Source organism: Demequina capsici (genome assembly GCF_032102965.1).
Lineage (GTDB): Bacteria > Actinomycetota > Actinomycetes > Actinomycetales > Demequinaceae > Demequina > Demequina capsici.
This window is the reverse complement of sequence record NZ_CP134880.1, coordinates 1314275-1371945: the sequence shown is the minus strand read 5'-3', so window position 1 is coordinate 1371945 and position 57671 is coordinate 1314275. Positions and strand designations below refer to the sequence as shown.

The following is a 57671-nucleotide window of genomic DNA, read 5'->3' as shown; positions in this document are numbered from 1 at the left end:
GCGCTTACGGTGTAGATGCCGCTCGTCCACATCACGGGCTCGATGCTCTGCGTGGCGAGGTCACTCAAGTCCGTGTTCTCGTCGAAGCTCACGCTCGAATAGCCGCTGTTCGGACCGTCACCTGTCCACCAACTCAGCGTGCCGCAGCGGGACGCCTGCGGGGTGGCATTGGGCTGGCTGACTCCGCGCTCGGCGAGCACGCTCTCCGTGTAGTCGCTGCACTGCCCCGGCGTGCCGGTGACCTCGAACAGACCGTCGTGCGCTGCGGAGGACGCGGGATCGGGCACACCGCCGACTATCCGTGTCCAGTTGCCGCTAAGCACCTTCCCGACCGAGATGTCCGCCGACGTGCGCGACGCGCCCGCAGACACGCACCCCGAGTCAGTGGTGGCGGCGCATCCCAGACCGCCAGTGCTCGCTGGCGCGGTCGGGAAGCGCGCCGTCCATGCCTGATCAACGTTCGGGGACGACTCCGAGAGCCTGCGCGACAGCCGGAAGTCGGTGCCGTTGACGGTCATCATCAGGTACGTCGAGCCGTTCTGAATGGTGCTGTTGTTGGTGAGCTTGGCGACGCTGCAGCCCGAGTCGGCTGGTATGCCCGCCAGGCAGCCTGTGGTCATGGCAGCGTCCAGCGAACCCGACCGCCCCTTGTCCGACATTGCGCGGAACGACACGAGGGCACCCGACGCCGTCAACGAACGCTCGGACTCCAAGACGTCCGTGGACGAGACGGTGACCGCCGACGGATCAGCCGGCGTTGGCGATACCACGTCGTTTGACGCAGACAGCTGATAGGCGGTGCCGCCGTTGAGCCAACCCATGTCTCCAACCTGAGTCGAGTCCACGTTGTCGTCGACGCTTGATGAACCGTATTGAAGGTACGCGGTGGTGTTCGTCACCTGTTGGCTCTCGAGGATCGATGAGGTGGAGGCGCTCTTCACGAAGAGTGAATAGAAGATGTTGGACGTCGGGTAGAGCAGGTTGGTGCGTGAGTGCGTCGTGGTGAGGGGGTCGACGACCTCAGCGTCGACGGAGCTGGAGTAGGTGCCCGACGACGACTCGGACGAGTAGTAGGCCTCGCACCCTGTCAGGTACGGCTGCACTGACTCTTGCGCGCTGTTGCACGCATCGCCGCGGAAAGCCTCCGACCACATCACGGTCTGCTGCCAGTGACCCCTGGTGTCCAACCACTCCACCACAGCCGCAAGCGACACGATCGAGCTGTCGAGGACGGTCGGCTCAAGCACGTAGGCCTTGACAGTGAAGACCGTGCCGGCAACGGAAGGATCGGTGCGCGTTTGGACGTTCGAACCGTCCGTGGTGACGAAGATTGGAGTCCACAGCGGGTCCAGCGTGACGGTCGGGTCTGTACTTGCGAACACATGCGTCGAAGTGCGGATCTGCCGGGACTGGCCGTCGACCTGGAGCGTGGTGCCAGAGACATCCGGGGTGTCGCTCGAGGTATTGTTCGAGCCGCCCGAGTTGAAGTTCGTGTCCAGGCCGCCTGCGAGCACCGCCCAGGGGATGGCACGCATCTGCTCCATGGCCTCGTTCGCGAATGCCGTGGCCTGCTCGCGCTTGCGCGCATCCGAGACGGTGCGCATCGCTGACAACTGAGCGCCGATCAGGAACACCAGGATGATGGCGATGATCACCATCGCGACGATGAGCTCAATGAGCGAGAAGCCATCGTCTCGCTCACTCAGCTCGCGCCGTCGCGCAGTCAACGCCTGCAACACGGTCTCTCCCCTCAGTCTGGTGATCCATCTTCGGCCGATTCACGGCCCGGATCCGTGGGGCGACATCGAGTATGCCGCCCCACGGATCACTTCAGTCTTGCCAGATGCGAACCTGCTTAGCAGGCTGCGTCGGCGCCGATCTGGAGGCCACCGGCGGCCGAGTACGAGGCGCCGCCAGAGGCAGCGGTCGTCTTGTCTCCCGAGTCGTTGTGGACTGCGACGCACCAGTTGGTGCCGGTCATGGTCCCGCCGGCGGGAAGCGTCGAGATGCCATCGAAGACGACGTTGTTCGATGCCTGGCCGACCGTTGTCATGTCGCCAGCGGTGCCGATCATGTACGAACCATTGGCGTTCACCGCGATGGTCGGGGCGACGGTACCGTCAACCCACCACGTTGCGACCTCCTTGCCGAGGGTCGACACGTCAGCCTTGGCTGCCGAGTCCTCGGCCTTCTTGCGCTGGTTCAGGAAGATCGGGATGGCGATGGCCGCCAGGATGCCGATGATGATCATGACGACGAGGAGCTCGATCAGGGTGAAGCCCTGGTCCTTGTTCTCGATGGACTTGCGGATGCGCGCGATCATGCGTGCTCCCCCATTTCTATGTGCATTGTTTTCAATATGAACCCCGCGGCGGACCGCGGATTTAACGTCCCGGAAGAGCGATCAGAATGCAATCCCTCAACCGCGGACGAGCCTATTCTCTTGAACTAGCTGATCAGGTCGAACACACCGAAGATCGGCAGGTAGAGCGCGATCACCATGAATCCGACAATTCCGCCCAGCACCGCAATCATGAGCGGTTCGATAAGCGACGTCAATGCCTCTGTGGTGGATTCCACCTCTTGATCGTAGAAATCCGCCACCTTTGCCAGCATCTCGTCCAGGGCACCCGTGTCCTCACCCACTGCGATCATCTGCACGACCATCGGCGGGAACACCGGGTGCTGCGTCAAGGGCGCTGCCAGCGAGTTGCCTGTGCGCACCGATTCCTTGACCGCCTTGGAGGCATCCTCGATCACCACGTTGCCCGAGGCCTCACCCACGATGTCGAGGGCTTGGAGGATGGGCACGCCGGCCTTGATCATCGCGCCGAAGTTGCGGGTGAAGCGCGCGATGGCGATCTTCTGCACCAGGCTGCCGAACACGGGGGCCTTCAGGTACAGCGGCTCCACCACCTCGCGGAACTTCCGGTTGTTCTTGTTCCGGTTCCACCACACGACCAGCACGACGATGCCGATCACCAGGGGCACGAACCCGTACTTCAACGCCGTGGACATGTTCACCAGGAACTGCGTCAGCGCGGGAAGCGTGCCGCCCAGGTCGGTGTACATCTTCGCGAACACCGGCACGATGAAGAGCAGCATGCCGATCACCGCGAGCACCGCGATGGCGAACACGACGATCGGGTACGTCATGGCCGACTTGATCTTGCCGCGCAGCTTCACCGAGGACTCGAAGTTCTCCGCGATGGACACCAGGACGTCGTCCAGGAAGCCTCCGACCTCACCGGCGCGCACCATGTTGATCATCAGCGGCGGGAAGACCTCGGGGTGCTTGCCCAGAGATGCGGAGAGCGAGTTGCCTGTCTCGATGTCCGTGCGGACCTCGCGGATCACCTTCACGAGCGCCTGGTTCTCGGTCTGCTCGGACAGGATGGTCATGGCGCGCAGCAGCGACAGACCGGCCTGGATCATGGTCGCGAGCTGGCGCGCCATCACCGCGATGTCCTTCAGGCTGATCCGATCGGAGAGCCCCGGGATCTTGAGCTCGGTGTTGAGCCCGCCCGTCTTCTCGGCCTTGATCGAGATGGGCGCCATGCCCATCGACTTGAGGCGTGCGGACACCGCCGCCTCGCTCACCGCCTCGATCTTGCCCGTCTGCACCTTCCCCGCCGCGTCACGGATCTGGTACTCGTACGTCTGCGTCTGCGTTGCCATCGGTCAGCGCTCCCCCGTCACATCGATCCGCCGGCGAGCGTGGCGCCCTGGGTCGTGCCGCCGGCACGACCGCTCAGGCGGTTGAACTCCTCGGTGTGGTGGCACTTCTCCAGGCCGGTCTCGTAGGAGATCTTGCCCGCCTTCACGAGGTTCGCCAGATGCTGGTCCATGGTGTGCATGCCCTGCTTCTGGCCCGCCTGCATGGACGAGTAGATCTGGTGCGTCTTGCCCTCACGGATCAGGTTGCGGATAGCCGACGTCGCGACCATCACCTCGGTGGCCACGGCACGGCCGGGGCCGTCGGCCCGCTTGCACAGCGTCTGGCAGACCACGCCCTGAAGCGCGGTCGCGAGCTGCACCCTGATCTGGTCCTGCTGGTGCGCGGGGAAGACGTCGATCACTCGGTCGATGGTCTGCGCCGCATCCTGCGTGTGCAGGGTGCCGAACACCAGGTGGCCCGTCTCCGCAGCCGTCAGGGCCACAGAGATGGTCTCGAGGTCGCGCATCTCGCCGACCAGGATGATGTCCGGGTCCTGGCGCAGCACGTGCTTGAGCGCATTCGCGAACGACCACGTGTCCGTACCCACCTCGCGCTGGTTCACCAGCGACTTCTTGTGCTTGTGGAGGAACTCGATCGGGTCCTCGACCGTCATGATGTGGTCCGCGCGCGACCGGTTCGCCATGTCGATCACCGACGCGAGCGTCGTCGACTTGCCCGATCCCGTGGGTCCCGTGACGAGCACAAGCCCGCGAGGCAGACCCGCGAAGGTGCCCACCACCTGCGGGATGCCGAGCGTCTCCAGCGGTAGAATCTCGTACGGGATCACGCGGAAGGCCGCGCCGATCGACTCGCGCTGCATGTACACGTTGACGCGGAAGCGAGACTCCCCCACCAGCGAGTAAGCCAGGTCGAGCTCCAGCTCCGTCTCGAAGTCCTCACGCTGCTTCTGGGTGAGGATCGCATAGATGACGCGCTGCAGCTCGTCTCCGCCGAGCTTGCCGTAGCCCTCGAGCGGGGTAAGCCCCCCGTCGACGCGGATGGTCGGAGGCGCTCCCACTGTCAGGTGCAGGTCGGAACCGCCCGCCTTGAGGAGCGCACGCAGGGCGGTGCCCAGGTCCAGGTCATCGCCGCGCACCTCATTGCTCATGCCGACGCGCGCGGGGCCGGGCTGAGCCGAGTGCTTCACCATCGAGGGCTTCGCGAGTCCCGCCTGCGGCGCCGATCCGGCCTGGGGCGCCTGAGGCGCCTGCGGCGGCAACGCCGGCTGCTGCGGCTGCGCCACGGGCTGTCCCGCGGGGACGTAGCCGCCGGGCACCTGACCGGGCACCGGCGGCATGGATGCAGAAGGCTGGCTCTGCGGCATGAGCGGCTGACGCTGCACCACGGGCTGCGCGACGGGCACCGCGGGCGCGGCGGGCGTCGGCGCGAACACGGGCTGGCCCGTCGGCGCGCTCGGCGCCTGGTACGCGGCCTGGGGCTGCGGCTGCCCCGGCACCACCGGGTCGAAGTGACCCTGCGGGACCGCGCCTGGCTGGGGCGCGTACGCGGGAGCCCCAGGCACGGACTGACCCTGGCCCGGGACATTCTCAGGCATGAACGACGTCATCGGCACTTCCCCTCAGCACGACCTTGAACGTCCTGCAACGAAACTCCGTGGTGGATATCGGCACCATTGCCCATCTTCACAAGGAATGGCGCCGTGAACGCGGAGCACGCACCGTCATAGTAGGCGTCCGGCCCATCACTTGACCACACGCAGCAGCTCCTCGACAGTCGTCAGGCCGTCCTGGGCCTTGGCCCAGCCGTCCTGGATCAAGGTCTGCATCCCTGCGGCCTCAGCCGCCCGCTGGATCGATGCCGACGATGCACGTTCCACCGCAAGGCGCTCGATCTCCTCGTTCACGGGCATGATCTCGTGAAGCGCCACACGACCGCGGTAGCCCGTGTTCGAGCACGAGTTGCAGCCCACGGCCTTGACGAGCGACGGCGGCTGCGGGCCTTCCCACCCGAACCGCGCGATCTCGGCAGGCAGCGGCGTGTAAGGCTGGCAGCACTTCTGGCAGACGCGGCGTGCGAGTCGCTGGGCGACCACGCAGTCCACTGCGGAACCAACGAGGAAGGGCTCGATGTCCATCTCGATCAAGCGTGTGATCGCCGACGGCGCGTCGTTGGTGTGCAGCGTCGAGAGCACCAGGTGACCGGTGAGGGCGGCCTCGATCGCGATCTGCGCCGTCTCGTGGTCGCGGATCTCACCGAGCAGGACCACGTCCGGGTCGGCTCGCAGGATGGAGCGCAGTGCGCCTGCGAAGGTCAGGCCGGCCTTGACGTTCACCTGCACCTGGTTGATGCCCTCGATGCGGTACTCCACCGGGTCCTCGACCGTGATCACATTGATCTCGGGCCGCGAGATCTGGTTGAGCGTCGCGTACAGGGTGGTCGACTTGCCGGAACCCGTGGGACCGGTGACGAGGATCATGCCGTAGGGCTTGGTGAACGACGCCGCGAAGATCTCATAGTTGTGCTCGCGGATGCCCAGGTCCGCGAGCTCCATGGCCGCGGTCGAGTTGTCGAGCACGCGCATGACGATCTTCTCGCCCCACACCGTGGGCAGCGCGGCGACACGGAGGTCGATCTTCTGCCCCTGGTGAGTCACCGAGAGGCGGCCGTCCTGAGGCTTGCGACGCTCGGCGATGTCCATGTCCGCCATGATCTTCAGACGGGAGATGACGCCGTTCTGGATCGACTTGGCCGCACGCTGCATCTCGTGCAGCACGCCATCGATGCGGTAGCGGACCCTCAGGTCCTTCTCTCCCGGCTCGATGTGGATGTCGGAGGCGCGGTCCTGGATGGCCTGCGTGATCAGGAGGTTCACGAAGCGGACGATCGGAGCGTCGTCCTCGATGACCGCCGACATGTCGGAGAGGTCCTCGACGACCTCCTCCTCCATGGAGCCCTGGAGGTCCTCGAGCTCGTGGTCCGCGCGGCAGTACCTGTCGATCGCCTGCTGCAGGTCGTCGTGCGTGGCGACGACCGGGAGGATCTTCATGTTGGTCAACGTCTGGAAGTCGTCGACGGCCACCACGTTGCCCGGGTTGGACATCGCCAGCTTGAGCTGACCGTCCTCGAATCCGATCGGAAGCGCCACATGTCGTCGGCACACCTGTGCGGACACGAGCGCGACCGCGCTCCGGTCCACCTGGTAGTCCGCGAGCTCGACGAACTGCATGCCGACCTGACTTGCGAGGGCCCGGACCAGCTGGGCCTCCGTGATCATCCCGAGCTCGACCAAGGTGCGTCCCAGGGACTGACCCCGCTGCTGCTGGGCGTCGATCGCGTCCATCAGCTGGTCCTCGGTCAGGATGCCCTCCTCAAGGAGGATCGACCCGAGCTGCTTCACTGTGACTCCCTACTGCCCCTCAGATGCACACGAAGGCGTATCGCCCTGCGAATTTAGCATCGGCACAGAATGCCGGGAACAACAGAGTCGGAATAATCACACTTGGGACAAAGCCGCATCCATTGCGGCAATTGGTCCCTTTTGTCCGGTTATCAACCGAACCTGTTCGGATGCCTGATGAAGAAGCATTCTTTGACCACCGACGAACGTGCCGCCGGCCTTGATCCAGCCAGCGGCGAGAGGGGTCACCGGAGGGTCGTACACCACGTCGAGCAGCACTCCCGACGCGTCGAGCAGCGACGGCGCGAGAGCAGCGCCCGCGGATGCGGGAATGGTGGACACCACCACATCCGCATGCGACAGCCTCTCGCCGAGCGCGGCGTCCGCCTGCGGTTCACCCAAGGGCACCAGGCTCGGCGAGACACCCATGCGGGACGCGGCGCGCACCAGACCGCCCGCCCGCGCACGGCTGCGCGCAGCGACCACAGGCGCCGTGCAGCCGAGCTGCCCCAGAGCCGCCAGCGTGGATGTCGCCGTGGCACCGGCACCGATCACGACCGCGGACTCTGCCCTCTCGATTCCCGCCTCACGCAAGGCTGCGACGATCCCGTGCACATCGGTGTTCGCACCGATCAGGTGTCGGGTGCTCCCGACATGCTGCACCACCACGGTGTTGAGGGCCCCCACCAGCTTGGCCATGGGCTCGATGAAGTCCATGAGGGGCATGGCCGCCACCTTCAGCGGCATCGTCAACGACAGTCCCGCCCACTCAATGCCGAGTCCGCGCACGAAGTCGGGCAGCTGCTCCTCGGTCACGTCATACGCGTCGTACTCCCAGTCGAGCCCGAGCGCACGATAGGCGGCACGATGCAGCACCGGCGACAACGAATGCGAGATCGGATGACCGAGCACGCCGGCGCGGCGCACCTGACCCGTCACGCGACTATCCGCCGTTCGCTGCGTACCAGTCCTGCAGCAGCTGCACGTTCTTCAGGTGATCCGCGTAGGTCACCGCGTAGCGGGTCTCCTTGGTCGTCAGGTTCACCGTCACGAAGTACAGGTAGTCGTGCTGCGTGGGGTTCACGGCCGCCTGGATCGAGGCCTCTCCCGGGGCAGCGATCGGGCCCGGAGGCAGACCCGTGTACAGGTAGGTGTTGTACGGGTTGTCGATCGCACGATCGGCATCCGAGGTGAAGACCGAGTCGGACGGCGCGAAGTAGTGGACGGTCGAGTCGAGCTGGAGCGGCATGTCGATCGCGAGTCGGTTGTAGATGACGCCCGCGATCATGGGGCGGTCCTCGTCCGTGCCGGCCTCGCGCTCCACGAGGGACGCGACCGTCAGGATGCGCTCGTAGTCCTCAGGAGCGACTCCGTTGCGATCGAGCACCTCGACGGTGGTCGACACCATCTTGGACAGCACGTCGGTGGGGGTCACACCCGGGTTGAAGGTGTAGGTCGACGGGAACAGCCAGCCCTCAAGATTGCCGTTCGCCTCGGCCGGAAGTCCGATGGCGGCGGAGTCAGCCGCGGCGGCCTTGACGTCGTCCAGGCTGTACTCCGTCAGATCCGCGATCTTCTGGTAGTAGGTGTCGAGCGTCTTGCCCTCGATGACGGTGAGCGTGCGCACGTCCCGGTAGTCCGGGTTGAGCAGCTGGTCGAGCGCGAGCGACGCCTGCATCTCTCGCTGCATGAAGTAGTAGCCCGCCGAGATGGACGACGAGTCCGGGTTCTGGTTCCACGCGACGATGAACGCCTCGGTGGAGGCGATGACCCCGGCGTCGTACAGGGTCTGAGCGATGTCCGCGCCGGTGTCGCCGGCCTCGACGACCACCTGGATGCTGCCGGATCCTGCTCCCGTGTAGTCCGCGACCGCACTCTCCGAGGGCGACAGCGACTTCACGAAGCTGTAGGCGACCGAGCTGCCGAGCGCGAGAACCACGAGAGCGACCGCGGAGGCGACGAGAGTCCACTTCCGACGCGTCGCGCGGCGCTGGCGGCGCTGCAATCGGCGCATGTCGAGCGAGGTCGTGGACGCCGTCTCGGCTTCAAAAAGGTCAGTCATCGCTCCCCTTGGTGGGTGGAACCTCGTAGGTCACTGTACCGAGGTTGCCTTTCTTCTGTACATCGAGCGCGGTCTCGAGGATCACCACGGCGGCTGCCTGGTCGATCACCTGTCGCTGCGACTTGGCGCTGCGTCCCGCCGCGCTCATCTGCCTGGACGCGGATGCGGTCGAGAACCGCTCGTCGATCAAACGAACCGTCGCGGACGTCAGTTCCGCGAGCTCCTGGGCGAAACCACGGGCGTCAGCAGCGGAGGCGCCCTCGCGTCCAGCAAGGGTGCGAGGGAGGCCGACGAACACCTCGGTAGCCTCCCGCTCCGCGACGATCTGCGCAACCTCGCGCACCGCGTCTGTGGAACGTGTCACCGTGCCCACCGGGAAGGCCATGAGGCCGTCCGGGTCGCTCGCGGCGACGCCGACACGTACGGTGCCGACGTCGACGCCGAGCCTGACATGCCTATCCACGGGCACCGATCGTCGACACGACCGCCTGGAGCGCCTCGCCGATGCGGGCCGCGTCCTGGCCACCGCCCTGCGCAAGGTCCGGCTTGCCACCACCGCCACCGCCGAGCACGCCGGCGGCGACCCTCACCAGGTCGCCCGCCTTGATGCCGAGGTCGCGCGCGGCCGCGTTGGTGCCGATCACGACCTGCGGCTTGCCGTCGACCGCGGCCGCGGCCGCGACGACAGCAGGCGTGGACTCGCCAAGACGGGCGCGAACGTCGGTCACGAGGGTGCGGAGGTCGTCGCCGGAGCCGGCCGCAGCCGACTCATGCGCGACCACGCGCACTCCCCCGACCTTCTGCGCTTGTCCGACCAGCGACGCCGCCGCGGCACGCATCGCGTCCGCGCGGTAGCCTGCGAGCTGCTTCTCCGCGTCGGCCACCCGCTCAAGGAGGCGCTCGACGCGACCCTTGAGCTCACCGGGCTGCACCTTCAGGGTCGAGGTGAGCTCGCTCACCAGCGCACGCTCGGTCGCAAGGTGCTCGAACGCCTCGAATCCGACGAACGCCTCGATGCGACGTGCACCCGATCCGACCGACGACTCGGTGCTCACCGCGACCATGCCGACCTGGCTGGAGTGCTCCACGTGCGTGCCGCCGCACAGCTCTCGCGACCAGGGGCCGCCGATCTGCACCACGCGGACGTTCGAGTCGTCGTACGTCTCACCGAAGAGCGCGACCGCGCCCCAGGTCTTCGCCTCGGACAGGGTCATGTACTGCCAGGATACGGGAAGGTCGTTGCGGATCGCCCTGTTGGTGACCTCCTCGATCTCCGACCGGGTCTCGGTGCTGAGGGCCTGCGACCACGCGAAGTCGAGCCGGAGGTAGCCAGGCTTGTTGTAGGAGCCGGACTGCAGCGCCTCCGGTCCCAGCACCTCGCGCAGCGCGGCGTGGATCAGGTGGGTGCCCGAGTGCGCCTGACGCGCACCGAGGCGCCAGTCGGCGTCGACCTCCGCCGACACCGCGTCTCCGACGGCGACCTCACCCTCGACGACCTTGACCGTGTGGACGACGAGACCCTTGATCGGCTTCTGCACGTCCACGACCTCGAGAGTCGCGTTCGCGGCGCGGATCACGCCCGCGTCAGAGTCCTGTCCGCCGGACTCCGCGTAGAACGGAGTCTGCGGGAGCACCACCTCGAGCGTGTCGCCCTCGACGCCGACGGGCACGGGCACACCGTCCTTGAGGATGCCTTGGACCTCCGTAGCGGTGATCAGCTCGTGGTAGCCCTTGAACTCCGTCGCGCGCTGTTCGAGGAGACCTTGATACACGGCGGTGTCCGCGTGACCGCCCTTCTTCGCCTTCGCGTCGGCTCGGGCACGTTCGCGCTGCTCGTTCATGAGCTCGCGGAACTTCGCCTCGTCCACCTGCAGGCCGGCCTCGGAGGCCATCTCGAGCGTGATGTCGATCGGGAAGCCGTACGTGTCGTGCAGCTGGAACGCGTCGACGCCGGCAAGCGCCGTCGCGCCGGCCCGCTTCGCACGGTCCACCGCGGTGTCGAAGATCGTGGTGCCGGAGGCGAGGGTGCGTCGGAACGCGTCCTCCTCCTTGTACGCCACCTCGGAGATCCTCGCGAAGTCCGCGTCCAGCGTCGGGTACGTCAGCTTCATCGCCTCCTTGGACACGGGAAGCAGCTCGGGCAGCGAGGCGTCGTCGACGCCCAGAAGGCGCATGTTGCGCACCGAGCGACGAAGCAGGCGACGCAGCACGTAGCCACGACCTTCGTTGCCCGGCTTGACGCCGTCGCCGATGAGCATGAGCGACGAGCGGATGTGGTCCGCGATCACGCGGAAGCGAACGTCCGCTTCCTTGTTCTCGCCGTAGGTCAGGCCGGTCAGGCGCTGCACCGCGCCGATCACAGGGAAGACCTCGTCGGTCTCGTAGAAGTTGTCCACGCCCTGCTTGAGGAACGCGATTCGCTCCAGGCCCGCGCCGGTGTCGATCGCCTTCTGGTCGAGCTCTCGGATCAGCTCGTAGTCCTTGCCGTCGCCAGGACCGCGCAGGTACTGATCGAAGACGAGGTTCCAGATCTCCAGGTAGCGGTCGCCACCGGGGTCGACGGTGCCGCCCACCGCATCCGGACCGAAGGCGGGGCCGCGGTCGTAGTGCCACTCGGCACAGGGACCGGCAGGCCCGGGCTGTCCGGTGTCCCAGAAGATCTGCTCGCGCGTGAGCTTCACGATCTGGTCGGGGTTGACTCCCACGTTGATCAGCGAGGAGAGCGCCTCGTCGTCCTCGTTCCAGATGGTGACCCAGAAGCGCTCGGGCTCGAACCCGTAGCCGCCCTCGGACTCCGGCGTGGTGAGCAGCTCCCACGCGAAGTTGATCGCGCCTTCCTTGAAGTAGTCGCCGAAGGAGAAGTTGCCCAGCATCTGGAAGAAGGTGCCGTGACGGGTGGTCTTGCCGACCTCCTCGATGTCCTTGGTGCGGATGCACTTCTGGACGGACGCGATGCGCGGGTGCGGCGACTGCTCGGTCCCGATGATGTACGGGATGAAGGGCACCATGCCTGCGACTGTGAACAGCAGCGACGGGTCCGGCGACACCAGCGAGGTGCTGGGCGCGATGTGGTGGCCCTGCTTCGCGAAGTAGTCGTTCCATCGCGTGGCGATCTCGGCGGAGCGCATGCAAGTCCTTGTCTCGAGAAGGAGTCGGAGGGTGAGAAGCAGAAAGCCGCGGCGCGCCGTCCCGTGAGGGAGCAGCGCACCGCGGCGTCTGCTTGGTCGGGCTCTGGGTCAGAGCCTACCGTCGGTCAGGCTTAGCGAGCGTAGTACTCGACGACCAGCTGGACCTCGCAGGTCACGGGGACCTCGGCACGCTTGGGGCGACGCACGAGCTGAGCCGTGAGCTTCTCCAGCGTGACGTTGAGGTACTCGGGGACCTGGGGCAGCACGTCGCGGTGAGCACCGGCAGCAGCGGCCATGTAGGGCTCCATGGTGACGGCCTTGGGCTTGACCTGGATGGTCTGGCCGGGCTTCACACGGAACGACGGGCGGTCGACGATCTTGCCGTCCACGAGGATGTGGCGGTGCAGGACCGCCTGGCGGGCCTGCAGGATGGTGCGGGCGAAGCCGGCACGCAGCACGAGCGCGTCGAGACGCATCTCGAGCAGCTCGACGAAGGCCTCACCGGTCAGACCGGCGTCCTTCTTCGCCTCGGCGTAGATCGCGGTCATCTGCTTCTCGCGGAGACCGTACTGCGCGCGAAGACGCTGCTTCTCGCGCAGACGGACGGCGTAGTCGCTCTCCTTGCGGCGAGCGGTACGACCGTGCTCGCCGGGCGGGTAGGGACGCTTCTCGAAGTGCTTGACGGCCTTCGGCGTCAGCGCGAGGCCGAGCGCACGCGACAGCCGCACCTGGCGGCGTGCCTTCTGAACTGAGGTCATGATTTCCTTCACGATGCCCGGGCGCGCGGATGCGCCGGGATCAGACGTATGTATGCGAGTTCGCGGCGACAGCAGCCAACCGTCCGCGAGGGCTGAACGATTGTAGCAGGCACCGACCGCGATGTCAGTCGCGTCCGAGCATCTCCCTGATGGTCGCGAGCCGTTCGCTCAGCGTGCGCTCCACGCCGTGGTCCGTGGGCAGGTAGTACCGGGTGCCCTGGAGGGACTCGGGCAGGTACTCCTGACGGGCCACTCCGCGCGGCGCGTCGTGGCTGTACACGTAGTCCTTGCCGTGTCCGAGCCGTTCTGCACCGCTGTAGTGCGCGTCTCGCAGGTGCGCGGGGACGACGCCCGCGCGCCCGGCCTTCACGTCCGCGATGGCCGCGTTGATCGCGTTGTAGGCACGGTTCGACTTGGGGGCCATCGCCAGGTACGCGGTGGCCTCGGCAAGCGGGATGCGCCCCTCGGGCATGCCGATGAAGCTCACCGCATCGGCCGCGGCCTGAGCGATGACCAGGCCCTGGGGGTCCGCCAGGCCGACGTCCTCGGACGCCAGGATGACGAGTCGCCGCGCGATGAAGCGAGGGTCCTCGCCCGCCACGACCATGCGCGCCAGGTAGTGCAGCGCGGCGTCCACGTCGGAGCCGCGCACCGACTTGATGAACGCCGAGATGACGTCGTAGTGCTGGTCGCCCGACTTGTCATACGCCACGAGCGCCGCGTCCATGGTGGCCTCGACGATCGCCTCCGTGATGACACCGTCGCCGTCCGCCGCGGTGTCAGCCACCGCCTCGAGCAGCGTGAGCGCCTTGCGGGCATCGGCCCCGGCCACGCGCACCAGCTGGTCCTTCGCCGCCTCCTCGAGCGTCACCTCGCCGCCGAGGCCCCTCGGGTCGGCGACCGCGCGCCCGAGGAGCGCCGCGACGTCGTCCGCGCCCAACGGCTTGAGCGTCAGCAGCAGCGAGCGCGACAGGAGCGGACCGACCACCGAGAACGAGGGGTTCTCCGTCGTGGCGCCGATCAGCGTGATCCACCGGTTCTCGACCGCGGGCAGCAGGATATCCTGCTGGCTGCGCGTGAAGCGGTGGATCTCATCGATGAAGACGACAGTCTCCCGCTCCCCCGTCGCGAGCCGTCGCTTCGAGTCGTCGATCACGGCCCGGACGTCCTTGACGCCCGACGACACGGCCGACAGCTCGACGAACCGACGGCCACCCGCGACGAGGTACGCAAGGGTCGTCTTGCCGGTACCGGGCGGACCCCACAGCATGACGGAGGCGGCGGGTGCGGTCTCCCCGATCAGCCGCCTGAGAGGCGAGCCGTCGCCGAGCAGGTGGGACTGCCCCACCACCTCGTCGAGCGTGCGTGGCCGCATCCGCACCGCGAGCGGTGCCGACGAGCTGGGTGCAGGAACGCCTGAGGCTTCCGTGCGCACCGCGTCGAACAGGTCCATGCCGCAAGCCTAAGCGGTGCGAGCAACGTCGCTTCCCTCGTATTGCAAGAGTTCTTTCGAAAGAGTAGTTTCGACGTCATGACCGACGACAACGGCATCCCCCTCCCCTCGTGGCCCACCCGTGACATCACCGACCCCCGCGAGCTTCGCGCCCTCGCGCACCCCGTGCGCTTCGCGCTCCTGGACCTGCTCGCCGAAGGGCCCAAGACCGCCACCGAATGCGCGGAGCTGCTGGGCGAGACACCCGCCAACTGCTCATACCACCTCCGACAGCTCGCCAAGTACGGACACGTGATCGAGGCGGGCGGAGGCAAGGGCAGGGAACGTCGTTGGAGCATGCGCAAGGAAGGCATCCGCTGGAGCTCCGTCGAGGCGCAGGACGCCGCGACCGCAGCGCTCGGCACCGTGCTCGGCAACGTCGTCGACGAGCACAGATTCTCCAAGTGGCGCGCCTACAGCGCGGTGAACGCCAGCGACGACCCCGCGTGGCGCGCCGCATCAACGAGCATGGACGTCGCAGTGTGGATGACGCCGGACGAGCTCAACGCCGTCGCCCAGCAGGTCCTCGACCTCTTCACCCCGTACGTGGAGCGGGACCGTCGAGAGGAGCCGCCCGCCGAAGGATCCAGGCTGGTCCGCTTCTTCGGCTACGGATGGGGCGCGCCACGGTGATCTCCGCGACCGCGCCGACCGATCACTCGAGCCCGATCCGCCGGATCGAACGCAGGTTCGTCGCGCTCACCGCACTCCGCTGGCTCCCCGTCGGATTCAAGAGCGCCCTCACCGTGCTTCTGCTCAGCGAGAGAGGCGTGCCTGCCGCCGCCATCGGCGTGGTGCTCGCGGTCTACAGCGTGACGGTCCTGCTCCTCGAGCTGCCCACAGGGGGCCTGGCGGACACATGGGGCTACCGTCCCGTCCTCATCACCGCCTCGCTCGTCGCCGTCGCGTCCACGGCGGCGCTCGGCCTGGTCACCTCCACGTGGGCGCTCATCGCGGCGTTCATGCTCGGCGGACTCGCGAGAGCGCTCGATTCGGGTCCGCTGCAGGCCTGGTTCGTCGACACGACGCGGGCGCACGACCCGGACGCGCCGATCCGGCGCGGCATCACCCGTGCCGGCGCCACCGAGTCGCTCGCTCTCGCCCTCGGAGCGCTCGGCGCGACAGCGCTCATCGCGCTCGTTCCCCTCCCATCGCACGGGGCACGAGTGATCGCCATGTCGGCACCATTCCTCGTCGCCGCGGCGCTGGGCATCGTCAACGCGGCGTTCCTCTGGTCCTGGGTCACCGGCTCGCCTCACGGACCGCGCGTGGAGGTCGGCAGGGGCGCTCAGCTACGGGAGGCCATCGCCTCAGGTCTGCGGCTCGCTCGCGCGAGCGCCCGCGTCCGCCGGATCCTGGCGATCGCGGCCGCGGGCGGGGCCGCCATGGCGGGAGTCGAGCTGCTCGCTCCGCTGCACTTCGCCGACATGCTCGGAGGCGAAGGCGCCGCGGCGGGCACCTACTCCTTGCTCGTCACGTGCGGCTTCATCGGGTCGGCCGTCGGATCGCTGGCCTCACCGTTCCTCGTGCGGCTCGCGCGCGCGCCGCACCGCGCGATCCTCGTGGGCGCCGTGGGCGCATCGATCATGCTCGCCGCGATCTCAACCCCCACCCCCTGGCGCGCCGCGACAGCCTTCGTCGCGTTCTACGTGATGCTCGGCACAGCGATGCCGCTCGTCGACGAGCTCACCCACGAGGAGGCCGCCACAGGTCAACGCTCCACCATGCTCTCGTTGAACTCCATGGCGATGCAGGTCACCGCGATCGCCATGAGCGCGGGCGCCGGCGCGGCGGCCGGGGTGCTCTCTCCGGGCACCGCGATGCTCCTGCCCGCCGCCGTGCTCGCCCTCGGTACCCTCGTGCTCCTGCGGTGGCCCGCGGCGACTCGCACGATCGCCGCACCACTGCCCGAGGAGGACCGCTCCCTCGTCACCGACTGAGCCGGTCCCCCTCCGCGACCAGGAGGTCCAGCACCGCGCGCACCGCCTGCCGCTCCACCCGATCCGGGCGCGCGATCACCACGATGCTGCGCACGGCGTGCACACCGGACAGCGGGATCAGCCGGTAGTCGGCGCTCTCAGGGGTCGAGAAGCGCGGCAGCAGAGCCACGCCGAGGCCTCGCGCCACGAGCGCCTCGACCAGCCGGTTGTCGCGCACCTCCGCGAGCCGCCGCAGGGCCACGCCGGTCGCCGACTCGATCGCCTCGTGCACCGTCGCGAACGGATAGCCCCGCGGCACGGCGATCCAAGGCTCCTCGCCGACGTCGGCAGGGCTCACCGTCGCATGGCCGACGAGCCGGTGCCCGGCAGGCACCGCGACGTCGATCGGTTCGCGCGCCACCACCCTGCTGATGAGGCGCTCCGCTCCGCGCGGCACATCGGCGCTGAGGCTGTGGGCGATCACCAGATCGGCGTCGGCGGTGCGCGATGCGAAGTCGCTCTCAGCGAGGTCGAAGTCTTCGAGCTCCACGTGGATGAGCGTGCCGACGAGCGCCGCCATGACGCCAGGGAGCAGCGCTGCTCCCGCGCTGGGCAGGGTCCCGATGCGGACGACGCCCTGCGGCTCCCCCACGCGCTGCTCGAGCGTGGCCTGCAGCCGAGCCACCGACGCCAGCACGTCGTCAGCCCCGTCCGCGAGCAGCTGCCCGGCCCACGTCAGCCTGAGCCCTCGGGACGCCGGCTCCACGAGGCGGACCCCGAGCTCGCGCTCCGCCGTCCGCAACTGCTGCGACAGCGCCGACGGCGTGCGGTAGGTCGCCTCTGCCACGGCGCTCAGGGTGCCGCGATCGCGAAGCTCCCGCAGCAGCTCGAGATGCCTGATCTCCATGTAGGAAGCCTACAGGCCTGCTTCATCAATCATCGCTGGTGCTTCACCATCCCGGTGGCCACACTGGCGCCATGCCGATGCGCCACGTCCTCCTCGCCATCCTCACCGCGATCCTGTGGGGAGCGAACTTCCTCGCCATCCACGCCTCGCTGTCACAGTTCCCTCCGTTCCTGCTCGTGGCGCTCAGGTTCGCCATCATCGCGATCCCGACGATCCTGTTCGTGCCGCGCCCGCAAGTGCGCTGGCGCTGGCTGCTCGGCTACGGCATCGGCTTCGGCACGCTCCAGTTCGTGTTCCTGTACCTGGGGATGGCGCTCGGGTTCCCCACCGGCCTTTCCTCCCTGGTGCTGCAGGCCTCGGCACCCTTCACGGTGGTGCTCGGCGCGCTGCTCCTGCACGAACGGATCGGGCGCCGCGCGGCGATCGGAGTCGGCGTCGCGGCGGTGGGTCTGGTCGTCGTCGGCCAGTCCTACGGAGCCGCGGCTCCGGTGGGACCGTTCCTTCTGGTGCTCCTCGGCGCGCTCGGGTGGGCGCTGGGAAACCTCGCCAGCCGGAAGGCACGCACGGAACAGCCGCTGCACCTGGTGCTCTGGATGAGCATCGTGCCGCCGATCCCCATGGCCGCGCTCTCGCTGGTGTTCGAGGGACCCGACCAGATCGCGACCGCATTCTCGACGTCACTCACAGCGGCCGCCGCACCGGCCTGGTGGGGCCTCGCCTACACCGTGCTGCTCGGCACGCTCGCAGGCTCTGGGATCTGGGTCTGGCTGATGGCGCGCCACCCCGCAGGCACCGTTGCGCCGTTCTCGATGCTCGTGCCCGTCGTCGGCATCGTCACCGCATGGCTGGTTCTCGGGGAGCAGCCTGGCCCGGGTGAGCTCGCGGGCGGCGCGTTGATCATCGCTGGCGTGCTGTGGGCATCACGGCCCGCGCGCGCCGCGCTCCCCACGACAGACGTCGCGTCGCGTACCCCGCACGAGGCCCTGGCTCTCGAATCCGCGTCCACCTCGACGCGCTGAGCGCCTCCCGTCCCCGCATGCAGCGAGGGCGGCCTCCCACAGGAGACCGCCCTCGAGTCGACCGACGTCGGCTACGCCTTCGCCTCGGCCTCGCCCTTCTTCTCCGGCACGAAGTCCACGCCGGCCTCCTTGCGCTGCTCCGGCGAGATGGGCGCCGGAGCGTCGGTCAGCGGGTCGTAGCCGCCGCCGGACTTGGGGAACGCGATGACGTCGCGGATCGAGTCGTAGCCACCCAGCAGCATGACGACGCGGTCCCAGCCGAGCGCGATGCCGCCGTGCGGCGGGGCGCCGAACTTGAACGCGTCGAGGAGGAAGCCGAACTGCTCGTGCGCCTGCTCCTCGTCGATGCCCATCACGTTGAAGACACGCTCCTGCACGTCCTGACGGTGGATACGGATGGAGCCACCGCCGATCTCGTTGCCGTTGCACACGATGTCGTAGGCGTACGCGAGCGCCTCACCGGGGTTCGTGTCGAACGAGTCGAGGTACTCCGGCTTGGGGCTGGTGAACGCGTGGTGCACGGCCGTCCAGGACGAGGACCCGAGCGCCACGTCGTCATCGTCGCTGTCGACCGGCTTGAACAGCGGGGCGTCGACCACCCAGCAGAACTCGAAGCGACCCTCGTCGATGAGCCCCACGCGCTTGGCGATCTCGTTGCGGGCGGCGCCGAGAAGCGCACGGGACGCCTCCGTCTTGCCCGCCGCGAAGAAGACACAGTCGCCAGGGTTCGCGCCGGTGGCCTCCGCGAGACCAGCGAGCTCCAGCTCGGAGAGGTTCTTGGCGACGGGTCCGGTGAGCGTGCCATCCTCCTGGACCAGCACATACGCGAGGCCCTTCGCGCCACGCTGCTTGGCCCACTCCTGCCACGCGTCGAGAGTCTTGCGGGGCTGCGAGGCACCACCCGGCATGACGACCGCGCCGACGTACTCGGCCTGGAAAACTCGGAACGGCGTCTCCTTGAAGTACGAGGTCAGCTCGGTGAGTTCGAGGCCGAAGCGCAGGTCGGGCTTGTCGGAACCGAAGCGAGCCATCGCCTCGGCATAGGTCAGGCGCGGGATGGGGGTCGAGACCTCGTAACCGGCGAGCGCCCAGATCTCCTTGACGAGCTCCTCACCGAGCGCGATCACGTCGTCCTGGTCGACGAAGCTCATCTCGATGTCGAGCTGCGTGAACTCCGGCTGGCGGTCGGCACGGAAGTCCTCGTCGCGGTAGCAGCGCGCGATCTGGTAGTACCGCTCCATGCCCGCGACCATGAGCATCTGCTTGAACAGCTGAGGCGACTGCGGGAGCGCGTACCAGGAGCCGGGTGCCAGGCGCGCCGGGACGATGAAGTCGCGCGCACCCTCCGGCGTGGAATGCGTCAGGGTCGGCGTCTCGATCTCGAGGAACTCGTGGCGGTCGAGCACTCGTCGGGCCGCCTGGTTGACCTTGGAGCGCAGCACCATCGCAGCACGCTGCTGCGGGCGGCGCAGGTCGAGGTAGCGGTACTTGAGCCGCGCTTCCTCGCCCACGTTCACATGCTCGTCGATCGGGAACGGCGTCGGCGCCGACTCGTTCAGGATCACCACGTCGGAGACGGCCACCTCGATCTCACCCGACGGCAGGTTCGCGTTCGCAGAGCCCTCGGGACGCAGACGGACCTCGCCGGTGACCTGCACCACGTACTCGGTGCGCAGCGAGTGAGCGATCTCCTCGTGGATCACCACCTGCGCGAAGCCCGACGCATCACGCAGATCGATGAACGCGACACCGCCGTGATCACGACGGCGACCCACCCAGCCGGCGAGAGTGACGGTCGTGCCAGCGTCTGCGGCGCGGAGGTTTCCTGCGAGATGCGTGCGGAGCAAGGTCTGCCTTTCGTTCGCGCCCTCGTGGGCGCCTGCTGTGCGAGCCGCGCGGCCCACGGCGACGTGGAGCGCGCACAACTCAGTGATCGAGCGGGTTCAAGTCTAGCGGCGTGGCCGCACCCGACGCGGGTGCCGGAGGTCGCGACCCTCAGTGCGCGTCGGAACCCACCACCTCGGGCCACAGATCCCCGGCGGGCGGCGCCCAGACATCGGCGTCGGCATCCACCTGGTCGCCAGAGCGGATGTCCTTCACCTGACCGTCCCCGTCCTCGGCCGGGAACCAGACGAACGGGATGCCGCGACGGTCGGCGTGCTGGATCTGCTTGCCGAACTTGGAGGCCGACGGCGCGACCTCGCACGGGATGCCGCGGGCGCGCAGCCGATCAGCGATGGCGTTCGACGCCCGTCGAGACTCCTCCTCGGTCACCGCGACCAGCACCGCCGAGGGGACACCGCGCGTCGCCGACGCGAGGCCGGCCGACAGCAGCAGCGCCACGAGCCGGCTGACGCCGATCGACATGCCCACGCCCGGGAAGCCGCCGCCTGCGACCAACGAGTCGTACCTGCCGCCTGAGCAGATCGAGCCGAAGGCCTCGTGCCCATCCATGAAGGTCTCGTACACGGACCCCGTGTAGTAGTCGAGACCGCGAGCGATCCGCAGGTCCGCCACCGCCGTGCCCGGCACTGCGGCGTTCACCGTGTCCACCAGCGTCGCAAGGGAGGCGATGCCGCGCGCGAGCTGGTCCTGCGCGCCGGACACGTCGTCCACCTTCACGGTGGTCTCCCAGAGGTCCTCGACGGCGGACGCGAAGGACGAATCCGTCGAGGAGATCCTCGCAAGCTCGAGAGCCGCGTCCGCGGCCGTCTCGGACACGCCTTGCGCGGCAAGCTCCGCCCGGACCCCGTCCGGACCGACCTTGTCCAGCTTGTCCACGCTGCGCAGCGCCCCAGCGATGTCATCGATGCCGACGCCGCGGTAGAAGCCCTCGACGAGCGCACGGTTGTTCACGTGCATGGTGACCGACGGGATCGGCAGCCGACGCAGCGCCCGCGCCATCACGATCGCGACCTCAGCCTCGAGGTGCTCGGGCAACGTCTCTCGCGCCACGATGTCGATGTCCGCCTGATAGAACTCGCGGAAGCGTCCCTCCTGGGGCCGCTCCCCGCGCCACACCTTCTGGATCTGCCAGCGTCGGAACGGGAACTGCAGCGCGCCCTGGTTCTCCTCGACGTACCGGGCGAACGGCACCGTGAGGTCGAAGTGGAGGCCGACCTTCGCGTCGGAGTCGCCGTCGGCGTTCAGGCGCTGCAGGACGTAGATCTCCTTGGACGCCTCCGAGTCACCCGCCAGCCGCTCGATCGGCTCGACCGCCCTGGTCTCGATCTCCCCGAATCCGTGGAGCCCGAAGACCTCACGCAGCGTGGACAGGATCCGCGCCTCGACGACGCGGTCGCGAGGAGTCAGTTCTGGGAATCCGGAGAGGGGTCGCACACGAGCCATGGCGCCCATTGTTCCACCGGAGCCCGACATAGACTGACGACGCCCGAGCACGAGGAGCACAGGTGAGCAGCAGGCACAGAGCGGCGGCCAAGGAACGCAAGGCCCGCGAGGAGCAGGCACGTCGCGAGGCAGAGGCCCGGCGCTCGGCCCGGCGCAGGTGGAGGTGGGTCGCCATCGCCGCAGGCGCCGCGCTCGTCGCGCTCGTCGTCTACGGCCTCTGGCTGGTGCTGGGACAGGGTGAGGATGCGCCGGCGGCGACGCCGACGCCCAGCACCTCCGCGTCGGCGCAGGCGGCGCCTTCGGGGACCGCGTCGCCGGCCGCGACCTCCACCGATGACCCGATCGTCACGGAGTCCGGCTGGGGCGCGTCGAGCACCCCTCCCCCGACCTCCGTCGCGGAGGACCGCACCTGGACCGTGACCATGAGCACGAACATGGGCGACATCGTGATGGAGCTCGACGGTGCCGCCGCTCCCCAGGCCGTGGCATCGTTCCTGTCGCTCGCGGGCGACGGATACTACGACTCCACCGAGTGCCATCGGCTCACCACCGAGGGGATCTACATCCTCCAATGCGGCGACCCGCTCGGCACCGGCGCAGGCGGCCCCGCGTACAGCTTCGGACCGATCGAGAACGCTCCCGCCGACGGCGACTACCCCGCAGGCACGCTCGCGATGGCGCGCGCCTCCGCCTCGGATGTCGGCGCAGACGCCGCCGCGAACAGCATGGGAAGCCAGTTCTTCATCGTCTACGAGGACTCACAGATCCCCGCCGACGCGGCCGGTGGGTACACCGTGTTCGGCCGAGTGGTCCAAGGCCTGGGTATTGTTGAGGCTGTTGCCGAAGCCGGCACGATCACCGGGGACTCCGATGGTCGACCGGCACTGTCCGTCATCGTGAACGAGGTATCCGTTTCATGACTTCCGCCGATAGCCCCCGAGACATCGACGTCACCCCCGCCACCGAGGTTGAGGAGCAGATCGTCCCGACCCCCGCAGAGGATGCCCCCGCGGCCGCCGCTGCCGAGGTCGAGACCGTCGACCCGTCCGACGCCTCCGAGCCCGAGTCACCGCACGAGGACGCGCCCGCGCAGTCCTCGTCGTCGCCGGACGTGCCCGCTGAGGAGCCTCCCGCCGAGCCGTCCGCTGCCGAGCCCGCACCCAAGACGCCGAGGCCCCGGGCCCCCAAGCCTCGTGCTCCCAAGCCGGGAGCCTTCGCGCCGGCGACACCCGCCGTCGTCGCGGCGCACTCCACCCACCCCGTCAAGGTGCCCGTCGTCGACGAGGTCACGGCTGAGATGCTCGCGGAGGCAGAGGCCTTCGGCTCGATCGACGGGGACAACGTCGTCGTGACGATCGGCGACCAGGCCATCGAGGTCGGACCCGCCGTCGGGGACGACCCGCTGAAGCCGTTCGCGTCCGCCTACTACGAGCTCAAGACATCGATCGAGCGCTTCCACGCGCGTCTCGGCTCCGCCGAGCTGTCCGTCAAGGACATCGACGACGCGCTGAGCGCCACCTCGGCCTCACTCGCCACGCCGGCCGTGGTCGGTGACATCGTCGCGCTGCGCACGCGCTGGACCGAGGTCGAGGCCGAGGCGACGCAGACCCGCGAGCGGATCCAGGCCGAGCGTCGCGCGGCGCGAGACGCCGCCCTCGCCGCGCGCGAGGAGATCGTGGTCCAGGCCGAGGCGCTCGCCGCGAAGCCCGAGGACCAGGTGCACTGGAAGAACGACACCGAGTCGCTGCGGTCGCTGCTCGACGCCTGGAAGGAGGCGCAGCGCTCCGGCGCGCGCGTGCCCAAGGAGGCTGAGCGAGCGCTCTGGCGCCGGTTCACCCACGCACGGTCCTCGTTCGAGAAGGCGCGCAAGCACCACTTCTCGCAGCTCGACCGCGACAACGCGCAGGTGGCCGACCACAAGGAAGCGCTCGTCGCGCGTGCCGAGGCGCTGCAGACGTCGACGGATTGGGACTCGACTGCGCGTGCGTTCCGTGACCTCATGAACGAATGGCGGCAGGCGGGACGCGGCCGACGCAGCGTGGACGACGCCCTGTGGCGCCGCTTCCAGACGGCGCAGGATGCGTTCTTCGAGACGAGGCGCTCCGCCGCAGAGGCCGAGGACGAGGCCCTCGCGGGCAACGTCGAGGCGAAGGAGGCGATCGTCGTCGAGGCCGAGGCGCTGCTGCCCATCACCGATCTGCGCAACGCCAAGCGTGCGCTGCGCTCGCTGCAGGACAGGTTCGAGGCGGCAGGCAGGGTTCCGCGCGCTGACGCCGCACGTCTCGCCAAGCGGATCGGCGCCGTGGAGAAGGCCGTTCGGGACGGCGAGGACGCCGAGTGGCACTCCTCCAACCCCGAGCTCGAGGCCCGTGTCTCGGGCGCGGCCGCTCAGCTGCACGCCGCCATCGCCGACCTCGAGAAGGATCTGGAGAAGGCGACGGCCGCGGGCGACAAGCGCCGCATCAAGCAGGCCGAGGAGGCCCTCTCCGCTCGCAAGGCCTGGCTCAAGCAGATCGAGAACGTCCAGCGCTGAGCATCACCGAGGCCGGCGTCCCCTTCGGGTGGCGCCGGCTTCGCTGTCCCCAGCCGTGGCGTGAAGCGAGCCCTGCCATCGGCGCCGATGGCATGCTCTCTGCATGCTGCTCGTCCACTCCACCGAGATCGGCGCCGCGAGCTACGGCCGCGCCCTGCGTGAAGGCACGCTGGTCCCCCTCACACGCTCGATCGCCACACCGCTGGACATCCCGCTCAGCCCAGGTCTGCGCGCACTCGCGCTCGCCGATCAGGTCCCCGACGCTGCGGTCGTGACGGGCCTCACCGGGCTCTGGATCATGGGCGCGGCGGCTCTGCCGCTCGACATCGACGTGCTGCGCCGCACCGGCTCCCCTCACGTCGCGCGGAGCTCGACGGCGATCGAACGCGTGAGGATCCACGCGGGCAACCCCGGCATCCTTCCTCCGCGCCGGGTGGGCACGCTGCTCGTTGCGTCGGCGCCACGATGCGTGGCCGACGCCTTGCGATGGTCGTCGCTGGGAACGGCCATCACCGCTTCGTGGAATGCGCTCTGCGCCGCACTCGTCGATGACCGCACCGTACGCGCCGAGCTTGAGCACACCCCGCGAGATCGCACTCGACGGCGGGCCGACAACGCATGGGCGGCCGTCGAGGAGGCTTTCGGGCAGCGGGCGGGGCACGACTCGCTGCTGCGCGCAGCGTGACGGCCGCTCGTGCTCAACGACGGCGCGTGCCGGTGATGCGCCGTGCGTCGTATACGCCCTCGATCCGGCGCACCGCGCCCAGCACCGCTCCCAGGTGCGACGGATCGGCCATCTCGAAGGTGAACGTGTTGAGCGCCACCCGGTCCTTGGAGGTGGAGACGTGCGCGCCCAGGATGTTCACGTGGTGGTCGGAGAGCACCTGAACCACGTCCGACAGCAGGCGGTTGCGATCCAGCGCCTCCACCTCGATCTGCACCATGTACGTGGCCTCATGCTGGCCCGTCCATTGGACATCGATCAGGCGCTCCGGCTGCTGCTCCTTCAGGCCTGCGAAGTTGTCGCAGTCCGCACGGTGGACACTGACCCCCTGGCCACGCGTGACGAAGCCCTGGATCGCATCGCCAGGCACCGGAGTGCAGCACTTCGCGAGCTTGACGACCACGTCCGCCAGACCGTGGACCGACACCCCAGGGTCGCCCCGGCGGGCCTTCTGCTTGGTGCCGGGACGCGTGATCTCCGTGAGGTCCTCGTCGGCACCCTCCTGGCCGCCGACCGCCTCCACCATGCGTGCGACGACGTCCGCCGGCTGCTCCTTGTGCTCGCCGATCGCAGCGTAGAGCCCGTCCACGTCGTCGTAGTGCATCTCCTTGGCGAGCGCCAGGAGCGTCGAGCGCGACATCAGGCGCTGCATCGGCAGATGCTGTCGACGGATCGCCCGCGCAAGCATGTCGCGGCCCGTCTCGATGGACTCCTCGCGACGCTCGCGCGTGAACCACTGGCGGATCTTGTTGCGAGCGCGCGTGGACTGCACGAAGTCCAGCCAGTCGCGCCGCGGATGCGCGTTCTCATCCGAGGTCGTGAGCACCTCGACCGTGTCGCCGTTCTCAAGCGTGGTGTCCAGCGGCACAAGGCGTCCGTTGACCTTCGCGCCGATCGTCTTGTGGCCCACCTCGGTGTGGACGGCGTACGCGAAGTCGACGGGCGTCGCACCCTGCGGCAGCGACAGCAGCCGTCCCCGCGGAGTGAAGACGTAGACCTCGGCGCGCGAGATCTCGCCGCGCAACGAGTCGAGGAACTCGCTCGGGTCCGCGGTCTCCTGCTGCCAGTCTGCGATCTGACGCAACCAACCCATATCGCCAGGGTTGCCGGTCGACTCCTGGCCGGTGCGGCCGTTCTCCTTGTAGCGCCAGTGCGCGGCAAGGCCGTACTCCGCGCGCCGATGCATGTCGCGCGTGCGGATCTGCAGCTCGACCGGCTTGCCCGACGGCCCGATCACCGTGGTGTGCAGCGACTGGTACAGGTTGAACTTGGGAGTCGCGATGTAGTCCTTGAAGCGCCCCGGCACAGGCTGGTACCGCGCGTGCATCGCACCCAGCACCGCGTAGCAGTCACGCACGGAATCCACGAGGATCCGCACACCCACCAGGTCGTAGATGTCGTTGAGATCACGACCTCGCACGATCATCTTCTGATAGACGGAGTAGTAGTGCTTGGGACGCCCTGTGATGGTCGCCTTGATGCGCATCTCTCGCAGGTCGGCGGCGATCTCCTCGCGCACCTGCGCCAGGTACTTCTCCCGCTCGGGCGCCCGCTCCGCGACGACCTCGACGATCTCCTGGTAGATCTTCGGATAGAGGGTGCGGAAGGACAGGTCCTCGAGCTCCCACTTGATCGCGTTGAGACCCATGCGATGCGCCAAGGGCGCGTAGATCTCGAGGGTCTCCTGCGCCTTCTTGCGTGCGGACTCGGGGCTGACGAACTCCCAGGTGCGGGCGTTGTGCAGCCGGTCGCACAGCTTCAGCAGCAGGACCCGGATGTCCTTGGCCATCGCGACGACCATCTTGCGGACCGTCTCGGCCTGTGCGGCATCGCCGTACTTGACCTTGTCGAGCTTGGTCACCCCGTCCACGATCATCGCGATCTCGGGGCCGAACTCGTCCTCCATCCGCTGCAGCGGATAGTCCGTGTCCTCGACGACGTCGTGGAGCAACGCCGCCGCGATCACGCTCGCCGGAAGGCCGAGGTCGGCCACGATCTGCGCCACCGCGATCGGATGCGTGATGTACGGCTCGCCGCTCTTGCGCTTCTGCCCGCGGTGCGCCTCCTCGGCGACCTCGTACGCCCGCTCGACGAGCGCCACCCGTTCGCGTGGATAGTGCGACCTGAACGTGTCGAGCACGCCGTCGATGGCGGTCGGCTCGCGCTGCCCGCGTCGCAGGAAGCCCAGGGGCCCGACGGACGCGGTGGAGGAGCGGGTGTCTGTCACACGGTCCTCCTTCCCAGGCAGAGCCTCAGTCTACTTGCGACCCTTGCGCTTGGGTTGCGCCCCTGTGCCGAGGTGCTCGCCAGGATTCAGCGCGCCCACGCGCACCTCGCCGTCGACACCGACCGTCACAGGCGACTCGCCGGCCTCGCGAAGCGCGAGCACCTTCGCCGTATGCTTGGCGATCCGCTCCTCGCGACTGCGCAGCTCGACCTCGATCGGCGTCGCGACGAAGATCGACGAGTATGTGCCGACCGCCATGCCGATGAAGAGGGCCAGCGAGATGTCCTTCAGCGTGCCGGCGCCCAGGATGAACGAGCCGATGAAGAGGATCGAGGCGACGGGCAGGAGCGCCACGATGGACGTGTTGATGGACCGCACCAGCGTCTGGTTGAGCGCCAGGTTCGCGAGCTCGGCATACGTGAACCGGCTCTGCGACGTGACCTCGGCCGTGTTCTCGCGCACCTTGTCGAAGACCACGACGGTGTCGTACAGCGAATAGCCGAGGATCGTCAGGAAGCCGATCACCGATGCGGGCGTCACCTCGAAGCCCACGAGCGCATAGATGCCCACGGTGAAGAGCAGGTCATGGACCAGCGCGACGATTCCTGCGGCGGCCATGCGCCAGGCACGGAAGTACAGGGTCATCACGACGGAGACCAGCAGCAGGAAGACGATGAGGCCCTGGACGGCCTTCTTGCCCACCTCTGCACCCCAGGTCGGACCGATCTGGGTCGAGGCCACATCGGTCTCGGCGACCCCGTAGCCGTCGGCGAGCGCCGTGGTGATCTGACGTGCGGTGTCGATGTCGACCGTGCCCATCGAGAGCTTGATCCTGTCGGTGCCCAGCGTGGTGGCGAGCGCATCGTCGGCCGGCGCGTACTGGTCGCCGATCTCCTGAGCGATCGACACATCCTGGGAAGGGCTCGTGACGATGAACTGGGTGCCGCCGACGAACTCGATGCCGAGGTTGATCTTGAAGATCAGAAGCGCGGCGATCGACAGCGCCATAAGGCCGCCGGAGATCGCGAACCAACGCTTGCGCTGACGGACGATCGGGTAGATCTTCTCGCCCGAGTGCAGGGCGTTGCCCCACTCGTTGAGGTTGCGCGCCATCAGTTCTCTCCCCCCTTGGCCGCGGCAGCCTTGCGTTCCGCGAGAGTCTGGGTCTGCGTGTCGCCCTGAGGCGTTCGGACCCGCCCGCGGCCCTTGTACAGCGTGTCACGTCCCAGCTGGCGCGGGTCGAGGCCCGACCACGGGTGGCCCTCGCCGAAGAACTTGGTCCTCGAGAGGAGCACGAGCATCGGGTGCGTGAACAGGAACACGATGACGATGTCGATCACCGTCGTGAGGCCGAGCGTGAACGCGAAGCCTCGGACCGACCCGACGGCCAGCAGGTACAGCACGACGGCCGCGAGCAGGTTGATGGCGTCGGAGGCAAGGATCGTGCGCTTCGCACGCTTCCAACCTCGATCGATGGCCGCGGGAAGGGACTTGCCCTCGCGCAGCTCGTCTCTGACGCGCTCGAAGTAGACGATGAACGAGTCGGCGGTCACACCGATCGCGACGATGAGTCCGGCCACGCCAGCGAGCGAGAGGCGGTAGTTGATCATCCAGTAGAGCAGGTCGATCGCCATGAAGGTCATCACGCCTGCGAGCAGCAGCGAGCCGACCGTGACGAGCCCGAGCATCCGGTACTGGAAGACGGAGTAGATCACCACGAGGATCAGGCCGATGAGACCAGCGATCAGGCCCGCCTGGAGCTGGTCTGATCCCAGCGTGGGGGGAATCGTGTCGTTCGACTGGAGCTCCAGCGTCAACGGCAGGGCGCCGAACTGGAGCTGGTTGGCCAGCTGCTCGGCCTCCGCCTGGGTGAAGCTTCCGGTGATCGACGCGGTGCCGCCCGAGATCCGCTCGTTCATCGTCGGGTCAGAGATCACGACGCCGTCGAGCAGGATCCCGAACTGGTTCTGAGGAGCCGAGAGCTGGATGAGACGCTGCGAGATCTCGTCGAAGATCTGGGTGCCCTCGCTGGTGAAGTTGAGGACGACCTCGTAGTCGCCGGTGAGCGAGCCGGTGGTGTTGAACCTGGGACCCGAGGTGGCGCTGGCGACGTCGGAGCCGGTCAGCTCCACGGGGCCCATGATGATCTTCGCGGAGCCGTCGGAGAGGCACGCGACATGCCCAGCGTCGGGGTCACCGAGGTCAGCGCCGCCGAGGTTCGCCGCGTCGGTGCAGTCGAGCGCATCGGCCTGAGCGCGCAGGTCGTCGGTGATCCACGCGAGGTCGGAGGCGGTGCCAACCGAAGGGTCAGAAGAAGAGGTGTCCGTGGACGCGCTCGCCGACGCCGACGCGGACGGGGAAGCGGAGGCGGATGCCGAGGCTGTCGGCGTGGCCGCGGTCGCCGCCTCAGCGGTGGCGGCGCTCGAAGCGCCGTCCGCTGACGCCGACGCCGACGGAGATGCGGATGCCGATGCAGAGGTGTCCGAGGACGCGCTTGCCGAAGGCGTCGCAGACGCGGACGCGGACGTCACGGGAGACGGATCGTCGATCTCGAGCACGGGGCGGAACTGCAGCTGCGCGCTCTGGCGCACCATGTCGATGGTCGCGGCCGACGGCGTGCCTGGCAGCGACACCACGATCACGTTCGACCCCTGGGTGGAGATCTCCGCCTCGGACACGCCTGAGGCGTTGACGCGGTTGCGGATGATCGCCACGGCCTGGTTCAGGTCGTCCTGCGTCACCTCCGAACCGTCGGTGGTCGTCGCCTGGAGCGTCAGCTGAACTCCGCCCTCGAGGTCGAGGGCGAGCCCTGGGGCAAGGGTGGTCTGATTGGTGAGCACCCCTGCGGCGAGGGCCCCATAGCCCACGACGAGGATGATGCCCAGCCACACGAGCGCGCGACGCGCCGCCTTCGCTGCAGTTGACACGGAGTTCCTCACGTTTGGTTCGCCCATCGCTGGGCCCAGGGAAGTCTAGCCCTGAGAATGCCCAGAGTCGAAAACCCCCGCGCGTCACTCGAAGAGTCGTGATCCCCCGGTGCCCGCCGCGGGCCCGTCCGGCACGGGAAGCCCGAGGTGCTCCCACGCCAGAGCGGTGGCGACGCGACCGCGCGGGCTACGGCTCATGAGCCCTTCACGGACCAGGAACGGCTCCGCGACGGTCTCCACGGTCTCCGGCTCCTCCCCCACTGCGACGGCAAGCGTCGTGAGGCCGACAGGACCGCCGCCGAACCGTGTGCACAGCGCGCCGAGCACTGCGCGGTCGAGGCGATCGAGGCCCATCTCGTCGACCTCGTAGACCTCGAGCGCCGCCCTGGCGGCGTCCAAGGTGCCCCGACCGTCCCCATGCACCTGCGCCCAGTCGCGGACCCGTCGCAGCAGCCGGTTCGCGATACGCGGGGTTCCGCGCGAGCGCGAGGCGATCTCGGCTGCGGCGTCATGGGAGATCGAGAGGTCGAGCATCCCCGCGGACCGCACCAGGATCGCCTTCAGCTCGTCGGGCTCGTAGAAGTCGAGGTGACCCGTGAAACCGAAGCGATCACGCAGCGGCGCGGGCAGAAGCCCCGCGCGCGTGGTAGCCCCGACCGCCGTGAAGGGAGGCAAGGTGAGCGGGATCGAGGTGGCACCTGGGCCCTTGCCGACGACCACGTCCACGCGGAAGTCCTCCATCGCGAGGTAGAGCATCTCCTCCGCGGGCCGCGCCAGGCGATGGATCTCATCGATGAACAGGACGTCGCCCTCGTCGAGCGAGCTGAGGACGGCGGCGAGGTCGCCCGCGTGCTGGATGGCCGGGCCCGACGTGACGCGCAGCGTGGAGCCCATCTCCTGGGCGATGATGAGCGCCAGCGTCGTCTTGCCCAGGCCGGGCGGGCCAGACAGCAGCACGTGGTCCGAGGTGCCACCGCGCGCGATCGCGGCGCGCAGCACCAGTCCGAGCTGCTCCCGTACCGTGCGCTGCCCGACGAACTCGTCGAGGTTGCGCGGACGAAGCGCCGCCTCCGACGAACGCTCGATGGCATCCGCCTCCGCGCTCACCACGCGGGCCAGGTCCTCGAGGTCGTCATCCACGCGAGCCGCCCAGCGCCTTCAGGGCCGCGCGAAGCGTGTCCGCGACCTCGGGGTCCTGGATGGGAGACGAGGCGACCCTCTCCACCGCCGCTTGCGCAGCCTTGGCGTTGTAGCCGAGACCCACCAGGGCCTCGACCACCTGATCGCGACCGTCGCCGCGGGGCGCCGATCCATCCTGCTCCGGAAGCGACAGCCTGCCGCCGAGCTCGAGGAGCAGGCGCGCTGCGACCTTCGCACCGATACCAGGGACCTTCTCAAGCGCCTTGCGATCCGCGGCCTGCACCGCTGTCACCAACGCCTCCGGGGAGTGGACGGCGAGCATGGCGAGAGCGAGCTTGGGACCGACGCCCTGCACGCTCTGCAGCGTCTCGAAGGTGTCCCGCTCCGACGCGGCGGCGAAGCCGTACAAGGTCAGGGACTCCTCGCGCACCACCAGGTGCGTGTGCAACGTGGCGTGCTGACCCGTCCTGAGATCGGCCAGAACCGCAGGGGTGGAGAGCACCCGGTAGCCGACGCCCGAGACGTCGAGCACCGCCGCGGACGCGCCCACGTGGGCGACGGTCCCGGTGAGCTGAGCGATCACGCCGCCCCTCCTTATCGAACGTATGTACGAACGAGGCTACGGGACCGGCGTCGACTAGCCACGCCGACGCGCCGCGCGCTCCGCCTCGACCCACCGACGTTGCGCGTCGGTCGAGGCTCGGGACGAGGTGGGCGCCGCTCCCCCGCGCCAGGCGTGCGCGATCGCGATGGCCAGCGCATCGGCGGCGTCGGCGGGCTTCGGCATCTCAGCGAGTCCGAGCAGCCGCGCCACCATGGCACCGACCTGCTGCTTCCCCGCCGTGCCGGATCCGGTCACGGCGGCCTTCACCTCCGACGGCGTGTACAGCGCGACAGGCAGTCCCCGACGCTGCGCGGCGAGCATCACGACTCCGGAGATCTGCGCGGTCCCCATCACCGTGCTGACATTGTGCTGCGCGAAGACGCGCTCGAGCGCCACCGCCTCTGGACGATGCTCGTCGAGCACCTCCTCCAAGGCGTCCGCGATCGCCGCGAGCCTCGCGGGCACGTCGTCGTCGGGCCGGGACCGCGCGACGGAGACGTCGACCAAGGTGATGCGGCGCGCCGCCTGCGCGTCGACCACACCGAGGCCGCACCTGGTCAGGCCAGGATCGACGCCGAGGACGCGCATCGGCTACTCGGCCGCGGCTGCCTCGAGCACCTCGTCCGAGGCGTCCATGTTCGCGTACACGTTCTGCACGTCGTCACAGTCCTCGAGCGCGTCGATCAGGCGCAGCATCTTCCTGGCGCCGTCGACGTCCAGCTCGACCTTCATCGACGGCATCCACACGGCCTCGGCCGAGTCGTAGTCGATGCCGGCGTCCTGCAGAGCCGTGCGCACCGCGACGACGTCGGTTGCCTCCGACGTGATCTCGAAGACGTCGCCGCCGTTCTCGATCTCCTCGGCACCCGCCTCGAGGGTGGCCTCCATCAGCGCATCCTCGTCGGTGCCGTCGGCCGGGACGATGACCTGACCCTTGCGGGAGAACAGGTACGCGACCGAGCCCGGGTCGGCGAGCGTGCCGTTGTTGCGCGTCAACGCGGTGCGCACCTCCATGGCCGCACGGTTGCGGTTATCGGTGAGGCACTCGATCAGCATCGCGACGCCGTTGGGGCCATAGCCCTCGTACATGATGGTCTCGTACTGCGCGCCGCCCGCCTCGAGCCCGGAGCCGCGCTTCACGGCGCGGTCGATGTTGTCGTTCGGCACCGACGACTTCTTGGCCTTCTGCACCGCGTCGAACAGCGTCGGGTTGCCGGCGAGGTCACCGCCGCCCGTGCGCGCCGCCACCTCGATGTTCTTGATCAGCTTGGCGAACAGCTTGCCTCGCTTGGCGTCGATGACCGCCTTCTTGTGCTTGGTGGTGGCCCACTTGGAGTGACCGGACACGTGTGCTCCTCGTCGCGCAGGTTCTAGGACTGCCGACCATTCTACGCAGGCACGGCCGACGTCACGGCGCGCCCTGCCCTCGCAGCGGGATCAGTCCCCGCCCAGCTCGTCCGCATACCGGGCGATCGCGTCGCCGTACCACATCAGGTGCGGAGCGAGCGCCACGAGCGCCGCGCGCAGCGCCGCACCCGGTCGACCGGCATCAGCGAGCGCGAGCGCGAGGAACGCCTGCGCCGCAGGCTCGAGCTCCCCGCGCACGCGCGCGGATCTCAGAGCGTCGATCGCCTCGTCCGGCCGGCCCACGTTGCGCAAGGAGCTCGCCAGCTGGATGACGGCCTCATCGCGCCGGGTGCCGCTCAGCCCCGCCTTGAGCGCACGTCTGTAGAGCGGGATCGCCTGCTTCTCCGCACCGACGAGGTCATCGTGCCGCGACGATCTCCGCGAGAAGTGCGTGGACACGGTCGTCGGCGACCGCACCCGGCGCCACGATCTCAGGGTGGAAGCTTGTGGCGATCGCATTGCCGTGACGCACCGCGACCGTGCGGTCCCCATGCGCCTCGTCGACTGCGAGCACCTCGACGTCGTCACCGAACGATTCCACCCACGGCGCGCGGATGAACGTCGCATGCATCGTGGAGCCGTCGGGACGCCACGTGAGCTGCACCTCCGACGAGTCGACCTGCCTGCCGAACGCGTTGCGGCGCACCGTCATGGGGATCGCTCCGAGCGTCTGCTGCCCTTCGATCCCTCCGATGATGTCGGTGGCGAGCATGATCATGCCCGCGCAGGTGCCCAGCACCGGGAGTCCTTCGGCGAGCCGCGTCCGGAGCGGCTCGTAGAGCTCGAAGATCCGCAGGAGCTTGTCGATCGTGGTGGATTCGCCACCCGGGATCACCAGACCCTCGACGGCCTCCAGCTCGCGGACACGGCGCACACCCACCGGGGTCACGCCGATGCGCGACAGCGCCTGCATGTGCTCCCGCACGTCGCCCTGCAGCGCCAGGACCCCGATCGTCGTCACTCGTCCACCTCTCCCAGGTTCACCGTCTCACCGTTCCAGTCGAGGAACTCGTCCCACGGCTCCCGCAGCCGCAGCGGGAACACCTCGATCGCCGCTTCCCGCAGCTCATGCTCCGCGAGCCAGGCGATCTCGTCGATCGTCTCCCGCTCAGCGGCCGTCCACCGCTGCTCCACCGAGGCGTCGATCGCGTCCACCTGGAGCAGGTAGATGACCTCGTGCTGGACGTATGGACGGCTCATGAAGTCGAAGAACGCCGTCCGCTCCCACACCGGACCCACGAGCTCGTGCTCGCCGCAGACGATCCCCGTCTCCTCCTGGAGCTCACGAACCGCGGCCTGCAACGGCGTCTCCCCCGCCTCGATTCCACCACCGGGCGTGAACCACCACGAACGGGAGGGCTGATGCGGATCGTGCGCCCGGAGCACCAGCAGGCGCCGGTCCCGAGACACCACGAGCACCCGTGCCCCTTCGCGCATGACGCGCTCGTGAGGCCCGGGCACGCGGCTCACCAGCCGCGCTCAGCCAGTCGGTGGGGCTCGGGGAGCTCCTCCACGTTGATGCCCACCATCGCCTCGCCGAGGCCACGCGACACCTGGGCGATGACCGCCGGGTCGTCGTAGAAGGTGGTCGCCTTCACGATCGCCTTGGCACGGTCGGACGGGTTGCCGGACTTGAAGATGCCGGAGCCGACGAACACGCCCTCGGCGCCCAGCTGCATCATCATGGCCGCATCGGCTGGCGTGGCGATGCCTCCAGCCGTGAAGAGCACGACCGGGAGCTTGCCGGTGGCAGCGATCTCCTTGACGAGCGGCAGCGGAGCCTGGAGCTCCTTGGCCGCCACGTACAGCTCGTCCTCGGGCATCGCGGTCAGCGCCTTGATCTCAGCGCGGATCTTGCGCATGTGGGTGGTGGCGTTCGACACGTCGCCCGTGCCCGCCTCACCCTTGGAGCGGATCATCGCCGCGCCTTCGGAGATGCGGCGCAGCGCCTCGCCGAGGTTGGTCGCACCGCACACGAACGGGACTGTGAAGTTCCACTTGTCGATGTGGTGCGTGTAGTCGGCGGGAGTGAGCACCTCCGACTCGTCGATGTAGTCGACGCCGAGGCTCTGAAGCACCTGCGCCTCGACGAAGTGCCCGATGCGAGCCTTCGCCATGACGGGGATCGAGACGGCATCGATGATGCCTTCGATCATGTCGGGGTCGCTCATGCGCGACACGCCACCCTGGGCACGGATGTCCGCGGGGACGCGCTCGAGTGCCATCACAGCAACGGCACCGGCGTCCTCAGCGATCTTCGCCTGCTCGGGAGTGACGACGTCCATGATCACGCCGCCCTTGAGCATGTCGGCCATGCCGCGCTTGACGAGGTCGGTGCCGACCTGGGGGGCGTTCGTGGCTTCGCTCATGCTCTCTCTTCTTCCTTCGCAGGCTGGGGACTCAGTTCGGCGTCAAGTCTAATGGCGTCGAGGTACGTCTCCTCGACCCGGGGCACCACCTGGAGCCAGTCGAAGGTGCCAGCGAGCTCCTGGCCACGGCGCGACAGCCTGCGGCGTGCCGCGCCATCCTGGAGCAGGGCTGTGACCTCGCGTGCCAGGGCGTCGGCATCGCCGACGGGGAAGAGTCGGACCGCCAGCGCTCCATCCGTCCCCGTGCCCACATCCCTGAACGCGGTGAGATCGCTCGCGACCACGGCGGCACCGGCCGCCATCGCCTCCACGAGCACGATCCCGAAGCTCTCGCCGCCGGTGTTGGGGGCGACGTACACGTCCATCGAGGACATGAAGCGCTCCTTGTCCGCCTCATCGAGCGGACCGATCGAGGTAGCGCCCGCGCGCCGGATCTTGTCCGCCGTGCGCTCCGAGTAGCGGCCTGCGACCATGAAGCGGGCCCCTGGTATCTGGGCGCGCACCCCCGGGATGGCGTCCAGGAACGACTCGAGACCCTTGCGCGGCTCGTCCATGCGTCCCAGGATCCCGACCGTCGGCGCGGACGGCGTGCCGCGCCAATGCTCTCGAGGCACCGCTGACACGAACGTGCTCGTGTCCACGCCGTTCGGGATGATGTGGGTCGCCTCGACACGAAGATGCTGGCTCACGGTCCGCGCCGCCGACGGGGAGACGGCGATGCGCGCGTCGAGCTCCTCGTAGCCCGGCTTGATGAACGGCTTCCCGATCCTCATGAGCGCGGAGTCGTCGTTCGAGGTATGGAAGGTGGCCACCGTGGGGCCGAGCCTCGCCCACATCGCGATGACCGAGATCGACGGCGCACCGGGCTCGTGCAGATGGACCACGTCGAACTGCCCCTCGCGCAGCCACTTGCGCACCCTGGCGGCCGTGAGCAGGCCGAAGGACAGTCGGGCCGTGGACCCGTTGTACGGGATCGGGATCGAGCGACCGGTGCTCATGACATAGCCCGGGACCGGCGTGTTCGGCGCGGCCGGCGCCAGCACCGAGACGAAGTGGCCCCGCGCCAGGAGCGCCTGAGCGAGGTCCATCACGTGGAGCTGGACACCGCCGGGGCGGTCGAGCGAGTAGGGGCAGACGATGCCGATCCGCATGTCACGCGTCCTCGAGCCAGCCGAACCGCTGGAGCATGTGCCAGTCCTGAGGCCGTGCGGCGATCCCGTCGGCGAGCGTCGTGGCCCACGCCTGCGTCATCTCGTCCACCCGTCGCTCTCCGGTGTAGTCGGCCGGATCGATCACCTGTCCGAACGAGAGCACCGTACCCCAGGCGGACCTGGCGGCCCTGCGCCGCGCGCCGCGCAGCCGCTCGTACCTGACGTGCACGGGAAGGATCTGACGAGCGCTCACCGCCGCGAGAGCGGCAGGTCCTGGAGCCACCTTCACCTGGCGGCCCCACATCGTGACGGGCACGCCCGACCCGGACAGGTCCCGGTCGGCGACCAGGCACACGAGCGCTGCCTCGCTCCGCGCGATCCGGATGAGCTGCCGGAAGGTCGCTCCGCCCTCGTGACCCAGCACCGTCACGCCGTGGCTGGCTCGCAGCGCCACGAACTCGTCGAACACCTCGTCGGGCTTCAGCCGCTCGGCGACGGCGACGACCGGGATGAGGTGCCGCGAGCCCCATGCGCCCACCAGGTCCCAGTTGCCGCTGTGGCCCAGCACTGCGATGACCGCCTGATCGCCGGAGAACAGGTGCGCCACGGCGTCGAGGCCCTCGACTCTCACGCGCGCGTCCACCGTGCGTGCCGTCATGCGCCGCATCTCAAGGATCTCGGCGTAGTACCTCGCCACGGAGGCGAGCCCTGCACGGGTGAGGGCGCGCAGCCCGGGTCCCTCCTCTCCCGTCACGCGGGCGAGGTTGGCAGCGAGCCTGCGCTCCGCCTTCGCGTGCGTGAGCCAGCCGAGCATCGCGATCGCCCACGCCGCAATGCGGACCACGCCCGCGGGCAGCCAGCGCGAGGCGCGCCAGGCGAGCAGGAATGCGTTCATCGGGCCGTCGAGGCCTGTCCGCCCTCATCCGGCTCGCCCGCGTGCGTCCCGTCCGCCTCAGCGGCCGAGGCATCGTCTCCGTGCGCGCGTCCAGGCGCGTCGTCGGGGTGGTGGGAGAAGTCCTCGGAGTCACGGTGGTGGTCCCGCGCAAGGTCGAGGTCGGCCCGGTTGGCGACGACCACGCGCCAGGTGCGCTGACCGACGGTGACCGCCGCAGCGGCCGCGAGCAGCCACAGGACGACCGTGAGCACCACCTGAGGCAGGCCGAGCCCCACAAGGCCGGTCGCGGTGAGGCCGATCACCAGCCTGTCGGAACGCTCGGCGATGCCCACCGCGGCGTCGATGCCGAGGCTCTCGGCCTTCGCACGCGCATACGGGACGACGGCGCCGATCGTCAGGCATAGCAGCGCGCCGAGCGCGGTCGCCGAGTCGTCACGGAACGTCCACACCAGGGCGCCGAAGATCGCGGCGTCAGCGATGCGGTCCAGAGTCGAGTCGAGGAACGCGCCCAGGCGCGACGTCTTGCCCGACAGCCTCGCCATCGTCCCGTCGAGCATGTCCGTGACCACGAAGAACGTGATGAACAGGGTGCCCCAGAACAGCCAGGCGCCGCCCTTCGGGAAGAAGACCACCGCGCCCAGGACCACGCCGATGGTGCCGGTGATGGTCACCGCGTTCGGGTGGACTCCGGCGCGCAGGAGCGCCTTCGCCGGGGCCTGCCAGATCTTGGCCATCAATGGCCGCAGGCTGGAGAACATCGTCGCCTTTCGGTTGGCTGGATCGTCGTCAGCGGCGTGCCGCCCACGCCTCGCTGACACGCTGCCAGGTGTCATCCAGCAGCTCGGGGACGGCCTTGGTGCGCCCGATGATGGGCAGGAAGTTCGCGTCACCTGTCCATCGCGGGACCACGTGCTGATGCAGGTGCTCGGAGATGCCGGCGCCGCCCGACACTCCCTGGTTCATGCCGATGTTGAAGCCCTGCGTGCCGCTGAGCTCACGGAGGATGTCCATCGCCTCCGCGGTGAGCTCCGCCATCTCGGCGCGCTCCTCAGGCGTCGCCTCGTCGTACCACCCGAGATGGCGGTACGGGCACACCATCAGATGGCCGGGGTTGTACGGGTACAGGTTGAGGACCACGTAGCAGGTGACGCCGCGATGGACCACGAGATGGGCCCGATCGTCGTCCTCCGTCTTCTTGCACAAGGGGCAGTCGCGTTCGCCCTCGATGCGCGGACGCTCGGACGAGTGCGTGATGTATGCCATCCGGTGCGGCGTCCACAGACGCTCGAACCCGTCGGGCACGCCACCCATCATGTCCGAGTCGACCACGTCGGGCATGCTCAGACCTGCGCCCGGCTCGCGATGGCGTCGAGGATGCGTGCGACCGCGTCGTCCACCGGGACCTGGTTGTCCTGGCTCCCGTCGCGGAAGCGGAAGGATACCGCTCCCGCCTCGGCATCCTCGCCGCCTGCGATCAGCACGAACGGGATCTTCTCCTTGGACGCGTTGCGGATCTTCTTCGGGAAGCGCTCGTCGGACACGTCGAGCTCGGCGCGGACGCCCGCCGCCTTCAGCTTTGCGACGACGTCACCGAGGTAGTCGTTGAACGGCTCCGCGACGGGCACCGCGCGGACCTGCACGGGCGCGAGCCACGCGGGGAACGCGCCCGCGTAGTGCTCGGTGAGGATGGCGAAGAAGCGCTCGATCGAGCCGAACAGCGCGCGATGGATCATCACCGGACGCTGGCGGGCGCCGTCCGCCGCCATGTACTCGAGCTCGAAGCGCTCCGGCAGGTTGAAGTCCAGCTGGATGGTGGACATCTGCCACGACCGTCCGATCGCGTCGCGCGTCTGCACCGAGATCTTGGGTCCGTAGAAGGCGGCGCCGCCCGGGTCCGGCACGAGCTCGAGTCCGGACTCGACGGCCACCTGCCGCAGGGTCTCCGTCGCCTCGTCCCAGACGTCGTCCGAGCCCACGAACTTCTCGGGGTTCTTGGTGGACAGCTCCAGGTAGAAGTCCTCGAGGCCGTAGTCCTTGAGGAGGTCGAGCACGAACGTCAGCAGCCCGGTGAGCTCGTCCTTCATCTGGTCCCGGGTGCAGTAGATGTGCGCGTCGTCCTGCGTGAAGCCGCGTGCGCGGGTCAGACCGTGCACGACGCCGGACTTCTCGTACCGGTAGACGGTGCCGAACTCGAACAGGCGCAACGGCAGCTCACGGTAGGAGCGCCCGCGCGCGTCGAAGATCAGGTTGTGCATGGGGCAGTTCATGGGCTTGAGGTAGTAGTCCTGGCCCTGCTTGGTGACGTTGCCTGCGGCGTCGCGCTCCTCATCGAGGTGCATCGCCGGGTACATGCCCTCGGCGTACCAGTCCAGGTGGCCCGAGGTCTCGAACAGCGTGCTCTTGGTGGCGTGCGGCGTGTAGACGAACTCGTAGCCGGCGTCGATGTGGCGCTGTCGCGAGTACTCCTCCATCTCATGGCGGATGACGCCGCCCTTCGGGTGGAACACCGCCAGCCCGGAGCCGATCTGGTCCGGGAAGGAGAACAGGTCGAGCTCGGATCCCAGCCGCCGGTGGTCACGGCGCTCCGCCTCGGCGAGGCGCTCCTTGTAGGCGACCAGCTCCTCCTTGCTGGGCCAGGCGGTGCCGTAGACGCGCTGGAGCTGCGGGTTCTTCTCCGAGCCCTTCCAGTACGCGGCCGCCGAGCGCATCAGCGACCAGCCGTTCGCGAGCACCTTCGTGGACGCGACGTGCGGACCGCGGCAGAGATCCTTCCACGCGACCTCGCCGCCGCGGCGGACGTTGTCGTAGATGGTGATGTCACCGTCGCCGATCTCCACGGAGGCGCCCTCGGCACCCTCCGAGTCGTGGGTGAGCAGCTCGCACTTGTACGGCTCGTGCGCCAGCTCCGCGAGCGCCTCCTCGCGGGTGACCTCGCGACGCACGAAGGACTGGCCCTCCTTGACGATGCGCTGCATCGCCTTCTCGAGGGCCCTCAGGTCCTCGGGGGTGAAAGGGGTCTCGACGTCGAAGTCGTAGTAGAAGCCGTCGGTGATGGGAGGCCCGACACCCAGCTTCGCGTCCGGGTTCACCTGCTGCACCGCCTGCGCCATGACGTGCGCGGTCGAGTGGCGCAGGACCATGAGGCCGTCCGGCTCGCCGACGGTGACCGCCTCGACCTGCTCGCCAGGGCCGATCTCGCGGGCGAGGTCGCGGAGCGCCCCGTCGACGCGCATGACGATCACATCCCTGCGGTCCGCGAAGAGGTCCGACCCCGTCGTCCCGGCGGCGAGCTCTCGCTCGGTGCCGTCGATGGTCGCGATGAGGCTGGACACTGTCGTGCTCCTTCGGGTTGCGGGGTGTCAGAGGTGACGACACGATGCTACCGACCTGACGACGGGACGACGCACCTGCGCGCATCGCGACAACGTGACGCGATGGCGAGCCTAGAGCCCCTGACCCGCGTCCCACAGCCTCTCGGACGCCCCGGAGATGAGGCTGGCGAGCGACACCGCCTGAGCATCCGTGAGCGATGCGACGTAGTCGATGATCCCTCGACCCTCCGCCACGCGTCGACGATCGCTCGCCGACGCACGGTACGCCGACGCGTCGCCGGGCAGTGCGTCGTAGTCGTCGTGGGCCAGCGTGACCAGGTCGAGCAGCCTGCGAGGGGCGCGCCGCACGTCGTGCGGATCATCGAGCCACGCGGCAAGCGCGTCGACGAGCCGCTCCAGGATCGTCGCCTGTCCGCGCTGATACACGGCGAGATCTGGACGGTGAAGGACGAACCGCTCCTGCAGGAACTTCAGCACTGCAACGTCGTGCCATGCCCCCGTGTCGAGGCTCACGTGCCCCGAACGGACGGGCGGGTCCGCGTGCACCACCACGGAGCGCTGCAGGCGCGACACCCAGCGGCTCATGAACACCGCCAGCCCGCGGTCGGCCTCGAGCGACCCGTCGAACGGCACGGCAAGCAGGCCATCCACGACGTCGGCCTGGATCCGGGCCACCGACTCTCCGAAGGCGTCGTCATCCGCGATCCAGGAGTCCTTGCCGATCAGGCGCCGACGAAGCGACTCCAGGCCCCGGCCCGGAACGCGCGCCGAACGCTGCAGCTCCTCCGTGGACATGGCGGCGAGGACGCTGCGGTCGCGACGCCACGTCCGGAACTCCGCGGACACCGCCGCGTGCCCCAGGAGCGAGGCCCGGTAGAAATCGTCCAGATCGTGCAGCGAGTACGCGACGTCGTCGGCAATGTCCATGACGGAGCACTCGACCGTCTGCTGCAGAGGCGCGATGGCGGGGTGCGCCGCGCGCGCCTGCAGGAAGTCCTCCCGATCGAGCGAGTAGGTGGAGAACTTCGCGGCACCCTCACCCGGCATGCGCGGCGTGAGACCACGCGGGCGATCGAGACCTCCGGTCCACAGGTCGCCCTCCTCGCGCTCCCACGGATACTTCAGCACCGCAGCCCGGACCGCGGCCGTGAGGTTCAGCCCCGCGCCCGCCCTGTCGTACTCGTCGAGCCGCGTGAGGATGCGGAAGGACTGCGCGTTGCCCTCGAAGCCCTCGACGAGCCCGAACCTGTCGCGCGCGAGCCTGTCCAGAGCCTGCTCTCCCAGGTGCCCGAACGGAGGATGACCCAGATCGTGGGCGCTGGCCGCCGCCTGCACCACCACCGGGTTGCATCCTCCGAGCCGCTCCACGAGCCGACCCCGCTCACCCGCGTCAGCCGCGAGCGAGACGGCGATCGCCCGCGCGACCGCAGTCACCTTCACCGTGTGGGTGAGCCTGTTGTGCACTGCGAGCCCCGCGCCGGACTGGGAGATGACCTGGGTGACGGCGGACATCCGCGAGAAGTAGGGCGAGAAGCGGACTCGCTCGAGGTCGACACGGAACTCCGGCTCACGCTCCAACCGCTGGAACTCGTCGAGCGCCTCCGGCACCTGCCGCTCCATGCGAGGGTCGTGCGAACCGCCTGGCTGGCGCGTCATGAAGCAGCCGCCCTTGCCGCCTGCTCCATCCACGCCTCGGCGTGCGACCTGTTCTCTGCGCCCGCGGCGAGCGAGACGAGCACGGCAGCCGTCCTGCCTGCGAGCTGGTGCGCGTCCACCTGGTCGAGCATCCCCTTCGCGAGCGCGAAATGCACGTCGGGCACGTGCCGGTAGCCGTAGGGGCTGAACGTGGGCAGCGTGAGCATGTGCGCGAGCAGGCAGGCGGCATCGTCCACCAGGTGGCCAGGGCCCGCGGTGTCCAGGTCGATCAGGCTCGAGGCGGCGAGCGTGCCGTCACGGGGTGCGAGGAAGAGGTTCGCAGCATGCAGGTCGCCGTGGACCGGGACCACGGGTCCGGGGTCGCCTCGTCGCAGCCGATCGCCGACGAGGTCCTCGATCTCGCCTGCCCAGGGTAGGCCCCGCTCACGGGCCTGCGCGGCATACTGCGGCAGCCGATCCGTCCACGAGGGCCGACGCGACAGGGCGAGCGCCGCGGGCGAGAGGTCGTTCAGCACGTCCAGGACGGCCTGTGGGGGCACGATCGGGGGGATGCTCTGCCGGCCCTGGGGGTCGTAGAGGTGCTCGGTGAGCGGGCGTCCCGTCGCGGACTCGAGCAGGACCAGGCCGTCGCCGAGCACCCTTGCCTCGGGCGCGAAGCTGCTGAGCCGGTAGCGCGCGGCGACATCCTCGGCGTGCGCCGGCTCCACGACCTTGACGTACCGGACATCCTGGGTGGCGGCGGGATCGCCCGCGGCGCAGCACTCGATCCGCAGCACCGCCCGTCGCAGCGGGCGCAGCACCAGCACCGACATGCCCCGCACCTCGATAGGCGTACCGAGCGCCGCCGTGATGGCCCCGCCGAGCGCGACGGGGTCGCAGGCCTCCGCGAGCCCTGGAAGCAGCGGGTCTGCAGGATGCTCCCAGACCTTCACCTGATCGGGCCCTGCGCTCACGGTCATCACGCCGGGATGGTCGCCGTCGGCGAGCGCGATGGTCGACGCCACGAGGTAGCGGTGCGCGCCGTCGATGACGACGTCGTAGGAGACGGAGAGCTCGGCTCCCGGACGGTCGTGGACCGCGTCCACCGACCATGTCTCGAGCGACCGGCCGGCAGCCCCGAGCGCCTGCCTGAGCAGTGCCCCAGCGCCATCGCCGGTCAGCAGGGCCCTTCGGTCCGGTGTCATGCGCCCACGCTACAGAAGGGCACCCGGAATGCACTGTTCATTTCATGAGAACGAGTTCCCGTGGACTGCTCACCACCGGACTCCTCCTGCCGATGTGGAGGTCTGACGACCGCCTCGCGCGCGTCTGGCAGTCAGGGCATACGCAGCAGAAGGGTGCACCACGTGTTCAACCGCGATTCCGCCGATCGAGCAGGCTCGACCGAAGGTGCCGGCACCCGTCCGGCTGACAGGGCCCGCATGGTGGCCTCCGCGTCCGTGGCGCTCGAGAACCACTACTGCGACTCGTGCCGTGCCGGCCGGCTGTGCGACCTGGCCATGCTCGCGCAGGACGTCCTGGCGCTCGACCAGCTGCTCGCAGCGCGGGAGGAGTCCAGCGCGGTCGCCGCGCAGATCGAGCAGGCGCACCAGGACGGCCGGATGGAGGCGGTGGCTCAGGCGCTCGCGGTGATCGGCCGTGCGGAGGGCGAGCTGCGGGCCGAGGCCGACGGCGACGCGCACCACCCGGCGTTCCTCATGGCCGAGACCCTTCGCCACCTGGGGCTCACGATCCGGCTCGAGATCCGCGACCCCGACTCCCCCACGACGCTCGAGGTGCTCGCCCGCGCCGAGGAGGCGCGGGAGCTCGCCAAGTACGTGCGCGAGGTCTCGGAGCAGTACCGCACGTCGCAGAAGGATGTGGCGGAGGCGCTGGACAACGTGGCCGGCGACATCGCGAAGGGCACGGAGGGCGTGAACCGTCTGCTGGAGGCCTCGAACATCAACACGCCGGTCGACAAGCTGCGTGAGCTCGCGTTCGACCCCGACTCGGACGTCCGCTGGTGGGCCGCGCAGAACCCGAGCACCCCGACCGAGACGCTCATCGAGGTCGTCTCCGCGGAACGTCATCCGACCGTGCTTGCCGCGCTGCTGGTCAACCCGAACCTTCCGGACCGCCTGGTCGAGGTGTTCGTGGACTACAGCAACCCGGACGTCGCGGGCGTCGCGCGCCGCCGCCTGGGCGCTGCGACGGTCTGACCGCAGCGGGCGGCACAGGACCCGCAAGCATGACGAAGGCCCCCGGCATGAGCCGGGGGCCTTCGTGCGTGGTGGGCGATACTGGGATCGAACCAGTGACCTCTTCCGTGTGAAGGAAGCGCGCTACCCCTGCGCCAATCGCCCTTGAGCGGATACCACTATAGCGGCTATTTGGACCTCGGAGGTGCAGGGTCCAGATCCGCGTCGGCCGCGGCCTCGAAGACGCCGCGGAGACGCTCCAGCAGCCGACCTGGCGCGAGCTCGACGCCGTCGAGCATCTGGACGTGCTGGACGCGCCGCGTCGACGACGTGACAGCCGCCGCCGCCTTTCCACGGAGCACCTCGTCGAGCACGCTCATCTCGAGCTCGCCCGGCGCGGTCACGCGCACGGGCACGCCCGCCCGCGCACCCCACTCGAGGGCGAGCCCGCGCGTGATCCCGGCAAGACAGCCCGACGCGAGCGGGGGCGTCACGATCTCGCCGTCCCGCTCGATGAAGATGTTCGTGCCCGTCCCCTCGCAGAGGTGACCGTGGGTGTTCGCCATGATCGCCTCGTCAGCGCCCTTGGACGCCGCGTACGCCACCATGACCGCGTTCTCCGCGTATGACGTCGACTTCACGCCCGCGATCGCTGAGCGCTCGTTGCGCCGCCACGGCGACCTCACAGCCCTGCAACGTTCCGGCGCCGCTCCGTCGGACACGACGACAGCGATCCTGTGAGGCCCGTCCCCACGCGCCGAGCTCATGGGACCGGGGCCCGACGACACCGTGATCCGCACGCGTGTCGCGGTCTCCCCCGCCTCGTCGAGCGCCTCCACGACGCCGGTGCGCACCAGATCCGCGTCGAGCGGACCCATCGCCATCCTGTCAGCCGAGTACTCGAGCCTGCGGAGATGCCTGGTGAGCGCGAACGCCACGCCGCGCCTCACCTCGAGGGTCTCGAACACCCCGTCGCCCACGGTGAATCCATGGTCGAGCGGCGAGATAGCAGGTGCCTCAGGGTCCACCAGGGCGCCGTCGAGCCAGGCCACGGGAATCATGGGCTCATTGTGTCGGCTGAGGCGAGGGCTATCAAGCGCCGCGCCTTGAGGGCCGTCTCCTCCCATTCCCCTCGGGGGTCCGAGCCCCAGGTGATCCCGGCGCCGGTGCCGAAGCGGAGCGTGCCTCCCTCGGTCGCATCCCACCAGAAGGTCCTGATGCCCACGGCGAGCTCGGCGCGCCGCGCGTCGGCGTCGATCCAGCCGATCGCACCGCAGTAGGGCCCACGCGGTTCGGGCTCCTCCCTGGCGATGATCCGGAGCGCCGACGACTTGGGCGCGCCGGACACCGAGCCGGGCGGGAACGTCCCCGCGAGGAGGTCGGGCCACATCTGGTCGGTCCAGTCGTGCACGCCGTCCAGACGGGCCTTCACGGTCGATTGAAGGTGCACCAGGCCTGGGTGCGGGTGCTCGGCGAGCAGCTCGGTGACCTCGATCGATCCAGGTTGCGCGACGTGCGAGAGGTCGTTGCGCACCAGGTCGGTGATCATGACGTTCTCCGCGACGTCCTTGTCGAGCATCCGCCCGCCCGGCGCCACCGTGCCCTTGATCGGTGCCGAGCTCAGTACCGCACCGGTGACGGAGAGGTACGACTCGGGGGACGCCGAGACGACCCAGGCGCCCGGCATCGCGTCCGTCTCCGGGATGACGATGCGCGCGGCGTAGCGCGCCGGGTTGCCGTGGCTCAGACGGTCGGAGAGCGCGACGGCATCGGGTCCTGGCGCCTCGGCCCGCAGCGGCGCCGACAGCACGCGGCACAGGTTGACCTGATAGACGTCGCCGGCCCGGATGTCCTGCCGGATGGCGCGCACGCCGGCGACGTAGGCGTCCTCGTCGAGCGACGTGCTCCATTCGGACGCCACCGGTCCGTCCCACCGGCGGTGCGGCGCCGGCGGCGCTGCCGCAGGGGCCCGATGCTCGGCTCGCGCGAACCTCCAGGCGTCCAGTCGGCCCTCGAAGGTGCCCACGAGCACCCACAGCCCGCCTTCTGCGAGACGATGACCGTCGACGGCTGCATCGATGTGCTCCACCGGCGAAGCCGCAGACAGACCGCGGAACTCGGCGCTGCCGAGCCTTCGCGCATCGTCTCTCCAGTCCACGGAGACCACCGTAACGGGGCTGCCTGAGCACGGCACGATGGCGTTTGCGACACGCCGGGGAAGGCGATTTGGTGTTGCCCAGATGTTTCGGCTAGAGTCTTCTTCCTGTCAGGGCAACAGCCCAGACACGCGGACGTGGCTCAGTTGGTAGAGCATCACCTTGCCAAGGTGAGGGTCGCGGGTTCGAGTCCCGTCGTCCGCTCGTAGGTTCGACGCCAACCTTGTGTTGGTCACCACGGTGGGTTGGCCGAGAGGCGAGGCAGCGGCCTGCAAAGCCGTATACACGGGTTCGAATCCCGTACCCACCTCGCATGGGCGATTGGCGCAGCGGTAGCGCGCTTCCCTGACACGGAAGAGGTCACTGGTTCGATCCCAGTATCGCCCACCACGTACGAAGGCCCCCGGCAGATGCCGAGGGCCTTCTTTCATGCTCCGGACCGACCGCCGTCCATCCGCTGGAATGAGGATGGCCCCGGCCACAAGGTCACGAACTCGTCACGATCCTGTGCGCACCCCCGCGATGCGGCCCGTGGGCCTCGCTACAACGGACCGAAAGAGCGCGTCGGGGGCGCTACCAGCCCACGGAATCGGTCGCTCGCTCCAGGGTCCTCAGGGCAGCTGAGCTGTGCGCCAGCAGGCGATCCCTCGCGCTGACGTCACCTTCGGCGACGATCCGCACGAACTCCCGGAACTCATCGACCATGCGGTGGGGATGGTTCTCGACCTCGAGCGGCCGCGAGCCGGCGGGAGTGGTGAGAACGAGCGGCCCACATGTGTTCGGCGCACCGTGCATCTCGATCGTGGCCTCGTCGCCCTGCACGGCCGCGTGCGACGACGCATGGGAGTCCTTGGCGCACACGACGACCGCCTGCGTCTGCGCGTACGAGAGCACGAGGACGCCGGAGGTGTCGACGCCTCGCTCCAGCGTCGGGTGGTACGAGACCGAGTCCGGTTCGCCCAACAGACCGACCACGAAGTGGATGCCGTAGATGCCCAGGTCCCGCAGCGCTCCCCCGCCGCGCCCGGGGTCGAAGGCCGCATGCACCTCTCCCGCACGGAACGCGTCGTACCGCGACGACCTCTGCGAGTACACGCACTCGACGAGCCTGAGCCTGCCGAGAGACGGCAGCCGCCGCACGATCTCGCGGTAGGCGCGGTGGTGCACAGTCGTGATCGCCTCGAGCAGCATGAGGCCTCGTGCTGCGGCGATCCGGGTGAGCTCCTCGAGCTCCGCCACGGTGGACGTGAAGGGCTTCTCGCAGACGACGTGCTTGCCCGCCTCGAGGGCCGCGCGTGACGCGGCGTGATGAAGATCGTTCGGCAGGCCCACGTACACCGTGTCCACCTCTGGATCGGCGAGACACGACCCCAGATCCGTGTAGACCTTCGGGATGCCGTGCGCCCGGGCGAGCTCCTCCAGCCGGTCCTGTGACGTGGGTCGACCCTGGATGGCGACGACCGTGAGCCCAGGCACATCGGCGACCGCGGACAGCAGGTCGCGGACGATCATCCCGGATCCGAGCAATGCGAGTCTCATGGGGACATCCTGTCCTACTCGGTTCCGGGGCATCGACCTCCCGATGCCCCGGAACCTGAGTGTCGTCAGGCCTGGAGCGATGCTCCGTGGGTGCGGATGACGTCGGCATACCAGTGATAAGACTTCTTCTTGTACCGCTCGAGGGAACCGGTGCCGTCGTCGTCGCGGTCCACGTAGATGAAGCCATAGCGCTTGGACATCTGCGCGGTCGATGCGGAGACCAGGTCGATGGGGCCCCACATCGTGTAGCCGAGAAGGTCGACGCCGTCCTCGATCGCCTCAGCGACCTGCAGCAGGTGATCGTTGAGGTAGGCGATGCGGTAGTCGTCCTCGACGGTCTTGACGCCGTCGACCTCGACCAGCTGGTCCTTGGCGCCGATGCCGTTCTCCACGATGAACAACGGCTTCTGCCAGCGGTCCCAGAACTGGTTGAGGATGACGCGCAGGCCCTGCGGGTCGATCTGCCATCCCCACTCGGACGATGCGAGCCTGGGGTTCGGCACGCCCCCCATGATGTTGCCGGCGCCGTCCGCCTTCACCGAAGGGTCGGCCGTCTCGCAGATGGACATGTAGTAGCTGAACGACACGAAGTCGACCGTGTTCTTCAGGTCCTCGACGTCCTGGTCCGTGATGTTCAGCGCCACGCCCTTGTCACGGAAGAACCGCTTCGCGTACCCGGGGTACTCGCCGCGGGTGTGGACGTCCGAGAACATGAGGTTCGCGTGGTCGGCGTTCATCACGGCCACGACGTCGTCCGGGTCGGTCGTGAGCGGGTAGATGGGCATGGCGATCACCATGCAGCCGACCTTGATGGCGGGGTTGATCTCGTGGGCGACGCGCGTCACGCGTGCCGAGGCGACGAGCTCGTGGTGGATCGCCTGATACAGGTCCTGCTCGGACAGCTCGGACTTCGGGGTGTTGATGCCCCCGGAGCCGAACGGGATGTGGAGCACCGAGTTGATCTCGTTGAAGGTGAGCCAGTACTTCACCCGGGAGCCGTACCGCTCGAAGCAGGTGCGGGCGTACCGCTCGTAGAAGCCGATCAGGTCACGGTTGACCCAGCCGTCGTACTTCTCCGCCAGATGCAGCGGCGTCTCATAGTGAGACAGGGTGATCAGCGGCTCGATGCCGTGCTTCTCGAGCTCGTCGAGCACGCGATCGTAGAACGCGAGGCCCTCCTCGTTCGGCGTCTCCTCGTCACCCAACGGGAAGATGCGGCTCCACGCGATCGAGAAGCGGAAGACCTTGAAGCCCATCTCGGCGAACAGCGCGATGTCCTCGGCGTAGCGGTGATAGAAGTCGATCGCCTCGAGCTTGAGGTTGTCCGCGGTGGGGCCGTCGACGCGGTCGAACATGATGCCCTGAGGCGTCACGTCCTGGATCGACAGGCCCTTGCCGCCCTCGGCGTAGGCACCCTCGATCTGGTTCGCGGCGGTCGCACCGCCCCAGAGGAAGCTCTCAGGGAAGCGGGGCGCGATGTCTGTCATGGGTGTTCCTTCTCTCTTGTAAGGTTCCGGGCGCGACGCAAGGACGCGTCCGGACGGACGTGTGCGAGGTGCGCTCAGCCGCGAGCGCGGGCGACGATCTGCGACACGGTCGCGTGAAGCTCGTCGAGGTGCGAGGTGGGGGCGATCTGGAGCTGGCCCATCAGGTGCAGCGCGAGCGCCACTCCAGGCAGCTGTGCGATCCCGGGGACGTCGGCAGCATCCTGATCCGCGAGGATCAGTCGCAGCCGCACCATGCAGCGCTCGACGCCCACGATGTTGTCCACCCCGCCGGCGAGCACGACGATGGACGACGCCAGGGCGGTCGACTCAACCGGCATCGGTGCCGCCCGTGCCGACGCCGAGCCCCGCGGTGAGCCGCATCACGTGGATCGAGAGGTACAGCACCTCACCCTCGCCCACATCCCATCCGTACCGGCTCGCCAGGTACTCGGCCATGCGGGTCGCGGTCGCGTGCTCCCGGGGCTGGGTCGCCCTGATCGCCTCGGCGAGCGGAGGTGTCTCGAGGTCGCGCCGGATGCCGCTACGGCCTCTGACGTAGAGGTAGCGCAGGTGGGTCACGAACCGCGCGACCGCGGTGGAGTCCTCGTCGATGTCTGCGCTGTACTCCTGCCGGATGATGTCGAGCATGTGCGCCAGCTCGGTCGTCATGTTCACGGTCGTCGAGATGTCGCGTGCCCCGAACTGCGCGTTGACGAAGTGCAGCGCGAGCGGCACGGCCTCCACGTCGGGAAGCCTGACCCCGGTGGACTGCTCGATCATCGTGAGGGCCTTGCGGGCGAACTGGAGCTCCTCTGCGTACAGGGACTCGACCTCGTACCTGAGCGGGTAGTCGATCATGGGGGCCTGCTCGCGCGCACGTCTGAGCGCGAATGAGATGTGATCGGCCAGCGGCACCAGCACGTGGTCGGTGACGTGGTCGCCCAGTGCGGCGCGCCCCTCGGCGACGATCCGCTCGGTGAGGTCGATGTCCTCGCCAGGCAGGGACTCGATGAGCGCCGCGATCCGGTCTGCCGACGCGTTCGCGCCGGGGACGAAGCGTCGCTCCACGAGCGACTCGTCGACGACGTCGCCGCGCTTGGCCTGGAAACCGACGCCACGCCCGAACAGCACGACCTCGCCTCCCTGCTCGTCCGTGCCGAGCACGACCGAGTTGTTGAAGACCTTCGCGATTCTCATCGACGACTCCCGTTCACCAGGGCCGCGTTGCCCTGCGACTTGACGATACGCAATGTGCGTCATGTGCGGAGACACGGGTGCCGGGTCCGCTGCGACTCGTCGCCACGGCGGACCCGGACCTGTGTGCTAGCGGACGACCGTGATCAGGTCTGCGGCGCCGTCGACGTCGGCGTCGGTCGACATGGTCACGCGATCGCTCTCGCTCGCGTTGGTGATGATCACGAGCGTCGTCGTGTCGTAGCCGTCGGCCTTCACCGCGTCGAAGTCGACCTGGGCGAGCGTGTCGCCGCGGGCGACCCTCGCTCCCTGGGCGACCTTCGGCGAGAAGTGCTTGCCATCGAGCTTGACCGTGTCGATGCCGATGTGCACGAGCACCTCGAGACCGCCAGGAGTGCGCAGGCCGTAGGCGTGCGGCATCACGGAGACGACCTCGCCGTCGACCGGTGCGACGACGGTGCCGGACGTCGGGAGGACGCCGACGCCGTGGCCGAGCGCGCCCGAGGAGAACACCTTGTCGTTGACCTCGGCGAGCGGGATCACGGTGCCTGCCACCGGGGAGCCGACCTCGACATCGCCGGCATCGACCACCTCACCGGTGGTCTCCTGCTCCTCGGCGATGTCCTTGAACCCGAGCACCATCGTGAGCGTGAACGCGATCACCATCGCCACGCCGGTGCCGATCAGCTGAAGGGCGAAGTTGCCGATGTTGAGAGTCGACGTCAGCGTGATCAGACCGGGAACCACGAATCCTTCGGCAGCGGAGCCGCCCGCCGCCGCGATCGCGCCGCCGACAGCGCCACCGATGACGCCGTAGATGAAGGGCCTCTTGAGACGCAGCGTCACGCCGTAGATGGCGGGCTCGGTGATGCCCGCGAGGATGCCCGACACCGCGGCGGGGCCGGCCACACCCTTGAGGCTCTTGTTCTTCGTCTTGAGGAAGACCGCGACGGTGGCCGCGCCCTGTGCGAGCACCGCGGCGAACAGCGGACCGGTGAGGAGCGAGTAGCCCTGCGTGGTCAGGTCCTGGATCATGACCGGCACGAAGCCCCAGTGGAGTCCGAAGATCACGAAGACCTGCCACCCGGCACCCATCAGGGCGCCGCCGATGACCGGGCTGAGGTTCCAGAACCAGTTCACGCCGTTGGAGAGCCCGTCGCCGAGCCAGTTGGACAGCGGGCCGATCACAAGGAACGTGACGGGCACGATGACCGCCAGGACCACCATCGGGTTCACGAAGTTGCGGATCGACGACGGCATGAACCTGTCGAGCAGCTGCTCGAGCTTCGCCTGCGCGTAGATCGCGAAGATCATCGGGATGACCGCCGAGAGGTAGGCGGGCATCGGCAGCGGGATTCCGAAGAAGTTCAGCGCGCCGCCTGCCGCCGCGAAGTCGTGGAGCGTCTGGGAGACGCCGTCGGCGTTCGCGATCACCGCGACCGTCTGCGAGTAGACGAGCGCGCCGGCGATGGCGATCGCCGTCCACTGGTTCGCCTTGAACTTCTTGGCCGCGGTCACCGCGATGAAGAACGGGAGGAACTGGAACGCGGCGTCGCCTGCGGCGTACCAGATCGCGTACGTCGACGTGCCCCCGAACGACGGCCACGCCCACACTGCGGTGGCGAGGAGGGCCTTGAGCAGACCGGTGCCTGCGAGGATCCACAGGAACGGCGTGAAGATGCTCGTGACCAGGTCGATGAGGCGCGCGACGATGCCGCCGGAGCTGCCGCCGCCCTCGCCGGACACGCCCTCGTTGCTGATGATGCTCTCGAAGACCTTCGCGACGTCGTTGCCGATGACGACCTGGAACTGTCCACCGGACTCGACGACCGTGATGACGCCCTTGGTGGACTCCACCTTCGCCTTGTCCGCCTTGTCGCGGTCGTTGAGCTGGAAGCGCAGCCGTGTCGCGCAGTGCGTGACCGACTTGACGTTGCCCTTCCCTCCGATCGCGGAGATGACCGCGGATGCGGTCGAGTCGTACTTGCTCGGAGCTGCCATGATTCCTCCTTGAATCAGCCCTGGGGTATCGCCACCGCCCCGTAGACGCAAAAAGACCCGGACCTCGAGAAGGGACGCTTCGCCGCAGCCGACAGCTGCACGTCCTTCGAGACCCGGGTCTTGCCTTGGAAAGTAACAATCCCGTGTGTTCGATCGCGGGCCATTCCGCGATTGCAGGGAACCTAACACTCCGGATCACCCGACGCAAGTGGAACTTGTCGCGCCTGATGCCGGGCCGACGAACCGGTTCAGCGTCTCTCGCGCGCGCGAGACCCGCACGTCTTCGGCAGCGCGACTTGCAAACCGGGACCACACGGAGGTAGCGTTCCCGGCACTGACGGATTGTGACCGGAGCATCGGGCAAGACCTGGACAGCGGCAGACCTGCCGCGCCAGGTCTTTTTTGTTGCCCCAGCACCGTCCGCCTCCAGCAACGGAGCTCGAGAAAGGGCACGAAATGCCGCAGCGCACCACCACCATCGCGAACCCGACGGGTCTGCACGCACGCCCCGCCGCGCTGTTCGCCAAGACCGCCGGAGCCTCCGGTCACAGCATCACCATCGCGAGAGACGGCGAGGCACCTATCGACGCCTCGAGCATCCTCATGATCATGGGCCTCGGGCTCGCGCACGGCGATGCCGTCACGCTCGTCGGAGACGAAGGCGCCGATGCGATCCTGGACCAGCTTGTCGAGCTGCTCGAGAGCGACCTGGACTCGGTGCCCGCATGAGCGTCGACGCCGGCGTGGTGACCCTGCGCGGCATCGGCGTGGGCCGCAGCTGCGCCGTCGCACCGATCGCCTTCATGCACCCGGCTCCGGTGGCGCCTGCGGACGAACCCGCTCCGGTGGACGTGGCCACCGCTGTCCAGCAGGTCACGGACGCCTTCACCGCTGTCACAGCCTCGCTCCAGGCGCGTGCCGACGCCGCCACCGGCAATCTCGCCGAGGTGCTGCAGGCGACCGCCCTGATGGCGGGCGACGCCGCTCTTCACGCCGACGTCGTCAAGCGCGTCGAGTCCGGCACCGGGCCCGCGACCGCGGTGACCAAGGCGGTCGAGACCTTCGCCGCGATGTTCGAGGCCGCAGGCGGATACCTCGCCGAGCGAGTGACCGACCTCAACTCGGTCCGCGACCGCGTGGTCGCGCGTCTGCTGGGCGCGGCGGAACCCGGGCTGTCCCTCTCGGAACGCTCGGTCGTCGCAGCAGCGGACCTGTCCCCTGCCGACACCGCCGCGCTGGACCTGGACCTGGTGGCGGGCATCGTCACCGAGCTGGGCGGCCCCACCGGCCACACCGCGATCATCGCCGGCCAGCTGGGCATCCCATGCCTGGTACGGGTCGAGGGCATCCTCACCGTCGCGGCAGGCACCGAGGTGGCACTGGACGCCGCCGACGGCACCGTCACCGTGGCCCCGTCGGACGGGCTCAAGGCAGCCATCGCCGCACGCGAGGAGCGCGCCGCCGCTCTGGCCGGTGACACCGATCCCGGCGCGACACGCGACGGCCACAAGGTCCAGCTGCTGGCCAACATCGGCACCCCGGCCGACGCGGTGCGCGCCGTCGAGGCCCATGCCGAGGGGGTCGGCCTGTTCCGCACCGAGGTCCTGTTCCTCGATGCTGCCGAGGCGCCGACCGCAGAGGCCCAGGCCACGACCTACCGGCAGGCCGTCGAGGCGCTCGGCGGCCGCAAGCTGGTGGTCCGCACCATCGACGCGGGTGCCGACAAGCCGCTCGCGTTCGCGACGCAGCCCGACGAGGACAACCCTGCACTCGGCGTGCGCGGGTTCCGCCTCACGAGGATCCTCCCCGAGCTCATCGACACCCAGCTCGCCGCTCTGGGCGCCGTGACCGACGACTCGATGTGGGCCATGGCGCCCATGATCGCCACGCCCGCCGAGGCTCGTGACTTCGCCGCGCGCGCACGAGCGGCAGGCATCGGCACCGTCGGCGTGATGGTCGAGGTCCCTTCGGCCGCGCTGCGCGCCGAGGCGATCCTGCGCGAGGTCGACTTCGTATCGCTGGGCACGAACGACCTGGCACAGTACACGATGGCCACGGATCGCCTGCGGGGCGAACTCGCGGATCTGCTCGACCCGTGGCAGCCGGCGGTGCTCGAGCTCGTCCGCTCCACCGCGCAGGCAGGTCGTCGTCTCGGCAAGCCAGTGGGCGTGTGCGGCGAGTCGGCGTCCGACCCCCTGATGGCGCTCGTGCTCGTCGGCCTCGGGATCACGTCGCTCTCCATGTCCCCCGGCGCGATGGCCGCGGTCCGCTACGCCGTGCGGACCCACACCCGTGCGGAGTGCGAGGAGATCGCGATGGCTGCGCTCGCGCAGGACGAGGCCGCGGCGGCTCGCAGCGCCGCCCTGTCCAAGATCAACCCGGACGCGCGCGAGGCGCTCGGGCTCTGAGACGGTCGCCGCGCCGGGCCCTCTCCAGCCTGCCCGGCGCGGCGATCGCGCGTCCCCTCGGGGTCACATCTGGACCAGCTCGCCCACCGACACGGGTGCCGCCAGGGTGTTGCCTGTCCCTGGAAGCGGGCACACCCAGTCGCTCGAGTACGCGCAGGACGGTTGATAGGCGAAGTTCAGGTCGATCACCAGCTCAGGAGACGTCCCTCCGAGGTCGGCCCCTTTGACTGTGTCGAGGACGTAGCGGCCGCCCCCATAGGTGTCTGGCGATGCGTCTCGCAACGGGACGAACACGCCACCCCCATAGCTCTCGAGCCACCACACGTCGAGCGATCCGAGGCCGGCCAGCTCCACCCTCCCGATCCGTGAGAACGGCACCACGCCGTCGGATGCGGTCTGAACCTCCCATCGGACGGGATCGGCGTGCTCGACCGGCACCACGTACCGCAGCTGCGAGTCGTACTGCGCGATCCGCGCGCGGAAGCCCGAGCGCAGGTCCGGAGCGACCGGGGAGGCGGGGTGCGTGGAGAGCAGCAGGTCCCGGCCCTCGACCCACGCCGCATGCGCCTCCAGCGCGGAGCCGAGCGATCGCACATGGTCATAGAGGGCGAAGGTGCGTCGCCGCCAGTCTCGGATGTCCCAGGAGTCCACGTGTGTCGCAACGGCGCTTCTGCACCTCCCATTCCCTCGGCGGCTGCCGGGCACCTCCAGGAACGGCTCGACGGCCGACCCTCGTGACGGGTCGGCCGTCGAGACGGCGCGGCGATTCAGCCGAGCAGAGCTGCGTACAGCTCAGCGATCTGGTCGACTGAGGCCTGACGCGGGTTGCCTCCGGCGCAGACGTCCGCGAACGCGGCCTCCGCCAACGGCTGGACATCCTCGGGCGAGGCGCCTACGGCAGTGATGGTGGTCGGGTTCCCCAGGTCCACCGTCAGCCGCGCCACGGCGTCCACAGCGGCCTTGCGGGCCTCGTCGAGCGGCATGGTCATGGCGCCCTCCACGCCGAACGCCTCGGCGATGTCACGGTACTTCTCCCCCGACGCGTCGGCGTTGAACGCCATGACGGGCGCGAGAAGGATGCCGTTGGCGACGCCGTGGGGCGCCTCGAAGAATGCTCCGAGGGGGTGGGCCATCGCGTGGACGAGGCCCAGGCCGACGTTCGAGTAGCCCATGCCGGCGATGTACTGAGCCAACGCCATCCGCTCCATCGCGGCCTCATCGCCGTCGGCGGCATCCTTGAGGGCGCTCGCGATCACCTGGATGGCCTTGAGGTGGAACAGGTCGGACAGCTCCCATGCGCCGGCGGTGATGTATCCCTCGATGGCGTGGGTGAGCGCGTCGAGGCCCGTGGCCACCTTGAGGCTGCGGGGCGCGCTGGCCATCATCTCCGAGTCGACCACGGCGAGCACCGGGATGTCGTGGGGGTCGACGCACACGAACTTGCGTCGGTTCTGCACATCGGTGATCACGTAGTTGATGGTCGTCTCGGACGCGGTGCCTGCCGTGGTGGGGACCGCGATGATCGGCACCGACGGGTTCTTGGTGGGGGCCACGCCCTCGAGCGAACGGACGTCGGAGAACTCGGGGTTGGCGACGATGATGCCGATCGCCTTGCAGGTGTCCTGCGGCGACCCGCCACCGATGCCGATGAGCACGTCCGCTCCGGAGGCCTTGAACGCCTCCACTCCAGCGAGCACGTTCTCGATGGGCGGGTTGGGCACGACGTCGCTGTAGAGCTCGAAGGCGATGCCCGACTCATCGAGCAGCCCGGTGACCTTGCCGGTCACGCCGGTGTCGACGAGCACCTTGTCCGAGACCACGAATGCCTTGGTGAACCCGCGTCCTGCGATCTCGTCGGGGATCACCGAGATCGCGCCGGCGCCGAAGTACGCCGTCTGGTTCCAGATCATGCGCTGTGCCACGTTGCACCTCCAGTCAGGGGCCGTGCCGGCCCACGTGTTGACGCGGGGCATGCCCGCTCAATGAATCGTTTCAAACGCCAGGAGGCCATCGCTGGGACCTCGGTCCCGCGCCC

The 57671-nt window shown here is 68.7% G+C and carries 50 protein-coding genes and 4 tRNA genes (1 of these 54 cut by a window edge); 12 read left to right on the top strand and 42 right to left on the bottom strand.

Annotated features, from left to right (window positions below; translation table 11 throughout):
* The 11 genes from RN607_RS06590 to RN607_RS06540 form a co-directional block, all read right to left on the bottom strand.
* Positions 1–1739, bottom strand: partial view of a type IV pilus modification PilV family protein gene (locus RN607_RS06590; protein WP_313545186.1) — the 5' portion only. Its footprint begins 220 nt before the window's first position; only the first 1739 of its 1959 coding nucleotides appear in the window; its start codon is at positions 1737–1739; the stop codon falls past the left edge of the window.
* Between the two features lie 116 nt (positions 1740–1855).
* Complete coding sequence (locus tag RN607_RS06585; RefSeq protein WP_313545184.1) at positions 1856–2323, bottom strand: type II secretion system protein; 468 nt, start codon at positions 2321–2323, stop codon at positions 1856–1858.
* A 125-nt stretch (positions 2324–2448) separates the two neighbouring features.
* Entirely contained in the window at positions 2449–3678 is a 1230-nt protein-coding gene (locus RN607_RS06580) for a type II secretion system F family protein (protein ID WP_313545182.1), read from the bottom strand.
* 17 nt (positions 3679–3695) lie between these two features.
* Complete coding sequence (locus tag RN607_RS06575) at positions 3696–5273, bottom strand: PilT/PilU family type 4a pilus ATPase (RefSeq protein WP_313545180.1); 1578 nt, start codon at positions 5271–5273, stop codon at positions 3696–3698.
* A 147-nt stretch (positions 5274–5420) separates the two neighbouring features.
* Positions 5421–7076 (bottom strand): GspE/PulE family protein, encoded by a 1656-nt coding sequence (locus RN607_RS06570; protein ID WP_313501206.1) that lies wholly within the window; start codon positions 7074–7076, stop codon positions 5421–5423.
* A gap of 96 nt (positions 7077–7172) precedes the next feature.
* Positions 7173–8015 carry a shikimate dehydrogenase gene (locus RN607_RS06565; protein ID WP_313545177.1) on the bottom strand — a complete coding sequence of 281 codons (843 nt, stop codon included), beginning with the start codon at positions 8013–8015 and terminating at the stop codon, positions 7173–7175.
* Between the two features lie 4 nt (positions 8016–8019).
* Complete coding sequence (mltG, locus tag RN607_RS06560; RefSeq protein ID WP_313501203.1) at positions 8020–9138, bottom strand: endolytic transglycosylase MltG; 1119 nt, start codon at positions 9136–9138, stop codon at positions 8020–8022.
* Positions 9131–9601 carry a Holliday junction resolvase RuvX gene (gene ruvX / locus RN607_RS06555; RefSeq protein WP_313545175.1) on the bottom strand — a complete coding sequence of 157 codons (471 nt, stop codon included), beginning with the start codon at positions 9599–9601 and terminating at the stop codon, positions 9131–9133. The genes mltG and ruvX overlap by 8 nt, the downstream gene beginning before the upstream one ends.
* A complete protein-coding gene (alaS, locus tag RN607_RS06550; RefSeq protein ID WP_313545173.1) occupies positions 9594–12266 on the bottom strand; it encodes an alanine--tRNA ligase in 2673 nt (890 codons plus the stop codon). Before alaS ends, ruvX begins: the two co-directional genes overlap by 8 nt.
* 131 nt (positions 12267–12397) lie before the next feature.
* Entirely contained in the window at positions 12398–13024 is a 627-nt protein-coding gene (rpsD, locus tag RN607_RS06545; protein WP_301127655.1) for a 30S ribosomal protein S4, read from the bottom strand.
* A gap of 124 nt (positions 13025–13148) precedes the next feature.
* The gene (locus RN607_RS06540; protein WP_313545171.1) at positions 13149–14477 is read right to left on the bottom strand and encodes a replication-associated recombination protein A; all 1329 of its coding nucleotides are present in this window, start codon (positions 14475–14477) and stop codon (positions 13149–13151) included.
* A 78-nt stretch (positions 14478–14555) separates the two neighbouring features.
* Here RN607_RS06540 and RN607_RS06535 point away from each other — a divergent pair, with 78 nt between their 5' ends.
* Together RN607_RS06535 and RN607_RS06530 are read left to right on the top strand one after the other, a co-directional pair.
* On the top strand, positions 14556–15149 hold the full coding sequence (locus tag RN607_RS06535; RefSeq protein WP_313501193.1) for an ArsR/SmtB family transcription factor: 594 nt from the start codon (positions 14556–14558) through the stop codon (positions 15147–15149).
* Positions 15146–16456, top strand: a complete 1311-nt coding sequence (locus RN607_RS06530; protein WP_313545169.1) for an MFS transporter — start codon at positions 15146–15148, stop codon at positions 16454–16456. The genes RN607_RS06535 and RN607_RS06530 overlap by 4 nt, the downstream gene beginning before the upstream one ends.
* Here RN607_RS06530 and RN607_RS06525 read toward each other — a convergent pair.
* Positions 16446–17342, bottom strand: coding sequence for a LysR family transcriptional regulator (locus RN607_RS06525; protein WP_313545167.1), 897 nt, complete (start codon positions 17340–17342; stop codon positions 16446–16448). The genes RN607_RS06530 and RN607_RS06525 overlap by 11 nt on opposite strands.
* A gap of 71 nt (positions 17343–17413) precedes the next feature.
* Between RN607_RS06525 and RN607_RS06520 the strand changes: the two genes are divergently transcribed.
* The gene (locus tag RN607_RS06520) at positions 17414–18361 is read left to right on the top strand and encodes an EamA family transporter (protein WP_313545165.1); all 948 of its coding nucleotides are present in this window, start codon (positions 17414–17416) and stop codon (positions 18359–18361) included.
* Between the two features lie 71 nt (positions 18362–18432).
* On the opposite strand, the gene aspS is transcribed toward RN607_RS06520, so the two are convergent.
* Together aspS and hisS are read right to left on the bottom strand one after the other, a co-directional pair.
* Positions 18433–20208, bottom strand: a complete 1776-nt coding sequence (aspS, locus tag RN607_RS06515) for an aspartate--tRNA ligase (protein WP_313545163.1) — start codon at positions 20206–20208, stop codon at positions 18433–18435.
* Positions 20209–20356: 148 nt separating this feature from the next.
* Positions 20357–21709: a histidine--tRNA ligase gene (hisS, locus tag RN607_RS06510; protein WP_313545160.1), complete on the bottom strand. Its 1353-nt coding sequence runs from the start codon at positions 21707–21709 to the stop codon at positions 20357–20359.
* A 62-nt stretch (positions 21710–21771) separates the two neighbouring features.
* Here hisS and RN607_RS06505 point away from each other — a divergent pair, with 62 nt between their 5' ends.
* The 3 genes from RN607_RS06505 (at position 21772) to RN607_RS06495 (ending at position 24927) form a co-directional block, all read left to right on the top strand.
* Positions 21772–22629 (top strand): peptidylprolyl isomerase, encoded by an 858-nt coding sequence (locus RN607_RS06505; RefSeq protein ID WP_313501185.1) that lies wholly within the window; start codon positions 21772–21774, stop codon positions 22627–22629.
* Positions 22626–24242 (top strand): DUF349 domain-containing protein, encoded by a 1617-nt coding sequence (locus RN607_RS06500; RefSeq protein WP_313545158.1) that lies wholly within the window; start codon positions 22626–22628, stop codon positions 24240–24242. The genes RN607_RS06505 and RN607_RS06500 overlap by 4 nt, the downstream gene beginning before the upstream one ends.
* A gap of 103 nt (positions 24243–24345) precedes the next feature.
* Positions 24346–24927 carry a hypothetical protein gene (locus tag RN607_RS06495; protein ID WP_313545156.1) on the top strand — a complete coding sequence of 194 codons (582 nt, stop codon included), beginning with the start codon at positions 24346–24348 and terminating at the stop codon, positions 24925–24927.
* Positions 24928–24940: 13 nt separating this feature from the next.
* Here RN607_RS06495 and RN607_RS06490 read toward each other — a convergent pair whose 3' ends face one another.
* From RN607_RS06490 to RN607_RS06405, 18 genes are all read right to left on the bottom strand, one after another.
* The gene (locus RN607_RS06490; RefSeq protein WP_376784244.1) at positions 24941–27193 is read right to left on the bottom strand and encodes a RelA/SpoT family protein; all 2253 of its coding nucleotides are present in this window, start codon (positions 27191–27193) and stop codon (positions 24941–24943) included.
* A 30-nt stretch (positions 27194–27223) separates the two neighbouring features.
* Entirely contained in the window at positions 27224–28306 is a 1083-nt protein-coding gene (gene secF, locus RN607_RS06485) for a protein translocase subunit SecF (protein WP_313501180.1), read from the bottom strand.
* Complete coding sequence (secD, locus tag RN607_RS06480; protein WP_313545154.1) at positions 28306–30120, bottom strand: protein translocase subunit SecD; 1815 nt, start codon at positions 30118–30120, stop codon at positions 28306–28308. Before secD ends, secF begins: the two co-directional genes overlap by 1 nt.
* Positions 30121–30204: 84 nt before the next feature.
* On the bottom strand, positions 30205–31260 hold the full coding sequence (ruvB, locus tag RN607_RS06475; protein WP_313501175.1) for a Holliday junction branch migration DNA helicase RuvB: 1056 nt from the start codon (positions 31258–31260) through the stop codon (positions 30205–30207).
* The gene (gene ruvA / locus RN607_RS06470) at positions 31253–31843 is read right to left on the bottom strand and encodes a Holliday junction branch migration protein RuvA (RefSeq protein WP_313545152.1); all 591 of its coding nucleotides are present in this window, start codon (positions 31841–31843) and stop codon (positions 31253–31255) included. Before ruvA ends, ruvB begins: the two co-directional genes overlap by 8 nt.
* A 54-nt stretch (positions 31844–31897) precedes the next feature.
* Positions 31898–32452, bottom strand: a complete 555-nt coding sequence (gene ruvC / locus RN607_RS06465) for a crossover junction endodeoxyribonuclease RuvC (RefSeq protein WP_313545150.1) — start codon at positions 32450–32452, stop codon at positions 31898–31900.
* A 3-nt stretch (positions 32453–32455) separates the two neighbouring features.
* Positions 32456–33211: a YebC/PmpR family DNA-binding transcriptional regulator gene (locus tag RN607_RS06460; RefSeq protein ID WP_313501168.1), complete on the bottom strand. Its 756-nt coding sequence runs from the start codon at positions 33209–33211 to the stop codon at positions 32456–32458.
* Between the two features lie 90 nt (positions 33212–33301).
* A complete protein-coding gene (locus RN607_RS06455) occupies positions 33302–33670 on the bottom strand; it encodes a tetratricopeptide repeat protein (protein WP_313545148.1) in 369 nt (122 codons plus the stop codon).
* A complete protein-coding gene (gene pdxT, locus RN607_RS06450; protein WP_313501166.1) occupies positions 33630–34232 on the bottom strand; it encodes a pyridoxal 5'-phosphate synthase glutaminase subunit PdxT in 603 nt (200 codons plus the stop codon). The genes RN607_RS06455 and pdxT overlap by 41 nt, the downstream gene beginning before the upstream one ends.
* Positions 34229–34708 carry an NUDIX hydrolase gene (locus RN607_RS06445; RefSeq protein ID WP_313545145.1) on the bottom strand — a complete coding sequence of 160 codons (480 nt, stop codon included), beginning with the start codon at positions 34706–34708 and terminating at the stop codon, positions 34229–34231. Before RN607_RS06445 ends, pdxT begins: the two co-directional genes overlap by 4 nt.
* Positions 34709–34737: 29 nt before the next feature.
* Positions 34738–35640, bottom strand: coding sequence for a pyridoxal 5'-phosphate synthase lyase subunit PdxS (gene pdxS / locus RN607_RS06440; protein ID WP_313501162.1), 903 nt, complete (start codon positions 35638–35640; stop codon positions 34738–34740).
* Complete coding sequence (locus RN607_RS06435; RefSeq protein ID WP_313545143.1) at positions 35637–36791, bottom strand: glycosyltransferase family 4 protein; 1155 nt, start codon at positions 36789–36791, stop codon at positions 35637–35639. Before RN607_RS06435 ends, pdxS begins: the two co-directional genes overlap by 4 nt.
* A gap of 1 nt (position 36792) precedes the next feature.
* Positions 36793–37686, bottom strand: coding sequence for a phosphatidylinositol mannoside acyltransferase (locus RN607_RS06430; protein ID WP_313545141.1), 894 nt, complete (start codon positions 37684–37686; stop codon positions 36793–36795).
* Positions 37683–38420 (bottom strand): phosphatidylinositol phosphate synthase, encoded by a 738-nt coding sequence (gene pgsA / locus RN607_RS06425; protein ID WP_313545139.1) that lies wholly within the window; start codon positions 38418–38420, stop codon positions 37683–37685. Before pgsA ends, RN607_RS06430 begins: the two co-directional genes overlap by 4 nt.
* Positions 38421–38472: 52 nt before the next feature.
* On the bottom strand, positions 38473–39024 hold the full coding sequence (locus RN607_RS06420) for an HIT family protein (RefSeq protein WP_313545137.1): 552 nt from the start codon (positions 39022–39024) through the stop codon (positions 38473–38475).
* Positions 39025–39026: 2 nt separating this feature from the next.
* Positions 39027–41018 (bottom strand): threonine--tRNA ligase, encoded by a 1992-nt coding sequence (gene thrS, locus RN607_RS06415; protein WP_313545135.1) that lies wholly within the window; start codon positions 41016–41018, stop codon positions 39027–39029.
* A 111-nt stretch (positions 41019–41129) separates the two neighbouring features.
* Entirely contained in the window at positions 41130–42674 is a 1545-nt protein-coding gene (locus RN607_RS06410) for a deoxyguanosinetriphosphate triphosphohydrolase family protein (RefSeq protein WP_313545133.1), read from the bottom strand.
* Positions 42671–43858 carry a phosphotransferase gene (locus RN607_RS06405; protein WP_313545130.1) on the bottom strand — a complete coding sequence of 396 codons (1188 nt, stop codon included), beginning with the start codon at positions 43856–43858 and terminating at the stop codon, positions 42671–42673. The genes RN607_RS06410 and RN607_RS06405 overlap by 4 nt, the downstream gene beginning before the upstream one ends.
* A 162-nt stretch (positions 43859–44020) precedes the next feature.
* Here RN607_RS06405 and RN607_RS06400 point away from each other — a divergent pair, with 162 nt between their 5' ends.
* Entirely contained in the window at positions 44021–44872 is an 852-nt protein-coding gene (locus RN607_RS06400; RefSeq protein ID WP_313501145.1) for a hypothetical protein, read from the top strand.
* A gap of 69 nt (positions 44873–44941) precedes the next feature.
* Here the strand turns inward: RN607_RS06400 and RN607_RS06395 are convergent.
* From RN607_RS06395 to RN607_RS06385, 3 genes are all read right to left on the bottom strand, one after another.
* Positions 44942–45016: transfer RNA gene (locus tag RN607_RS06395), tRNA-Val, on the bottom strand.
* 23 nt (positions 45017–45039) lie between these two features.
* Positions 45040–45912 carry an aminotransferase class IV gene (locus tag RN607_RS06390; protein ID WP_313545128.1) on the bottom strand — a complete coding sequence of 291 codons (873 nt, stop codon included), beginning with the start codon at positions 45910–45912 and terminating at the stop codon, positions 45040–45042.
* Complete coding sequence (locus RN607_RS06385) at positions 45909–47009, bottom strand: chorismate-binding protein (RefSeq protein WP_313545126.1); 1101 nt, start codon at positions 47007–47009, stop codon at positions 45909–45911. The genes RN607_RS06390 and RN607_RS06385 overlap by 4 nt, the downstream gene beginning before the upstream one ends.
* 129 nt (positions 47010–47138) lie before the next feature.
* Between RN607_RS06385 and RN607_RS06380 the strand changes: the two genes are divergently transcribed.
* From RN607_RS06380 to RN607_RS06370, 3 genes are all read left to right on the top strand, one after another.
* Positions 47139–47211, top strand: a tRNA-Gly gene (locus tag RN607_RS06380).
* A 35-nt stretch (positions 47212–47246) separates the two neighbouring features.
* Positions 47247–47317 (top strand) — tRNA-Cys (locus tag RN607_RS06375).
* 5 nt (positions 47318–47322) lie between these two features.
* A tRNA-Val gene (locus RN607_RS06370) sits at positions 47323–47397 on the top strand.
* A 183-nt stretch (positions 47398–47580) separates the two neighbouring features.
* Here the strand turns inward: RN607_RS06370 and RN607_RS06365 are convergent.
* The 5 genes from RN607_RS06365 to RN607_RS06345 all read right to left on the bottom strand — a co-directional run bounded on the left by RN607_RS06365 (position 47581) and on the right by RN607_RS06345 (position 53228).
* The gene (locus RN607_RS06365) at positions 47581–48546 is read right to left on the bottom strand and encodes a Gfo/Idh/MocA family protein (protein WP_313545124.1); all 966 of its coding nucleotides are present in this window, start codon (positions 48544–48546) and stop codon (positions 47581–47583) included.
* Positions 48547–48611: 65 nt separating this feature from the next.
* Complete coding sequence (locus RN607_RS06360) at positions 48612–50033, bottom strand: glycoside hydrolase family 1 protein (protein ID WP_313545122.1); 1422 nt, start codon at positions 50031–50033, stop codon at positions 48612–48614.
* Positions 50034–50107: 74 nt separating this feature from the next.
* Positions 50108–50371 (bottom strand): PTS sugar transporter subunit IIB, encoded by a 264-nt coding sequence (locus RN607_RS06355; protein ID WP_313545120.1) that lies wholly within the window; start codon positions 50369–50371, stop codon positions 50108–50110.
* On the bottom strand, positions 50361–51230 hold the full coding sequence (locus RN607_RS06350) for a PRD domain-containing protein (RefSeq protein WP_313501128.1): 870 nt from the start codon (positions 51228–51230) through the stop codon (positions 50361–50363). The genes RN607_RS06355 and RN607_RS06350 overlap by 11 nt, the downstream gene beginning before the upstream one ends.
* 126 nt (positions 51231–51356) lie before the next feature.
* Positions 51357–53228: a beta-glucoside-specific PTS transporter subunit IIABC gene (locus RN607_RS06345; RefSeq protein WP_313545118.1), complete on the bottom strand. Its 1872-nt coding sequence runs from the start codon at positions 53226–53228 to the stop codon at positions 51357–51359.
* 456 nt (positions 53229–53684) lie between these two features.
* Between RN607_RS06345 and RN607_RS06340 the strand changes: the two genes are divergently transcribed.
* Together RN607_RS06340 and ptsP are read left to right on the top strand one after the other, a co-directional pair.
* Entirely contained in the window at positions 53685–53957 is a 273-nt protein-coding gene (locus RN607_RS06340) for an HPr family phosphocarrier protein (RefSeq protein ID WP_313545116.1), read from the top strand.
* On the top strand, positions 53954–55636 hold the full coding sequence (gene ptsP / locus RN607_RS06335; protein ID WP_313545114.1) for a phosphoenolpyruvate--protein phosphotransferase: 1683 nt from the start codon (positions 53954–53956) through the stop codon (positions 55634–55636). Before RN607_RS06340 ends, ptsP begins: the two co-directional genes overlap by 4 nt.
* A gap of 63 nt (positions 55637–55699) precedes the next feature.
* Here the strand turns inward: ptsP and RN607_RS06330 are convergent, their stop codons facing one another.
* Both RN607_RS06330 and fucO read right to left on the bottom strand, forming a co-directional pair.
* Complete coding sequence (locus RN607_RS06330; protein ID WP_313545111.1) at positions 55700–56287, bottom strand: DUF1684 domain-containing protein; 588 nt, start codon at positions 56285–56287, stop codon at positions 55700–55702.
* 116 nt (positions 56288–56403) lie between these two features.
* Positions 56404–57609, bottom strand: a complete 1206-nt coding sequence (gene fucO / locus RN607_RS06325; protein ID WP_313545109.1) for a lactaldehyde reductase — start codon at positions 57607–57609, stop codon at positions 56404–56406.
* Positions 57610–57671 lie beyond the last annotated feature (62 nt).

What these genes read in the sequence shown, in the direction of transcription:
- RN607_RS06585 (WP_313545184.1), bottom strand. Translation starts at nt 2,323, where the DNA reads ATGATCGCGCGCATCCGCAAGTCCATCGAGAACAAGGACCAGGGCTTC.
- RN607_RS06580 (WP_313545182.1), bottom strand. Translation starts at nt 3,678, where the DNA reads ATGGCAACGCAGACGCAGACGTACGAGTACCAGATCCGTGACGCGGCG.
- RN607_RS06575 (WP_313545180.1), bottom strand. Translation starts at nt 5,273, where the DNA reads ATGCCTGAGAATGTCCCGGGCCAGGGTCAGTCCGTGCCTGGGGCTCCC.
- mltG (WP_313501203.1), bottom strand. Translation starts at nt 9,138, where the DNA reads ATGACTGACCTTTTTGAAGCCGAGACGGCGTCCACGACCTCGCTCGAC.
- alaS (WP_313545173.1), bottom strand. Translation starts at nt 12,266, where the DNA reads ATGCGCTCCGCCGAGATCGCCACGCGATGGAACGACTACTTCGCGAAG.
- rpsD (WP_301127655.1), bottom strand. Translation starts at nt 13,024, where the DNA reads ATGACCTCAGTTCAGAAGGCACGCCGCCAGGTGCGGCTGTCGCGTGCG.
- RN607_RS06540 (WP_313545171.1), bottom strand. Translation starts at nt 14,477, where the DNA reads ATGGACCTGTTCGACGCGGTGCGCACGGAAGCCTCAGGCGTTCCTGCA.
- RN607_RS06535 (WP_313501193.1), top strand. Translation starts at nt 14,556, where the DNA reads ATGACCGACGACAACGGCATCCCCCTCCCCTCGTGGCCCACCCGTGAC.
- RN607_RS06525 (WP_313545167.1), bottom strand. Translation starts at nt 17,342, where the DNA reads ATGGAGATCAGGCATCTCGAGCTGCTGCGGGAGCTTCGCGATCGCGGC.
- RN607_RS06520 (WP_313545165.1), top strand. Translation starts at nt 17,414, where the DNA reads ATGCCGATGCGCCACGTCCTCCTCGCCATCCTCACCGCGATCCTGTGG.
- hisS (WP_313545160.1), bottom strand. Translation starts at nt 21,709, where the DNA reads ATGGCTCGTGTGCGACCCCTCTCCGGATTCCCAGAACTGACTCCTCGC.
- RN607_RS06500 (WP_313545158.1), top strand. Translation starts at nt 22,626, where the DNA reads ATGACTTCCGCCGATAGCCCCCGAGACATCGACGTCACCCCCGCCACC.
- RN607_RS06495 (WP_313545156.1), top strand. Translation starts at nt 24,346, where the DNA reads ATGCTGCTCGTCCACTCCACCGAGATCGGCGCCGCGAGCTACGGCCGC.
- secF (WP_313501180.1), bottom strand. Translation starts at nt 28,306, where the DNA reads ATGGCGCGCAACCTCAACGAGTGGGGCAACGCCCTGCACTCGGGCGAG.
- ruvC (WP_313545150.1), bottom strand. Translation starts at nt 32,452, where the DNA reads ATGCGCGTCCTCGGCGTCGATCCTGGCCTGACCAGGTGCGGCCTCGGT.
- RN607_RS06445 (WP_313545145.1), bottom strand. Translation starts at nt 34,708, where the DNA reads ATGCGCGAAGGGGCACGGGTGCTCGTGGTGTCTCGGGACCGGCGCCTG.
- pdxS (WP_313501162.1), bottom strand. Translation starts at nt 35,640, where the DNA reads ATGAGCGAAGCCACGAACGCCCCCCAGGTCGGCACCGACCTCGTCAAG.
- RN607_RS06435 (WP_313545143.1), bottom strand. Translation starts at nt 36,791, where the DNA reads ATGCGGATCGGCATCGTCTGCCCCTACTCGCTCGACCGCCCCGGCGGT.
- RN607_RS06430 (WP_313545141.1), bottom strand. Translation starts at nt 37,686, where the DNA reads ATGAACGCATTCCTGCTCGCCTGGCGCGCCTCGCGCTGGCTGCCCGCG.
- pgsA (WP_313545139.1), bottom strand. Translation starts at nt 38,420, where the DNA reads ATGGCCAAGATCTGGCAGGCCCCGGCGAAGGCGCTCCTGCGCGCCGGA.
- RN607_RS06420 (WP_313545137.1), bottom strand. Translation starts at nt 39,024, where the DNA reads ATGCCCGACGTGGTCGACTCGGACATGATGGGTGGCGTGCCCGACGGG.
- RN607_RS06410 (WP_313545133.1), bottom strand. Translation starts at nt 42,674, where the DNA reads ATGACGCGCCAGCCAGGCGGTTCGCACGACCCTCGCATGGAGCGGCAG.
- RN607_RS06405 (WP_313545130.1), bottom strand. Translation starts at nt 43,858, where the DNA reads ATGACACCGGACCGAAGGGCCCTGCTGACCGGCGATGGCGCTGGGGCA.
- RN607_RS06390 (WP_313545128.1), bottom strand. Translation starts at nt 45,912, where the DNA reads ATGATTCCCGTGGCCTGGCTCGACGGCGCCCTGGTGGACCCTGAGGCA.
- RN607_RS06365 (WP_313545124.1), bottom strand. Translation starts at nt 48,546, where the DNA reads ATGAGACTCGCATTGCTCGGATCCGGGATGATCGTCCGCGACCTGCTG.
- RN607_RS06360 (WP_313545122.1), bottom strand. Translation starts at nt 50,033, where the DNA reads ATGACAGACATCGCGCCCCGCTTCCCTGAGAGCTTCCTCTGGGGCGGT.
- RN607_RS06355 (WP_313545120.1), bottom strand. Translation starts at nt 50,371, where the DNA reads ATGCCGGTTGAGTCGACCGCCCTGGCGTCGTCCATCGTCGTGCTCGCC.
- RN607_RS06350 (WP_313501128.1), bottom strand. Translation starts at nt 51,230, where the DNA reads ATGAGAATCGCGAAGGTCTTCAACAACTCGGTCGTGCTCGGCACGGAC.
- RN607_RS06345 (WP_313545118.1), bottom strand. Translation starts at nt 53,228, where the DNA reads ATGGCAGCTCCGAGCAAGTACGACTCGACCGCATCCGCGGTCATCTCC.
- RN607_RS06340 (WP_313545116.1), top strand. Translation starts at nt 53,685, where the DNA reads ATGCCGCAGCGCACCACCACCATCGCGAACCCGACGGGTCTGCACGCA.
- ptsP (WP_313545114.1), top strand. Translation starts at nt 53,954, where the DNA reads ATGAGCGTCGACGCCGGCGTGGTGACCCTGCGCGGCATCGGCGTGGGC.
- fucO (WP_313545109.1), bottom strand. Translation starts at nt 57,609, where the DNA reads ATGCCCCGCGTCAACACGTGGGCCGGCACGGCCCCTGACTGGAGGTGC.